We start from the raw sequence: 57,671 nt of genomic DNA on the forward strand, positions 1-57,671 counted from the left end.
ATGGTTGCCGCATTCACAAAAATGATCTTCGCCTCAAACTCATGCTGCTCTTTGGTAATGCTGTCAATTACCAGCACCCCCCTGGCTTTTTGTGATTTCTCATCATACAAAATGGAATGTACTACCGAATTGGGGCGCAGTTCCAGATTACCTGTTTTGGCTGCCCAGGGAATCGTTGAAGAATTCGAACTGAAATATCCGCCAAACGGACAACCTCGTTCACACAAACTCCGGGCCTGGCATTTGCCCCTGCCCTGTTCCAGGTGAATCGGTTGTGGCTCGGTGAGGTGCGCGCAACGACCAATAACAGGAAACCTGTCGGTATAACTGGAACGTATAGCCGAAGCGATATCTTTCTCCACGCAGTTCATTTCCCAGGGCGGTAGAAATTCACCATCCGGCAGGGTTTCCAACCCATCTTTATTTCCGCTGATGCCGGCAAATCGTTCTACATGACTGTACCAGGGAGCAATATCCTCATAGCGGATCGGCCAGTCGGTGGCAAAACCATCTCTTGCCGGCCCCTCAAAATCGAATTTGCTCCAGCGCTGGGTTTGCCGGGCCCATAACAGCGATTTACCACCAACCTGGTATCCACGGATCCAGTCAAATGGTTTTTCCTGTGTGTATGGATGCTCCTTATCCTTCACGAAAAAATGTTCGGAGCTTTCACTCAGCGCATAACACCTGCTTGCGATGGGGTTATCCTTTAAGAAATCCAGGGGCATTTTATTCCGGTGCGGAAACTCCCAGGGATGCATAGTTGCAGTAGGGTAATCTTTCAGATGTTTCACATCCCGCCCTCTTTCCAGCAGCAACACTTTTAATCCCTTTTCACAAAGTTCCTTTGCGGCCCAGCCACCACTGATGCCCGAACCTATAACAATTGCGTCGTATTTACCTGCCATGTGATAAATATACGAACGGTCCGATTAATCAGCAGGATACAATAAATTGCCGCAAATTGGTGCTGTATGCCTACGAATATCAAATGCCCGAATTGTGCGCATGAATTCCCGCTGGAAGAAGCGTTGAACGATGAACTGAAGGACGCCATCGAAAAGGAAAAGCAGGAACTCCGGGAAAAAATGCTGGAATACCGAAAGCAGAAAGAGGAAGAACTCCGTAAAAAAGACGAAGCTTTTGAGCAGTTCCGCCGCCAGCAGGAAATGGCTTACCGCCAGCAACTCGACCAGGAATTGAAAAAGCAGAACCAGCAGTTGGAGGCCAGTATCCGCCGGCAACTCCACTCCGATTACGAAAACCAGCTCATCCTGCTTAAAGATGCCAATCGCGATAATGAGGAAAAACTGAAGGCAGCCCGCCAGAAGGAACTGGACTTCCTGCGTAAAGAACAGGAATTGAAAACCAGGGAAGAAGAGCTGGAGATCAGCCTCCAGCGAAGGTTACAGGAAGAAAGAGGCCGGCTCTCGGAAGAACTCCGTAAAATTGAGGAGCAGAAAATTGCTGCGAAAGAATCCGAATTCAACCTGCGCGTTAAGGAACTGGAAAAACAGTTGGAAGACCAGAAAAAACTGGCTGAAGCAATGAAACGCAAAGCCGAACAGGGCAGCATGCAGTTGCAGGGCGAAGTCCAGGAATTGGCCCTGGAGGAAATGCTGAAAAGCAGTTTCCCTTTCGACCTGATTACAGAAGTGGGTAAAGGTGTTCGGGGGGCGGATTGCATCCAGACGGTACGCAATCAATTCGGCCAGGAATGTGGGAAGATCATTTATGAAAGTAAGCGAACAAAAGGGTTCACCCGCGAATGGATAGAAAAACTCAAAGCTGATATGCGCAGCCAGGGAGCGGATCTCGCTATCCTGGTAACACAGACCATGCCAGACGATATGGATCAGTTCGGAGAAAAAAATGGAATCTGGATCTGTTCTTTCACAGAAGTCAAAGCCCTGGCCCAGGTCTTACGCGAAAGCTTGATCAAAGTATTCAACGCCGTACGCAGCCAGGAAAACAAAGGAGACAAGATGCATATGCTCTATGATTACCTCACGAGCAACGAATTCTCGGAGCAATGGAAAGCGATCCGCGAAGGATTCATGAGCATGAAACTCTCCATACAGAAAGAACGGGATGCTATGGAGAAACTTTGGAAAGCCCGGGAAAAACAACTAGAAAAAGTATTATTGAACGCGGCCCATATCCGCGGCAGTATCGAAGGAATTGCAGGCTCCGAAAATATCAGCCTGCAACTCCTTGATGAGGAAGATGACCCCACCGGACTGCTTGAGTAAGCCTTCCGCCCTGGCGGAAGGAATGTTATTTTGCGTTCTTTTTCACGTAAGCACCCAATGCTTTTCCTGCATCAGCATACGCTTCGCCGATACGCAGACCGGTATCAAAATCAAAACCGCCAAAGGTACGACCCAGTGCCTTGTCCACCTTGATTCGGGCTACTTCCTTGCTGCGGTTGGCTGTTTCCACGATGGTTACCACCAGGTAAATATTGGCGTTACCACGGGTGATTCCAATGTTGTAACCAGGTTCAGTTGAAACCGTTTTTACGATCATGGTATATTTGGCAGCAGGTGCACTTCCGGAAGCTATACCACTTTCTCTGCCAAACAACTCATTAAACTTCGGATGAAAGCGACTCTCCCGATCCGCCACCCAGGACTTGGCCCAGTTATCTCCCCGGCCGGATTCTTTTTTATTGTATTCTTCCGTCTTTTTGGCTACGTACTCGGCTTCTGTCTTGAATTTTCCTACCGACATGCCGTCGTACACAAACTCGGTATTGATCTCTTTTTCGCCGGCCAGTGCCGAAATATCACCGGATTCCAGTTTAATCCGCTGCGCAGACGCCGTGAGGGAACTGATAGTAATAGCAATCACTAAACTTAAACTGATAAAATTTTTCATGTAGAAGGGTTTATATGAAGTTATGCTATCTGAGCGCTTCCGATACTATTCCGTTGTATCCCTTCTCAAAAAATTTTAAGCGTACCAGACATCTGGTATTCATCATAAAAAATCAGGTCACCAGGTAAGCCATCACCAGGGGTTCAAAAATTTTGGCTTCCAATTGCACTTCCAGCGGCTGACCCAGGTTAAACCGGAAAGGAATCTCCATCCACTGATTGGATTTGTATTTTAAGGGGCCACTGAGCTGCATATGCGTTTTGAAATCCAGTCCCCCTAATCCATACCACTTGTACACCGCCTCTTTTGCACTCCAGATCACGGTTGTCATCTCCAACTGCAATTGATCAAATAATTCCCATTGAGCCAGGTACGCTTTCTCCTCTTCCGATAAGAATTTGGGCGATATCCGCTCAATCCGCGGCGTTACCAGCTCAATATCAATCCCCACCCGGTTCGTACTGCTGGCAATCGCCGCTGCATAATTTCCGCAATGAGAGATCGAAAAATGATATTTTTCCCCCGGCAGGTAGGGTTTCCGGGTGTCGGCTACCAGGATCTCTTCCAACGGGAAATCTTCAAACAATACAGGTAATAAATACCTGCCCGCAAGGTGCTGCAACCTCTTGTAGGGATGGGTGACATCCTGGTGCAGGGAAACACTGGACAGAAAGAATTCCTCCGGCTCCTCAATGCGCCAAATCGCGAGTCGCGTTGTTTGGTTGATATTATGTTGATAAAATAAGGCCAAGGTTGAAATTAAGAACCTAACATTGCAGCGGCACTTAAACAGTACCCCGCAACAAATATAAATTAAGCCAAGCACATGATTTTGTCGGATACGCGCATATTGGAAGAAATCGAAAAAGGCACCATCAAAATTGAGCCCTATAACCGCGAATGCCTCGGAAGCAATTCCTACGATGTTCACCTGGGCAAATGGCTCGCCACCTACAAGGAGCATATCCTGGATGCCAAAAAGCATAACCAGATTGAATACTTTGAGATTCCTGATGAAGGGTTTGTGTTATATCCTCATATTTTTTACCTCGGCGTAACGGAGGAGTATACCGAAACCCATGCGCATGTCCCCTTCCTTGAAGGAAAATCCTCTACAGGACGCCTTGGGATTGATATCCATGCCACAGCAGGCAAGGGCGATGTTGGTTTCTGCGGCAACTGGACCCTCGAAATTTCTGTAAAACAACCGGTGAAAGTGTACAAAGGCATGCCTATTGGACAGTTGATCTATTTCCCGGTAGAAGGACCTATTGAAGTTGCCTACAACCAGAAGAAAAATGCGAAATACAGCGGTCAGCCAGATAAGCCCATCGAGAGTATGATGTGGAAGAATAAATTCTGAGTTCAGAGTCGCTCCCATCCATTTTTTCTGCCATAGGCGATCACCAATGCCACCACCTGGTTATAACTCAATAATCCGGATGGCTGTTGGTTGGCACGTAAATATTGTGCATACAGGGTTCTTACCAAAGGCTCCAGTAATCCAACATGCTCCTGGTTGAATTTTCGCAAAGCGATAATATCTTCCTTAACGCCGGCAGGCAACTGGTTCATGCGCAGCTGTGCAAGTGTTGAATCCCGAAGGTTCAAATCGCGAATAGCATATAGGTAGAGGTCAAAATAAGCGGAATAGCGGAAAGCCGGACTTTCACTTTTACTCGCCGTCAGAAAGCCTGCCATATTGGCTTCGTTCTCCCGCGCATATCCCAACTGGTGGCCAATTTCATGGCAGGTGGTAAAAGGCTGAACAAAAACCGGCACGGTGGTATTCACCTGCGCCTCTCCGGTAAACGGATTGTAATACCCCGTAAATCCCAGGTAATTACCCAGGTAACTATAGAGGGAGGGCTTAACGCTTTGGCCGCCGTATTTTAAAAAGAGAGCCCGCGTACCCGGTTGCTGATAGGCGCTGAAAGCCCTTGTAAAAAGGGTTCTTTTATGCCGGAGGGGTTGCCGTTCGGGAAGCGATATCGTACGGTTGGCTTCCATCCGGCTGGACAAAACCTGCACCAGGCTATCAAGTTCAGCAGTTGAATATTGTCCTGGCCGGATACCTGCCTGCCGGGCAATGCCAACCCGGTTGTAATTCAATCCCCATAACAGATTGAAAAGAATATAAATCCATAACCAGACCCGCATTACTTTCACACCTACCCGAAGCAACCAATTAAGATCGATGCGTTTTTGCACCAACGCCTGGATAAATTTTACCAGCGCATATACCAGTCCGATAGTTGCTATTGCATAGAGCAGGTCGCCGAAACTGAGTGGCATCCATCCAAACAAAAATCGCTGTACCCTGGAGATCACCGGGTAAACCCCGGTTGAATAATATTTTTCCACCAAATCAGGAAAAATTGACACCAGCTTAATGAATAAAGCTGTGCCTGCCAGAAGGTATAAACCCGTATACCGGTATCTTTGCCCCGTTCTTTCCTGCATGTTGTTACAACTATTCGCAATAATAGAATGTTCAATGCAAAAAGAAAATTCAAAAATGCCTGCCATGAATATCGAAAAGAACCGGAATGAAGACGCGATGAAGCTTTTGCTTAGTGATCTGAAGAAACGCCGCGAAAAAATCTTAGTCGGCGGCGGCAAAAAATCCATTGACAAACAACACGAAAAAAATAAGTGGACCCCAAGGGAACGGATCGATTACCTGATTGATGCCGGAACAGAATTCCTGGAAATCGGAAGTTTTGCCGGATATGGCATGTACGAGGAGCAGGGTGGGTGTCCTGCAGGTGGAACAGTTGCCGGCATCGGTTTCGTGAGCGGGAGACAATGTGTGATTCTGGCAAACGACCAGACAGTAAAAGCCGGAGCCTGGTTTCCTATTACCGGGAAGAAAAACCTGCGGATGCAGGAAATCGCGATGGAAAATCACCTTCCTGTCATCTACCTGGTAGATAGTGCCGGTGTATTCCTGCCCATGCAGGATGAAATCTTCCCTGATAAGGAACATTTTGGCCGGATCTTCCGTAACAATGCCCGCATGAGCGCGATGGGTATTACACAGATCGCAGCTGTTATGGGCCCCTGTGTAGCCGGTGGTGCTTACCTGCCAATCATGAGCGATGAAACCCTGATGGTGGAAGGAAACGGCTCTATTTTTCTGGCCGGCCCCTACCTGGTAAAGGCCGCTATCGGAGAAGATATCGATGCTGAAACCCTGGGTGGCGCTGAAACGCACAACGCCCTTTCCGGAATTGCGGATTATAAATTTCCGACAGAAAAAGAGTGCCTGGATCATATCAAAAAAATCATGAGTAAACTGGCCGATTCACAACAGGCAGGCTTTAATCGCACCCAACCGAAAGCTTCCAAAAAAGCACCCGAAGAAATCTATAGCATACTGGCAGAAAACAACAGCAAGCCTTATGACATGCGGGAACTCATCACAGCCCTGGTAGATGATTCCGAATTTGAAGAATTTAAAGCCGAATACGGGAAAACCATTCTCTGCGGTTATGCGCGCATTGAGGGATGGGCAGTTGGTATTGTAGCGAACCAGCGCCTGATCGTGAAAAGCAAAAGAGGTGAAATGCAGATGGGAGGTGTAATCTACAACGACAGTGCTGATAAAGCGGCTCGTTTTATTATGAACTGCAACCAGAAAAAAATTCCGCTGGTATTTCTGCAGGATGTAACCGGATTTATGGTGGGCAGCCGAAGTGAACATGCGGGCATCATTAAAGACGGCGCCAAACTGGTTAATGCAGTGGCCAATTCTGTAGTACCTAAAATCACGATCATTGTTGGTAATTCATACGGTGCAGGCAATTATGCCATGTGTGGTAAAGCCTATGATCCCCGTTTCATTTATGCCTGGCCAACCGCAAAGATTGCCGTGATGGGCGGCGACCAGGCAGCTAAAACCCTGATGCAGATCCAGGTTGCTTCCATGAAAGCTAAAGGTGAAGAAATTACGCCTGAACAGGAAAAACAGGTATTGCAATCCATCAAACAGAAATACGACGAACAAACCACCCCCTATTATGCAGCCTCCCGGTTATGGGTAGACGAAATAATTGATCCATTGCAAACCCGTCGGGTAATCGCAACCGGTATCGAAGCCGCTAATCACAATCCGGAAATGCCCGTGTTTAAAACGGGAGTAATACAGACGTGAGATGTGAGACGTGAGACGAAAAAACCATTTCACCTTTCACGTCTCACATCTCACGTTTCACCTTTCACCTTTCACTTCCTCATGTCCGAACTCATCATCTACACAGACGGCGCCAGCCGGGGAAATCCCGGTCCGGGTGGATACGGTACCATACTTAAATGGGGCACCAAAGAAAAAGAATTGTCCAAAGGCTATCGCAAAACCACCAATAATCGCATGGAATTAATGGCGGTTATTGCAGGGCTCGAAGCACTTACTAAAACCGGTTTAAAAATCACGATCTACAGTGACAGTCAATACGTGGTAAAAGCCGTGGAAGAGGGTTGGCTAAAAAACTGGATCGCCACCAACTTCAAAGGCGGCAAAAAAAACCGGGATCTCTGGACCAAATATCACGAGCTCGCCAAACAGCACCATATCCGGTTCAAATGGGTAAAAGGACATGCCGATAACCCTTTTAACAACCGCTGTGACATACTGGCTACTACCGCAGCAGATGGGAAACACCTATTGATTGATTCCATCTACGAAGCAGAAAATCCCTGAAAAGTCCGAATACAATCTCCTGTTTTGGATTCAGGAAATATTGGATATTTGATACATGACCGAAACCAAACCGCCTGCTGAAATCCGGATTAGTTCACTCCCGGATGCTGTTTCTCCCCCGATGGATCTTATCCTGATGGCTGATCCTAACCCGGAACAGGTTGCAGAATACCTGCCCCATTGCCTCATTCTGGTTGCCAATCACCTCGACCTTACCGTAGGCGTACTGGCCCTGTCGCCCGAAGGCAAAACCAAAGCAGAAATTAAAGTACTGGCCGTTACTCCCGGTTATCGGAGAAAAGGAATAGGCAGATTATTATTGCAGGAGGCCAGTGAAAGGGCGCGGCGACTCGGTTTTACTGAGCTCCAGGTTTGCACGGGAAACTCGAGCATCAAACCCTTCCAGTTGTACCAGCAGGCAGGCTTTGAACTGATTGATGTGCGCTGGAATTATTTTACTCACCATTATCCACAACCGATAATAGAAGAGGGAATTGTTTGCAAACATCAGCTGGTACTCAATAAATCATTATAACCCTGCCCGATGCTTACCAATACTTTATTGTACCTGCGTCAGCGCTCCAGCTTAAGCATTGGATACCTGTTTGCTGTTTCCAGTATTTTACTGGGCATTTGGGTGGCAGCGATTCCCCAGGTCAAGCAAAGACTGGAACTCACAGATGCCACACTTGGGCTCACCCTGCTACTTGCGCCGCTGGGTGCACTCACCGGAGTTGCCATCGCGCCCTGGTTTTTTAAACGGATAGCGGTAGGCAACTGGATGTTTTATGGCAGCCTCTTTTATTGTGCTGCCTTTATTCTGCAGGTAACCGCCCCTACTGTACCGGTATTGATGATCGCGCTTTTTTCAACCGGACTTACCGGTTTTCTCAATGGCGTATCAACCAATGCAATGGTTGATCAACTGGAACAAAAATTGCAGCGCCGGCTGATGAGTACTTCACACGGCATGTATAGTTTGGGTGGAGGTATCAGTGCCGGCCTCGCCTCTTTTTTTTACTGGCTGCAGATACCAGCCGTTTGGCAGATCGCGATTGTGGCGTTGACACTTTCAACTGGCCTGTTTTTGCTACGCAAAGAATTGTTATCACATCAGGTAGAGATCGCTTCAGACAGCCGCTTTCGTTTACCCTCCGGAGGCCTGATCGGACTTTCCTTTATCTGCTTTGTCACCTTTATGGGAGAAGGTTGTGTTGCCGACTGGAGTGCACTCTACCTTCGTGAATCCTTGAATGGCACCAAGGCAATTGCAGGAATCGGATTTGCAGGTTTCTCAATTGCAATGGCACTTGGCCGCTTTAATGGTGATGCGCTGATTCCAAAAATTGGCAATAAAAATATAGTGATGGGAGGTTGTCTGGTAGCTGCTACAGGCTACCTGCTGGCGGTTAGTTTTACTTCGATCCCGGTTGCAATTGCAGGATTTACACTAGTCGGACTCGGATTTTCCTGCGTTGTTCCCGTACTGTTCAGCACGGCCACAAAAGTACCGGGAATAAGCGCAGTTAGTGGTATATCTGCTGTTGCAACGGGTGGTTTACTTGGCTTTCTCGCCGGCCCCTCACTGGTAGGCATCATTTCCGAAAAGTTTACCATGGCAACCGGACTCAGCATGATTTTTATTCTGGCTCTGCTCGCAGCTGCAACTGCCTGGAAGAATCGGTATCTTCAAAATTCAACAATCACCTCAAAGCAGGTAAATTATCCGGATCAGCTTTTGTAAGGATTTACTTGCCGCTGGCTGGTATCATCAGAAACAGTAATCGTATGAAAATCTGGAACCTCACTTTTCGCTTATTGCTCACCGTTAGTTTTCCAATTTATTCGGATGCCCAGAACATTCAGGAAGACGCAATTCGCATTTATCTCACCGGTGATTCTGCTGATGTACAAACTACAACCAAACCCGGATTACTGCTCGCTGGAGGCAGTACGGATGTTAATTCCGCGATGCTTTGGTTGCTGGAACGGTCGGGTGGCGGTGACGTGGTGGTGATCCGATCCTCTGGTGCCGACGGCTACAATCAGTACCTTTTTGAACTCGCGAAAGTTAATTCCGTAGAAACCATCCTGATCAATAATCGGGATAAAGCATTCTTGCCCATTGTGGCAGAAAAAATCCGTAAGGCTGAACTTTTATTTATTGCCGGTGGTGATCAATGGAATTATACCCGCTACTGGAAAGACTCTCCCGTTGAAGAAGCCATCAACTTTTTAATCAATGAAAAGAAAGTGCCGGTAGGTGGCACCAGCGCCGGTTGTGCTATTCTGGGCGACTATTATTTTGCTGCTCAATACGAAACCATTCAATCAGAAACAGCACTTGAAAGTCCTTATCATATTGCTAACGCAATTGGCCGGAAGGATTTTATAGTAGCCCCAATCTTGCGTAATACCATCACCGACTCACATTACAGTCAGCGCAACAGGCAGGGCCGACATATCAGCTGGCTGGCAAGGTTGCTGCAAGAAGAAAAAACCAAAACAATCCGCGGCATTGGAGTGGATGAAAAAACAGCAGTAGCCATCGATGAAGCGGGATGGGCAACTGTCTTCGGAAGCAACGAAGCCTGGTTTGTATGGAATGAAGCTAGCAAACCGGAGGTGTGTGAACCCGGAGAAGCGCTTCACTGGAGTCCTTCCAAAGCTCCGGTCAGGGCCTATATGATTAAAGGTTCAATAGAAGGAAACGGTCGTTTCAATCTGAATAACTGGAAACAAATGGAGGGCGGCACCACCAGGCAGCTAAAAGTTGAGCAGGGAGTCTTACGCTAACTCTACTTTTTTGTTTCCGTAAAGAAGATAATAACCTCCGAATAACAGCAGACTGAAAAACAGTGTGGAATAAACGCTTATGGGGTAAAATGGCAGTCCGTCTATATAGGTTGCCATCAATCCGGCAAATGATTTGGGATGTCCCCATCCGCCACCAAATACCCATACACTAAAATTGGAAAGCAGAAAATATACGGTTGGTGCAGCTACAGATGCGAGCCCTACCTGCAGTACATTGATCTTTTTAATATAAAAACCAATCACCGTCATCAATGCAAACAGTGCGTAGTTCAAAACCTGTCCACTGTAAAATCCCTGCGTTGTTGTAATTCCAGCCTTGTACAGTCCATGATACAGAAGATCACTTAGAAACATGGAGAATATTGGCAAGGCGAAAGCCCACTTCTTATCCCTGATCAGCGCGCCACCAAATATGGCCATAGCCAGTTGAGGAGCAAATCCAAAAGGGCGGGACGGAATAATGCGGTATACGGCGGCAACCACAATCAACAGTACAAATGATACTATCAGAGATTTATTCAGTTTCATATTCTAATGCTCGAATGTTAAGGATCAGGCACAAAAATAGGGGATTTTCACTTGGCAGCGGCAGGTACCGTGGCCCGAAAAGCCTGGCAGCCCCCCGCTGTGGAAATCTTTACGCTAGCTCCTGCTGTCAATAATACAGATTGCCCCCTGGACATGTTTTGAGAATATCCAGTGCCTTGCTCGCAGATTTCAAGTTCCCCCTCCAATACCAGTATGATGTCTGTAGTATCCGTTGTAAGCTGCAGTCCTGCAGCGGCTGGCAGCTCCAGCAAATGCAGTTCAAAATCATCCGCCGGTGTAATAAATGCCTTTTCAAAAGGCTGAACATCCCTTCCTTCCAGCAGTTCCGGAACGCAGGGTTCAAATCTCACGTGTTTCATTAATTCAGGCACATCCACGTGTTTGGGGGTAAGCCCACCTCTCAACACATTATCCGAATTTGCCATAATTTCCACATTCTGACCTTCCAGGTAAGCATGCAAAACGCCTGCATCCTGAAATATCGCCTGTCCTTTCTTCATTTCTACCAGGTTCAACAGGTAGATACTGAAAATTCCACGGTCAATCCTTCCCGGCTGATTATAGGTAATAGCAGCTCTCGCAGCCCAGAAATCCGGATTGGACTTTACCAAACTACCGGCATGATAAGCAGGCAGGATACGATCGAGCAATGGTTGCAAATGCGCTGCTACTTCATCATCCGGCATTTCCATAACCGTACGATATAATTTCGCATACTCACTCTCTGCAAATACTTCCAGCAAAAATTGAAGTTCTGAACGCGCTGCCAACACCTCTTTCAATGATGCAGCTTCCCTGAATCCATGCAATAACCAGAATTCACCCAAGGCATATGCCAGTTCAGGCTTGTGATTATCGTCTTTATAATTGCGATTGGATGCTGTTAACGCAACACCTGCCGCATTTTCAGCTGCATAACCCTTCTTGGCATTTTCTCGTGTTGGATGCACCTGAATACTCAGCATATCTTTTACATCCAGTACTTTCAGCAGGTAAGGGAGTCGCCCGAATGTAGACTGAACAGCAGCCCCTAACAATTGGGGATGTTGCTGTAACAACGCATCCAGCTTTGCTTCTCCATTCACGATGGATGGCGCCTGCACATGGGCACCCAGCCAGTATTCAGCAGATGGTTGTCCGGCTTTAACCTCCCGTGATAACAAGGTTGGTATGTAGGTAAAACCACCCCATTGATAGGGCTGCACCGTTCCTTCCAGATCAAATAACTTATTTTGAATATCCATAGCGCGCCGAAATTAGGACAAAATCAGTGAGTGAAACAGGCAAATCTGCATACTGGAAAATTGGGCGAAGAGGAAGCCATTAAGTTTCTGGAAAATCTTGGGCACCGCATTCTGCATCGCAATTGGAAATACTTCCGAAAGGAAATTGATATTATTTCCTGTTGCAACGAAGTATTACATTTCACAGAAGTAAAAACGCGCACCGGTGATGGTTTCGGCTCCCCGGAAAGCGCCGTGAATACCAAAAAAATTCAACATATCCAATCAGTTGCGGCCGCATTCCTGGAGGTACATCCTCAATGGAAACGCATCAGCTTTGATGTGCTTGCTGTTGAATTAAAACAGGATGAAATAAAGATCCGGCATTTCCAGGATCTTTCTTAGCGAACGCGGCTGATCTGAACCAGTGATAATGTCGCTTTTAACTTCTCTACCATTTTGAAGGTAGCCGGACAATACTCAATATTCTGTTTGTGTACATGCATATAATCCACCGCTTTCTTTTTACTCAGGTGGGGGAAACCGGCGCAGTCTGCAGGCCGCACTTCATAAATGCTGCACATATTGGTTTTGAGATCGAGGAACTGGCAGGGCTGTTTCACATTCATCCAGTCTTTATCTTTTTTATCGAAAAACAACCACTTTTCCTTGAAAGCATCTACGGTCATATTGAGATGCGCGGAGATACGGATGAGATCCTGTTTTGTAAAAGTCGGACTCATTTTTTTACAGCAATTCGCGCAGGTAAGGCAATCCACTTCCGACCAAACTTCCTGTTCTATAACCGGAGTAATCTTATCAATTCCACGCGGACGTTCATTTTCCAATTTGGTCAAAAATCGCTTCAGGGTACGTTTTCTTTCAATTACCTGCTTTTTAAACTGTCGCAGGTTAACAGCACGGGGATTGGTCGCCAGCTCCATTCGGTCACTTGTTTATGAAATCGCAATATAAAGGATTCAATGCGTTAATTTGCTTCCTGTACCGGAACAAATTATCATGTGGGCATCTTATAAAAAAGGATTTAAAGCATGGCTGCGATTGGAAAAATCCCTGGCGGATCATTCGGTGGCTGCGTACCTGCATGATCTGGACCTGCTGATTCAGTACCTTGATATATCTGGCACAGCTCCTTCACCCGATAATATTTCTCCCGAACAATTACAGGCATTCCTGCGCTGGATTGCCGAACTGGGCATGAGCCAGCGTTCCCAGGCCAGGATCTTATCCGGACTCAGGAGTTTTTATACCTATTGCCTGGTAGAGCAAATCACCAAAACCGATCCTACCGCCCTGCTTGAAGCTCCCAAACTGCAGCGCAAGTTACCCGACACCCTGAGCTATGAAGAAATAGAAGCAATCATATCAGCAATTGATCTTAGCAAACCTGAGGGAGAAAGAAATAAAGCTATTCTGGAAACGATGTACAGTTGCGGACTTCGGGTAAGCGAGATTGTTAGTCTGCAAATTTCCTGTTTGTACCTGGATAGCGGATTTATACGGGTAATTGGCAAGGGAAATAAAGAACGGCTGGTACCCATTGGAGAAAAAGCGATCCGCCAGCTGGAGATATACCTTAAACTGGTACGATCATATCAAATCATTAAACCGGGGGCAGAGGATATTGTTTTTTTGAACCGCCGCGGTCAGCCCTTAACTCGGGTAATGATCTTCCTGGTGATCAAAGAACTTGCAAAAAAAGCAGGTATTCAAAAGTCCATTTCGCCACATACGTTCCGGCATTCCTTTGCCACCCACCTGGTGGAAGGTGGAGCAGATCTTCGGGCCGTTCAGGAAATGCTGGGACATGAAAGCATCACCACTACCGAAATTTATACACATCTTGACCGGGAATTTCTGCGTCGCACCCTGCATGAATTTCATCCTGCTTTCCGTTCATCCATTTGATCTTAAACAATTAGTTTCGTTGCCCGTTATATTTGTCATTCAAAATCAGCTCATCATGAAAAAAATCATTCTTACGCTGTCTGTAGCGTTTTGTATCCTCCAGGGAGCACAGGCACAGCTCAAGACACCCCAACCGAGTCCGGCTGCCTACATAAAGCAGGAATTTGCCTTATCGAATGTTGAATTGTCTTATTCCCGGCCCGCCATGCGGAATCGTGCCATCTTTGGAGATTTGGTTCCATACGGTAAAGTTTGGCGTACCGGAGCCAACGCCGCAACCACCATTACTTTTGGTGATGATGTGGAATTCGGTGGCAAACCTGTTCCAGCCGGCAAATATGGATTGCTTACTATTCCCGGTGCAAGTGAGTGGGTAGTAATTCTCACCAGGCAACTGGATGTTACAAGTCCGGCTGCTTATAAGCAAGACCAGGATGTAGTTCGTATAACTGTTCGTCCCGAGTCACTGCCTTTCAGTCTTGAAACCTTTATGATTGGTTTTGATAATATTCAGCCTACTTCCATGAATATGGATATCGTATGGGACAGAACTGTTGTAACAGTTCCCATCAAGGCGAATATTGATGGAAAGGTAATGGCACAGATCCAGGAACTGGAGAAGGGTGATAAATTCCCTTACTTCCAGGCGGCCATGTACTATATGGAGAATGGAAAGGACATGAACAAAGCGCTTACATGGCTTACCAAAGCAACTGAGCAAAATCCGAAAGCTTTCTGGGTACATCACCAGCGTGCTAATTGCCTGGCCAAACTGGGCAAAAAAGCAGAAGCAATTGCTGCGGCAAACAAATCCATGGAACTGGCTAAAGATGCCAAAAACGATGACTACGTAGTTCTCAACCAAAAACTACTGGCCTCTTTGAAATAAAGATTGTCCAACAAAAAGAAAGACCCGCAATTGCGGGTCTTTCTTTTTTCACGTCTCACGTCTCACGTCTCACATTTCACATCTCACATCTCACGTCTCACGTTTCAAGTGTTTATTAACCGTCCAGGATTAATCAATTTTACGGAACCGCTGGGGACAGCCGGTACAACTCAGGAAAGGCCGGAATCCGTTGGGTTCTACGGCAAAGGATTGTTTTCCATCCACCCATTCAAATTTTCCACGGAAAAAATTTTCTAGTCCTGATTCCCGCATATTTAACGGGCGTGTAAATAACTCCCCACCACCCATTCGTACTTCATATTGATTCGTTAGCGGATCGAAGTTGTCGGAATTTTGCCGGATCGTTCTATAAGTGAGTGAGTTGTCCAGCAAAACAACTATTCCACCCTTCTTAAAAAACACGAGGGTATCAGCAGTATGATTGACATCTACCCAGCTACCCACCAATTCCCGGCCGGAGCCGAGGTTTTCTTTTCCACAGGCAGTCAGTATGACCACTGTAGCCAAAAGTGGCAAAAGGTATAAATGTCTCATGCAGTCGCTGCTTTAAGGCATTGACTGCTTTTTATTTCTGATCGTTGCATGGATCAGTATAGCAAGCAGAATTAATACCACTGCTCCTACAAGGTTCAACCAGAGAAAGGCCATTTTCCCTTTCCAGAAGATCAATACTACAATGGCCTCAGTTATTACTGCACTCCAGAAAGTGGCGGTACCACCCACCCATTTGAAGAAAAAAGCAACCAGGAAAATACCCAGGATTACTCCGTAAAACAACGAACCCAATACATTTACTGCTTCAATCAGACTACCCATATTATTTGCGAATTGGGCGGTTCCAATACAAAACAACCCCCATCCAAGTGTATACCATTTCGACATTTTATACTCCCCAATGGGCGTGAATTCGGTTTTGGAGTATTGTTTATGAATATCACAAACAGTACTGGATGCCAGGGAATTCAAGGCAGCGGCAATACTGCCCCAGGAAGCAAGAAAGATCACTGCAATTAACAAGCCTACAATGCCTTCCGGCAGATGGTCCACCACGAATCGAAGGAATACATAATTCGTATCATTCACGTCGGCCAGTGGTGCCGCCTTTTTTAGTGTGGATTTATATTCTTTACGATATTCCTGCAATTCCTGTTGATTAGCTTTAATCTGTTCAGCTATAACCGTATTCTCAGGTTCCTTAATGTATTGGCTTACCAGGCTGGATTGTTTTGCTGATTTCTCTTCAAAAGCAGTTTCGATGCTTGCAAGTTCCTCCCTGGCAGTAGCGTCTACCACATTGGCAGATACGGCTTTATTGAAAAAAACGGGGCCCTGGTTAAACTGATAAAACGTAAAGAGAAGGGCTCCGATCAGCAGAATCGCAAACTGCATGGGCACTTTTACGATGCCGTTCATAAGTAAGCCAATACGACTTTCGGTAAGGCTTTTTGCTGTGAGATAACGCCCCACCTGGCTTTGATCCGTTCCAAAATAGGATAGTGAAAGAAAAAAGCCGCCGATGATTCCACTCCATATATTGTACCGGTCTGACCAGTTAAAGCCGTTTTCCGTTTGGCCGCTGGTAATCACATTTAATTTGCCCATTTGCCCACTCACTTTCAGCGCGTCAATAAATCCGATGCCTTCTGGCAACAGATGCATCATCATATAAGCCGCGATAAACATGCCGGAGAAAATAATAATCAGTTGCAATTGCTGGGTGTAGGCTACTGCTTTTGCACCTCCGGTAACAGTGTAGATAATCAGAAGTCCGCCCATGAAAATATTGGTCAGGTAAATATTCCAGCCCAATAAGGAAGAGAGAATGATGGAGGGCGCGTAAATGCTGATACCGGTTGATAAACCCCGACTCAGGAGGAACAATATCGAGGTAAATGTTCTCGTTTTTTTGTCGAACCGCTGCTCCAGGTATTCATAAGCGGTATACACTTTGAGTCGGTGAAAGATGGGCACAAAGAAGATGGAAATCACCACCATGGCAATGGGCAGTCCAAAATAATATTGCACGAACCGCATACCATCATCGAATGCTTGTCCGGGTGCGGAAATAAAAGTTACAGCACTTGCCTGCGTGCCCATGATACTTAACAACACGAGATACCAGGGCAGGGAGCGGTTGCCAAGAAAATAACCATCCAGGTTTTTGCTGCTGGCACTGCGGTATAATCCATAAAAGATGATACCGCAAAGCACAACCGCCAATATGATCCAGTCTAATACACTCATGAAAAATAACGGGTAAATAAGTGAAAGGCAATTATCTGCAGCACCAGCAGGACCAGCACAAAAATGTACCAGGCTTTCCAGCTTTTGAATACGGGGATTTTTTCCTGTTCTTGCATGGTATATTTCTATTTTTCACTCCGCTCTGGCGGAAGACACCCGCCAGAGCGAAATAGAATTATTTTTTTCGACCGGAAATCAGGCCGGCGCTCAGCAAACCGATGCCTAATCCGATTAATAAGCCGATATGAACCCGTTTGATAAAGATGCCGATGATCAACCCAATGCCGATCGCCAGTGCAATTCCGATATCTCTTCTGCTGTTGTTATTCGTTGCCATGTTAGAATTGCTTTTTCTGATTCAACCCAATAAGATTCGCCAACAGCCGGTAAGATCCTGGCACACCTGCAGGCAGTTGCCGGAAGAAAACCAAACCCGTATAGGTGAAATAGCCTTTACCGTATTTCGCAATGATCAGGCTACCATCATCCGGCTTCTCATCCGGATCACTCATGGAAAGAATGGTTTCAAATCGGGAATCAAAATTCGCCGCATGATAAATGCTTCGTTCCTGCTTCCATCCTTCAAAATCAGCCTGAGTAATTTTATTAGGAAAATTAAGTACGGGGTGAGTTGGATTGATGAAGGTAACTGGTGCATTTTCATCCGTAATACGATTGCGTACTATCGAAAACGGATACGGACCGATTTTTGACTTAACTGTTCCGAGTTGGTTGGAAGTATTGTATTGAACGATTAGATTCCCCCCTCCTTCCACATAAGCCATCAATTTCGTGTAATGGTTACCGAGAGACTCCATCACGTTGTACGCCCGTACGCCGGTAATGATGGCATCCAGCTTTTTAAGATCATAAGAACCAAGTGTTGCCTCATCCAATACCACAACGGAATATCCCATCTGTTTTAATGCTTCCGGAATCGCATCCCCGGAACCAGGAATATAACCAACCGTTTTGCCTGCCACCCGAATCTCTTCTTTCACCACCGTTACACTGGTTGGCAGGAAATAATGCATGTTGGGAATATGATCGTATTGAATCATTTTCAGACCATTGTTGTATCGTACCCGTCTGTTGGTCTCCGGAATTTCCACCCAAGGGTAAATACGATCTGGAACTTTTCCCTTAAACAACGTATCCAATGGCAAAGTAACCAACTGCATGGTGTTTTTAGGAAGTGGTAAAGTATAGGAAAGACTTTTTTGCGTATTCTTCTCCCCTTCCATAAGATCAAACAGTAATCTACCCTTTACCGTATCTCGTTGCTGATAACTTTTATAAATCAACTGCAGGTATTGAGGATTTTTGGGAACAAGATTTTGCAGCACTACGCCGGGTTGCAGGCCCAATACAACTGGAGAAACTACCATAACCGGCTGATAGATTTCGCCCTTCACCGGATCGGTGAATTTATATTGAAGGGGGATGCGCTGGCGAAACTCCGTATTCTCTACTTTATACCGCAATTCAATCTCATCCCACTGGAGTTCAGGATTGCCTATCAAACTGGGGGTTTTCACTGTAAAACTTCCGGAATCCATTTGCTCCCGTAACCAGTACGGTTGCGTTTTATTAAAGTCTTCGACAATCCGACGCGAAATCTTTTTGCTCAGGTACTCATTGCCTGCAGCCACTGGCGCAAATTGGAAACTGGTATCTTCCAGTTCAAGGCTCAGGTCTTTAACAGGAACATTACTGGCATTTATGACATTGAAACTTATTTGCAGAGAATCACCTGTTACTGCAACCTGTTGATTGGCTACGGCTTCCACATAAAAGCCCAGGCAGGCATTGATCAGTTGTTGAATTTCTGCTTTCTTCTTGGCCTTCCAGTAATAATCCCGAACAGCCAACTCAATTCTGTTATACAGGCGCACCAGGGAAGGCACGGAGGCAGCCGGATTAATTGGATTGAATTGCTGAATTAGCGAATCAATTGAAGCATTGAGTTGGTTTTCATTCACTCTTGACCAGTCTGCGGTTACACCATCAAAGAGGTCCTTGCTGAGCGGATCGCCATCTGTATGTGAAAAATATTCATATTGGTGACCCCGTTGTGCGGGCACACCAAAACCCTGGCTTTTATGTTGACTTCTGCTTTCCGCTGATATTTCCCCATATCCTTTACCCAGCAATGGATTAAAAATACCAACATCAATTTTATACTGATCTTCCAGCTGTGTATTAATAGAACCGAAATTGTAGGTATTCCACAAAATCCGTTTGGGTTTCCAGGGTTCCGTCATCACAAACTGTTCAGGAAATCGATTTGGATCACCAGCCGCCTTAAATGCTTCAATAGCGAGTGCGGCTGAGGCGGAATGATGCCCATGCCCAGCCCGGCTATCAGGAGGAAAACGCGTGATGATGACATCTGGTTTAAAACGCCTGATCACAAAAACAACATCCGCCAAAATTTTTTCCTTATTCCAGATGCGCAATGCTTCGTCTGTGGATTTACTGAATCCAAAATCAAAAGCACGCGTGAAAAATTGTTCTGCTCCATCTATTCTTCGGGCGGCAAGCAATTCCTGGGTGCGTATCAACCCAAGTGATACGCCCTGTTCATCTCCGATCAGGTTCTGTCCTCCATCCCCGCGGGTCAACGACAAATAACCGGTGCGGTATTTTTTTTCATTTGCCAGGTAAGCCAGCAGCCTGGTATTTTCATCATCGGGGTGTGCAGCAACATATAATACAGATCCCAGCACTTTTAACTTTTGCAATCCCTGTAAAATATCGGCAGAAGATTTGCTTACCGGTTGTTGAGCCAGCAGACTGATTGGTAATAATGCCCCGAAAACAAAGGCACGTAAATATTTGCTCATTGTTTTTGTAAAATACAAAAGTTCATCCGCCAAGGCGGATGAAACTCTTATTGTCCTGTTAAAAATAATGCGTTACAAAGCAGCAGCTTACCGTTTTCCCAAAAGCTTCGGAAGATCGGGTTGTCAGCAAAATAGATTACCTGTCCCCTACCCATATCCTGGGCACCAATCAGCAGCGCGTCATTTAATTTGGGACGAATATCACTTCCTGCAAATCCGCTGATATAATTATCGCGTTTAATCACACCCACATTCCATCCCTCTTCTTTAAAGAATTCGTACAAGTTACCATCCTGCTTAAGGCTGTAATAATAATCAGGGTAACCAAATCCCAGTGGATGTGAATTATCCAGTTCGAGACGGAAAATGGATCCTGGCATGCTGTTTTTCAACCAGTCGCGCTCCCTGTTTTCAAATTTTTTCAATACTGAATAGTCTGATTTTCCCTCTGATTTTTTATCCTCTCCATCTTTCATTTTGATCCCCCAGTCAGCCCTGGCCATCTGCGCAACTGCATTTTCTAGTGCAATGATCTTGCCCCCCCTGCGAACCCATGCTTTCAGGTCTTCGTTGATTTCCTTTTTATTGAAGAAATCATAACTGCCATCAGCCAGTATCAGCACATCATAAGTATTCATACCCTCCCGGATAAAATCATTGGCGCTCATGACAGTAACGGGATACTTCAATTGTGTATCGAAGAAATGCCACAGTTCACCAAAGCCCAGAGAAGAAATATTCTCTCCAGCCAACAGTGCCACTTTTGGAGCATTAATGATTCGAACATTACTGGAACCAAAATCATATCCCTTATCCACAAAACCGGATGGAATGGAATAAACCTGCGATTTGGTTACAGCAGCGATTTGCTGTACTTCTTTAAGGAGATCTTTTCCTGAATTGGCAGCTTTGGTTACCAGCAGGCTTCCTTTTTCAAAACTCTGATTGCCCGACTGGAAAGGCTGTTGCGCAAAACGGACTTTCAAACTTTTCTTCAGCGCAGCAGCGAGAAATTTAGCACTATTTAAACCATCCCATTTAATCGCATATGCATATGCGTTAGGATCAAGTGCAATATCCTGAAGGGCGGGAGGAGTTTTAGTGGTGGCAGTAATAAGATTTGCTACACCATATGCTTTTAATCCATACACATAGGGCATGGACCATGCGGTAATATCATAGGTAGCCGAATCGGTGATGGCTGAGTTACGCTCAAACAATACTTTGACGAAATTTCCTTTTGGCTGATTCAGGTTGATCACAATATCTCCCGGTTCTGCTTTGAAACTTTCTGATTTTCCGGTAAAATAATTGAGACCGGAATAACTGGCACTGGATGCATAACTCCAGTCAACCAGGTTTTTATCAAGCAAAGAGGTGAGTCGGCTTACGCGATCCGTCCCATCATTTTTAATTACCCAGGATTTGAACTCACCTGCCGGTTTGGCCAAAACATTGGTAAAGTAATTCCTGAATTCTTTCACAACACGTGCTGCATGCCGGGAAGTGATTTCAACCGTACTGATACCGGTTGTATAATGGTGCTGAACGCGATCAACCAGGGTCAGCGTATCACCATCTTCATTGATGATTCCCAATCCGGCCCGGATCCCACCCTGCTCATAAGTCATACCGATAGCACCATGATAAGTCGGGTAGGTATCACCGTAAGAAGGATAAAAAAGATCGAAGCGCTCTTTGGTAAAATACAACCATCCTTCTTTATCAAAATACCGGGCATGATTCTTACCGATCATGGTCTGAAATTCCCGCTGCCAGGGCGTTATCACTTCATGAAATGGTTCTGCAGCAGGCGCGAAATAGTAGGGTTCATTGAATCCCTGTTCATGAAAATCAACATGCACCTGTGGCAACCAGGTATTGTATACTTTTAACCGATGCTGGCTTTCCTTCTGGGTTTGCCAGGCCCAGTCGCGGTTCAGATCAAAATTATAATGATTACTTCTTCCTCCAGGCCAGGGTTCGCGATGTTCTCTTGCGATTGGCTCCGGATTGATCGTTTGTCCGATTACAGTTGTATACCAGTTTACATAGCGATCACGTCCGTCTGGATTCAAACAGGGATCAATCAATACCACTGTATTCTGCAGCCATTGTTGTGATCTTGTATTGGATGGATTAACCAATTCATAGGCGGTCAACATGGCCGCCTCAGATGAAGAGGTTTCATTTCCATGCACATTATAGCTCAGCCACACAATAGCAGGAGCATTTTCATTTGGTGCTGCTTTATCACGGGCGGCATTGACGAGCCGAAGATTGTTTGTTCGTATGGCTTCGATATTGGACATGTTTTGAGCGCTGGCAATGGTAGCCAGTAAAAGAGGACGACCTTCATTGGTTTCTCCGTACTGCTCCAGTTTCAGTTGCTGGGGAGCTTCCTTGGCGAGGTGCTGAAAATACTGTACGATCCGGTAATGGGGAGTGTAGTGTGTACCTACCTTATATCCTAAAAATGCTTCCGGTGATTTTAGCTGTGCATGGGTTCCAGAAACCACCAGAAGGACTCCCGCCAAACAAATTAGTCTTCTCATATATATGTTATTCAAGTTGCTGAACAAAGTTCCGAAGCTAAGGAAAACTTCCCTTCACCCGACCGGTGCCATCAGTTGGGTGAAGGGAAGTTTTCCTAATTTCGGGTGATGAAGACCCGAATAACTGGTGTGCTGCTGGTACTACTGATCACCTTTGCAGCAAGCGCACAAACCAACCTCACCCCCTACTCTTATTCCAGCAATAAAAAGGCTACCGGTAGAAACGGGGCCGTGGTTTCAGCGCATCCATTGGCCACACAGGTAGGACTCGTCATTCTTCAAAAAGGAGGAAACGCCATGGACGCCGCCATCGCCACCCAACTGGCACTGGCTGTCGTATATCCGGGAGCGGGCAACCTGGGTGGTGGAGGGTTTCTGGTAGCCCAGTTAGCCAATGGCCAACAAATCACACTGGACTATCGCGAAAAAGCCCCAGGAAAAGCCCATCGTGATATGTACCTCAATCCGGATGGAAGCCCCAATCTCGAAAAAAGCCAGCACGGGCATCTCGCTGCCGGCGTGCCCGGAACCGTTGCTGGTTTATGGCAGTCGCATCGATACGGTAAACTACCGTTCAAAGACCTCGTTCAACCTGCTATAGAACTGGCGCAAAACGGTTTCGTCATAACCGAAGCTGAAGCTCGAAGCCTGAACGGAGACCAACAAGATTTTCAAAAAACCAATACCCGTCCCCACCCATTTACCAAAAACCAGCCCTGGAAAGCAGGCGACACACTCTTTCAACCCGACCTCGCCGCTACGCTTATCCGTATCCGTGAGAAAGGCAGAAACGGGTTTTACAAAGGGAAAACAGCCAGCTTAATCACTGCTGAAATGCAACGGGGCAAAGGCATTATCTCCAAAAAAGACCTGCGCAACTATCGTGCAATTGAACGCACACCCAGCCTGTTCAGGTACAAGGAATACCAGGTACTTACCATGCCGCTGCCCAGCAGTGGGGGGGTGCTCCTTCCCATGATGATGAAAATGACGGAAACCTATCCCATCGCCAGCTATGGCTTTCATTCTCTCGAAGCTGTACAACTTATGACTGAAATTGAACGCCTTGCTTATGCCGATCGCGCCAAATACCTGGGCGACCCGGATTATTACAAAGTACCTATTCAACAACTCCTGAGCCAGGAATATATCCAGCAAAGACTTCAGTTATACCAACCCGGTAAAGCGGGCAACAGTAGAGAGATTATAGAAGGCACACTTCCGGCCTCATTCAAAGAATCGGAAGAAACCACGCATCTGAGTGTGTACGATAGTGAAGGTAATGCCGTTGCAGTTACCACTACGCTGAACGGCAATTATGGATCCCATACGGTTGTAGGCGGTGCAGGCTTCCTGCTCAATAATGAAATGGATGATTTCAGCGTAAAACCTGGTGTACCCAATATGTATGGGGCAGTTGGAGGCGAAGCGAATGCCATCGTACCTGGAAAGCGGATGCTGAGTTCAATGACACCCACTATTGTGCTGAAAAATGGCAAACCCTACATCATTACCGGAACCCCTGGAGGAACAACTATCACCACCTCCGTTTATCAAACACTCATGAACGCATTGGAATTCAAATTGGATGCTACAACCACGGTAAACGCGCCCAAATTCCATATGCAATGGCTACCGGATGTGATCTACACAGAACCAGGCTTCCCGGAAAACTTAATAAAACAACTCGAAGCCATCGGTTATACCATAAAAAAGAGAGGTCCCATCGGCAGAACCGAGTTGATCCTTGTAAAAGAAGATGGCAGCATTGAAGCCATTGGGGATAATAGAGGCGATGACGCCGCACTCGCTTACTAACCTTTATCAATTTCCAACAAAATGAACCTCGGACAACTATACCTCGACAGCACCAAAAAGCAATTCCGAGCTTACAAAAAGCTTGGCGATAATACGTTTACCCAATTAAGCGAAGAAGAGCTTAACCGCATCCCTGCAGCAGATTCCAACAGCATTGCCATCATTGTAAAACATATGCACGGCAACCTGCTCAGCCGCTTCACCAATTTTCTGACCGAAGACGGTGAAAAACCCTGGCGCCAGCGGGAAGAAGAATTCAACCCCGGCCAACATCTCAGCAAAAATGAGCTTCTCCAACTTTGGGAAGAAGGCTGGAACTGCCTTTTCAACACACTCGACCAGTTGGAGCCGGATGATCTGGTAAAAACTGTCACCATCCGAACTGAACCGCATTCTGCACTGGATGCAATCAACCGGCAATTGGCACACCATGCCTCCCATGTGGGACAAATCGTTTACCTGGGCAAATTGTATCGCCAGACTAATTGGCAATCCCTTTCCATTCCCAGGGGAGGCACCGCATCTTTCAACGAAAAAATGGCAGGAAAATCCTGAAAGGCTTGCAAATGCTGAAAATTCCGGTTTATTTTGTCCAGTCCAATCCTGTTTAATTCCTTCCAGTTCCGGAGAGAAACCATAAAATACCCTTTAAACACTCTATTTTATGGTTATTCGCATCGTGCCCCTGGTCACATTATTGACCCTTTCTGTAATTGCTTATGCACAGCCCGTTACCTGGCAGGTTCGTGCCGGATGGCATACCAGTTCTGCCCAGATTATTGATAAAGCAACCATGAAAAATGCTACCACCAATCACCTGAATGGCTTCACCGTGGGAACAGGTATAAGAGTTGAATTTGATAAGCAATTGTATTTTACCCCCCGCATCCAATACAGCCTCCATGGCTATGAGTTAGGAGCTGACAAACAGGAACCGGCACAGCAATTCCGGCTTCATTACATTGAAATACCAGTCCTGCTTCAATATGACTTTTCAAAAACCAACAGGGGATTTTTTGCCCAGATAGGGCCATCGATTGGGGCAGCGATTGCAGGTTCTCAAAAATCAGGCAACCAGGTCTCCCCGCTCAGATTTGCCATGACACAATACAACCGCGTTAATGTGGATGCGCTGGCTCATTTCGGTTATCGCTTTAAGAATGGACTTAGCCTGGATGCTTCATACACCTATGGGCTAACCAGCATTACCAATGGCGATAGCCTTCCAATAGTAAGGATGGCACAATTTGGCATCGGCCTATCCTACCATTTCAACAAGAGAGGGAATCAGAAATAACGAAGGGGGTTCCTTTTCCGGTCGTAGATATATTGTTTTATGTTCATCCAAAAGGCAGCGATCGTATAAAAAATAATCGGCGAGCCCATAGTGAGCAGAGAAATATACATAAAGTACTTTCGGATGGTGGCAGGGGCGATGCCCATTTTTTCTCCCATATAGGAGCAAACGCCAAACACATGCCATTCAATAAAGTGTTTGAAGTTTTTCATATCACCAAATTAGTAAATTCTAACAAATACAATGAGTAAAGGTTAAAAACAAATCGCTTTTATCGGTAATTTCGCGATGTTTCGGAAAATTTACTGAAATAGCAAACTTCAAACATACAATCGTTATGGTTTTTGACCTCGAGATGATTAAAAAAGTGTACGCCCAGTTTCCGGATCGGGTTGCTAAAGCCCGCCAGGTTGTTGGTCGCCCGCTAACCCTCACCGAAAAAATATTGTACGCCCACCTCTGGCAGGGAGATGCCACCCAGGCATATGAAAGAGGAAAAAGTTATGTAGATTTTGCTCCCGACAGGGTTGCCATGCAGGACGCTACCGCCCAGATGGCACTTTTGCAGTTTATGCAGGCCGGTCGGAACAAAGTGGCTGTTCCCTCCACAGTTCACTGTGATCACCTGATTGTAGCCAAGGACGATTCCAAAACCGACCTTGCCCGTGCCGTAAATGAAAGCAGTGAAGTTTACGACTTCCTCGCTTCCGTTTCCAATAAATACGGTATCGGATTCTGGAAACCCGGTGCTGGTATCATTCACCAGGTGGTGCTTGAAAACTATGCCTTCCCCGGCGGTATGATGATCGGAACCGATTCCCACACCGTTAATGCTGGTGGTCTTGGTATGATCGCGATTGGTGTAGGCGGTGCAGATGCCTGTGACGTAATGAGTGGCCTTGCCTGGGAATTGAAAATGCCCAAATTGATTGGTATCAAACTGACCGGAAAACTCAACGGCTGGACTGCCCCCAAGGATGTAATCCTGAAAGTGGCCGGTATCCTGACCGTAAAAGGTGGAACCGGAGCAGTAGTTGAATATTTCGGCGAAGGAGCCACCAGCATGAGCTGTACGGGAAAAGGCACCATTTGTAACATGGGTGCGGAAATTGGTGCAACCACTTCCACTTTCGGTTACGACGAAAGCATGAGCCGCTACCTGAAGTCTACTGGTCGTGCAGAAGTTGCCGCCCTTGCTGATGGTATTCGCGAACACCTCACAGCTGACCCTGAAGTATATGCGAACCCTGAGCAATATTTCGATCAGGTGATCGAAATCAACCTGAGCGAACTGGAACCTCATTTAAACGGACCGTTCACTCCCGATCTGGCTACGCCTATTTCCAAAATGAAGGAAGAAGCAGCCAAAAACGGATGGCCAACAAAAGTTGAAGTAGGTCTGATCGGCTCCTGTACGAACTCTTCTTATGAAGATATTAGTCGCGCTGTGAGCCTCGCCCGCCAGGTTGCTGAAAAGGGTTTGAAAACCAAAGCAGAATTCACCATCACTCCTGGATCTGAGCAGGTTCGCTACACCATCGAACGCGATGGTTTCCTGAGTACATTCGATCAGATCGGAGCGAAGGTTTTCGCAAATGCCTGTGGTCCCTGTATTGGTATGTGGGATCGTATGGGTGCGGAAAAGCAGGAAAAGAACACCATCGTTCACTCTTTCAACCGCAATTTCGCGAAGCGGGCGGATGGCAACCCGAATACCTATGCGTTCGTCGCTTCTCCAGAGCTGGTAACAGCGCTGGCGATTGCTGGTGATCTTACCTTCAACCCGCTCACCGACACTTTGACCAACGAAAAAGGTGAACAGGTGAAACTGGATCCCCCCAGCGGAAATGAATTACCTCCTAAAGGATTCGCTGTTGAAGATGCCGGTTACCAGGCTCCTGCTGTTGACGGCAGTGCGGTTCAGGTAAAAGTAGATCCAGCGTCCAAGCGACTGCAGCTCCTGGATCCATTCCCTGCCTGGGAAGGAACTGATCTCAAAGGATTGAAACTGCTTATCAAGGCAAAAGGCAAGTGTACAACTGACCATATTTCTATGGCAGGTCCCTGGTTAAAATTCCGCGGTCACCTGGATAATATATCTAACAACTTGCTGATAGGCGCCGTTAACTTCTTCAATGAAAAAACGGATTCCGTTAAAAATCAGTTGACCGGAGCATACGGTCCGGTTCCTGCCACACAGCGTGCTTACAAAGCAGCTGGTATCGGCTCTATCGTAGTTGGCGATGAAAACTATGGTGAAGGTTCCAGTCGTGAACATGCTGCGATGGAACCCCGCCACCTGGGCGTTCGTGCCGTACTGGTGAAGAGTTTCGCCCGCATACACGAAACCAACCTGAAAAAGCAGGGTATGCTGGCGCTGACTTTTGCTGACAAAAACGATTATGAAAAAATCCTCGAAGATGATACCATTGACATCAATGGACTGACCAGCTTCACCCCTGGACAAGCCCTTGAGCTGGTATTACACCACGCTGATGGAAGTAAGGATACTATTCTGGCCAACCATAGCTACAATGAACAACAGATTGAATGGTTCAAAGCTGGAGCGGCCCTGAATATCATCCGCCAGCAATTCGCAGGTTAATCAACTTGAATACCGTAAAAGAGGCTACACATCAACGTGATAGCCTCTTTTTTTACCCACAAACCATGGAATCTTAGTAAAAACCCGCGTTTTTTTGCTTGGTATATCTACATATCAACAGAATGTTTAACTTTATCCACACTTTCCCATTACTCTGACGGTAGCTTACCCTGTCTCCAATATCATTTCCTTAATACCACCGTATCCAAATATCCCTGGACCTTTCTTATTTATTGACAACTAAATTTCTGTTGTGAAGAAGTTAATCGCATGCCTGTTAATAGCAAGCTCTGCTGCTTATGGGCAAACCGGGGTGTTATTTTATGACCCTTGTGAATCCCTGCCGCAGTATGGTTGGAGCAACCCCTACCCCAATAATTTCTGGAGTGGCAAGACCGGTGATGAAGCAAAAACAAGCTTTTCCGTATCAAGCGATTTCAGTAGAGCTGGTAATACGTCATACCGCTTTGAAATCAGAAGAGATGCAACAACTCATCAAAATGATAATTTCCGGCAAAATCAGCTTATCTACAATTTCCTTCCGGCAGGCACCAATACCGATGACGCTACTAAAATGGGTCAGGCAGTTGCAACAGGCAGAAATCCCCTGGACCTGCGATGGATTGGTTTGTCTACGCTGGTTCCGGCAGATTACCAGCCGAATCCTTATCCGGTTTCCATAGGCCTGTTATTGAAAAATATTCCGGATGATCATGCCACACCACAGGATTTGATTTTACAAAACGGTCAATATAATTTTCATGTAGTTACCTGGGAGAATGGAGTACCGACATCCAGGGTAATCAATATCGGCGAAGTTCAGCCGGGTATTTGGGAAGACTGGGTAGTGGAAAGAAATTTCACACAATCTGCAAATGGATTTATAAGGTTGTACCGCTATGGCAACCTGGTTGCTAATGTAACAGGCCCCAATTGGCCAACTGACAACCCGGTATATGCGAAAGAGCCCTATATTAAAATTGGTCCTGCCAACTATGGATGGGCAGCAAATATCAACCAGGTAGTCAATAACAACCAGTCTGAATTGGCACCTACGGTATTGTATGTGGATGAAATAAAATTTGGATCTTCCGCAGCCGCCACTTCTGAATTCCTTGCAACACAGCAGCAACCCCAACAACCACAACCGCTACCCTCCTTTATTTTTTACGACAACTGTGAAATCCCTGGTATGCCTTATCTGACCATGGACTATAACCTGCAACCACCAGTTCAGTGGGCCCATTTTCAAGGAGACCCTTCCGTAAGTTCTGTTGTAAGGTCTGCCGAACAAAAAAGAGCAGGCGGTTTTTCGTATAAATTTGAGCTGAATGACGGTCCGGGTAATACCTGGCCATTTTTCAAATCTGAACTCGTTTGGAATTTCCTGCCGGCGGGGTCACCATTAGGTATTTTGGGCAATACTGAAGCTTATTCAAGACAACCGCTCGGACTCCGATGGATAGCTGCATCAACCTTCATCCCCTCGTACAATACTGATTTCAATACACCGACCAGTATTCTTTTTAACACCAAAGCAGTAGATGATGATTGGCCGCAGCCCAATGCGCTTTGGATGGAGAATGGCCGGTATAAGTTTATTCTTACAAGAGTTTCTCCTAATGGCTCAACCCAAACAAGTTCAACTGATGTAGGACCTGTTGTAAAAGATATTTGGGAGGATTGGGTCCTGAATAGAAATTATACCAGTGCAGATTCCGGCTACGTACGCTTATATAAAAACGGGCAACTTGTATTTGAATACCTGGGTGGCAACTGGAAGGATGATGCTTTCCATAGTAAGGAACCCTATGTTCAAATGGGTATTTACAAGTGGGCATTTGGAAATAACTGGGCGATCCGGCCCGATGCATCCCGCATTACCTTATTTATCGACGAAGTACGATTTGGTGATGTATCCAACCGGCTGGAAGATTTTGCTGTAAAAGCGGCAGCCAATATTCCACCAGTATCCAATGCAGGCCAGGATCAACAACTATTTATCCCCGCAACACGTACCACGCTAACTGGTATTTCAACAGACAGTGACGGAACCGTTTATTCAAAAGTCTGGAGAAAAATTAATGGTCCTGCTGGTGGTAATATCTCAGACAGTACCCAGAATACTGTTACCATAACCAATCTTCAACCCGGCACCTATACTTACCAATTTCTGGTTACGGATGATAATAATGCTGTTACCAGCGATGACGTTGTGATTAATGTATTACCGCCAGTAGTAACCATGGTTAACTACAATCGTTTTGGCGGAGGTGCTAACCAGCCGCTGGCAAATGTTTGGAGAGGAGGAACTTCTCCAAATTCAACAGCAGTATCTGGAACCCAGGTAATTTCCGGAGACTTTAGTCTCCAGGTGACGGTCGGCAACCAATCATCCGGCGCATTCATTGCACTGGATACGGATGATACACTTCAACATGTTTACACACCCGGACAAATTTGGATGGGTGTAGCCAATAATCGTTTGTATGCGGGCGATTTTCCAGGCTGGTTCCTGTATCGCCTAACCGATGCTACCGTAACTACGGGTGATTTTATACGAATCAGAAGACAGGGGGATATTTTACGCCTTGAATTCTCAAAAGACAATGGACAAACGTGGGCCCTGGCATACACTTACCTATTTAGAAGCTCCAATAATCTGTGGGTAAAAGCGACTTTTGATAACCAAAATTCAACCATCTATTATCCGGCTTTAATAACATCAAGCGGCACCCAAAATCAACAGGCAATGACAGCTGCCCCAATTGAGTCTGCTGTTAACCCAACTGCCCAGGGAACCAAAATATATCCGATTCCTGCTAAGCAATGGATTAATGTGGTAATAGGAAATGAGTTCGGATCTGGTAAACTCAGCCTGGAAGTAGTTGACAACCTTGGAAAACTAGTAACCCGACAAGTAGCAAATTACCAATCAGGCCAAACCGTTCAAATTGATTCAAGGACCTGGAACCCGGGCTCTTATTACCTTATCATTAAAGATGACAAAGGGAACAGGCTACAGAAAAAAGTAGTAATCGTTAAGTAAAACACCGGGAAAAATACCCCCCTTTCATTCGTGTTAAAACGGGTGGAAGGGGGAATTCCAGGAACTATATTTGCTTCAGGGATGACACTTGATCAATTACCAGTAAACCATTACCTTATCTTCCCTGAAACCAACTTTATTTATAACCTGCCACTGGCAGGTTATTTTTTTACGGGAAAAATGCCCCCTCCCAGCGTGTATTCTCCCATTGGCCAACACCTCATCCACTCCTAGTTTTGAATTCTAAACAGGTTCGGTCGGTCATGGTTGTGGTTGTCTCAGACGCCACAGCCTTACCGGCAAAACACCAATTCATTACATGAAACGATTACTTGATCTTTCTGTTCATACAATCCCCTGGTTGATGCTGATTCTAGCAGCCCTTACTCTGATTACCATGTTTATAGTGCTGATGCAAAAAAAACAGCAGGACAAAGACATGAACGGAAATGATTATTAAAAAATGTTGCTTCCTTCCACTTGCCGGGGATATATCTGCAACAACCCTGGCATTTTTATATCTATTTTTAAACTAATAATTTTTCAATCATGAAACAGGTTATAATTATTCTATTCTGTTTAATTGGAATGGCTGCGTGTAAAACTGGCAAGCCAATTACCATTCCAACCGATGAGAAATTTATTGCGATAAAAATTACAGCCGCGCAAGCCACCGAGTATGAACGTGCATACCAGGCCGATCAACATTTTAAGGCAGCCTTCCGTAATGGAATGTATCTGCCAGTTTCCGTAATTGATGAAATTCGAAAAGCCGTAGGAATTGAAGGAATAGCTGTTAACTATGGCAAACATCCGGATTATACCAGCCCTGTATTCATACTATTTGCAACCAGTACCAAACCTACGGATACGGAAAAGAAATCAGACGGCACAGAAAATGTCATCTATTTAGTTTATTATCCTTGCCCTACCGTATGCGGCAAAAACCCTTAATCAGGTATTTAGAATGAATTATTGGATCACAACCCTCATAAAACTTTCTATTATTGTTTTCGGAATTAGCATTGGATTTGCAAGAGAAAAGAAGCTTACCCGAACCAATTATGAATTTTTACTAATCCTGCTTGTAGCAGGGGCAGGAGAACTGCTGGAATGGCTGATGGCCCAATACTACAACCATAATTTTGTTTATTATCACGTTTTTCGCCCCCTGTTTTATTCCCTAATAACCCTTGCCCTTGCACCCCATCTGGGTAGGATGAAAAGAAGTTTCCGGCTATCCATCATTTTTGTATGGATAGCCGCCTACTTCAATGCCAGGTTCCTCCAACCACCGGAAGATTCGCTGAACACAGTTATCATCAGTCTCACCTGCCTGCTGCACATTCTGGCGGTTTTATTTTATATCGCCCGGTTGTTTGATAAGTACAGCTGGAATGAAACCATTTACCAACATAGTTTTTGGATCGCAATAGGCATCCTTCTTCATTCTATCAGTTCCTTCCTTACTCTCGGATTGCACAATTTTCTTGGTGCTGACGGACAGAAAATGGTAACCTATGTTCTGATTGTATCGGAATGGTTATATTACGGTTCATTTGTTGTCAATTTCAGCTTGCAAAAAGAAGCATCGCCAGAATAAGTTGTTACCATGAACGCCAGTCAGATAGAAATTATCCTAACGATGGCGGCCGCCGTTTTCATTATGCTGACGCTTAGTGCATTCGTGGTGTATTTTATTCTTTCTAGCCAGAAACGCAGAATTCGCCTTCAACACGAACAGGAACAAATGAAGGAAAACTATGAAAAGGAAGTACTCACTACCCAGATAGAAAGCAGGGATCAGACTTTACGGGATATCAGCCAGGAAATCCACGACAATATGGGGCAACTGCTAAGCGTATCAAGGATCAATTTGAATATTCTCGAAAAAGAACTGGAAAAACACCCTTCGGTTAACCGTATACGTGACACAAATCTGATTCTGGCCGATGTCATTAAGTATATCCGCATGCTTTCCAAAGGTCTGAATTCCGACATGCTGGCTAGCTATGGACTAAGAGAGTCCATCAAATTCGAATTGGATCGTATTTCTCAAACAGCCCTTATTGAATGTAAATTTGAAACGGAAGGTGATGATTTTCTAATCGACGCAAAAAAAGAAATTATTCTCTATCGCATGATTCAGGAGATCCTGAATAATATTTTGAAACATGCAGACGCTTCTGAAATTCATATTCAAATGAAGTACACAGAATCTGCATTTATTCTGAACATAACCGACAATGGGAAAGGATTTAATCCTGAACACCTTGTAAACCTGTCGATAAATGATGCCGGATCCGGACTCAGGAACCTTCAGAAAAGGGCCCAATTGGTTGGAGCCACTTTGCAAATAAGTTCAGAGCCATTCAAGGGAACCCGTATCAATATTGTTTTACCCAAACAACCTCAACATGCAATTTCCTAATACAACCAAACATACAGTTGCTATTGCCGATGATCATCGGCTTATTGCAGAATCGCTTTCCTACCTGATTAATGACAGCCCGGAATTCAATGTTATACTCCTTGCAAACAACGGAAAATTATTACTCGAAGCTTTAGAAAAATCCGGCGACTTACCGGATATCTGTATCCTGGATATCAATATGCCGGTATTAAATGGGGTAGAAACCGCTCGTGAAATCAACAATCGTTTCCCCGACATCAAACTGCTGGCACTTAGTATGAACGATGACGAAGCCTCTGTTATACAGATGATCCGGGCCGGTTGCAGAGGATACTTACTGAAAGACTGTACACAAGCTGAATTGCACAGAGCCCTTCATGAAATCTTTACAAAAGGGTTTTATTATTCCGATTTTGTAACAGGAAAACTCGTACATACCATTCATAAGGAAGAAAAAACAACAGAGCCTGGCGTCCGGCTAACTGAGCGTGAAATGGAATTCATTCGCCATGCTGCCTCAGAAATGACGTATAAGGAAATTGCCCTCACCATGAAGTTAAGCGAACGCACTATCGACGGATACAGGGAAGCGTTGTTTGAAAAACTCCAGGTCAAAAGCAGGGTTGGTTTGGTTCTTTACGCAATACGTGCAGGATGGGTTCTGGCAAATTAGAATATTATTAGAACGTTCTATTTTATAAGTTCTTTAAAGAATTCTAAAATACGGCAAAATAGATTTGCGGCATGAGACTCCTGACCGTATTGTTGCTGTGCCTGAACCTGCCTTACGAACTGTACGCCCAATCTGAATCCGATTCAGTTAAAATACAAAAAACCATCCTGGATAGCGTTTATATATCCGAAGTGGAATCTCCAAGGCAAAAGCCTAAAGTACTGCATGCAGAACCTCTCTTTATCGACCTCATCCGCGACCTCGGTGCCCGTAAGGGAGAAAAGGAATGGAATATGGGTCTTGGCATCACCGACAACAATAAATACGATTCCTATGCTGCATTGATAGAATATGAATTTGCACCGGTTGACCGCCTGGGCTTTGAGGTGGAACTGCCCTTTAGCTTCTACTATCCGGCAAACGGAAATGATCGCAATTCAATACCCCAAAGCCGCCTAAACAGTTTAAAATTGGCTACTCAATATACATTACTGGTGTCTGATCAGGCAAATACCTCACTGGCGCTCGGATACATTCATGAATTTGAACTCCCTTCCTTTAATCAGTATGGCAAAGGCAGTCTACTTGAGGGAAATGTTTTTAATCCATTTTTTGTTGCAGCAAAACGCTGGGGCAGCAATTACCACACCCTTATTTATACAGGACCTGTTATTCACAAACCACAGCACCAAACTGCTAAAACACACTGGCAACTGAATAGCAACTTTCATTACATGATCAGCGGCACCCGAAATTTTATCGGCCTTGAATTCAATAAAACCTTCCGGCAAAATGATTTTGATATGACTATCCGACCACAAATGCGGGTAGGCATAGCTGATAACTTCATGGTCGGAATTGTAACAGGGATTCCTATACGAAGAGAAAATGAAAGATTTAGTTCTTTCATCCGGTTGATTTACGAACCCGGACATAAAGCCATACGAGCCCATCACCAGCCGATTCCATAATCTTCCCCGTGATTACTGGAACCACCCCAAAAGCTCCCGTGTTTCCAATCAAACCAGATTGCATTTATGGGTCCGGAAGTTCTTGGCTCAAATCGCAGGATATAACCTTTATCTCTTAATTCTTTTCGTATCCAATCGGGCGTGGAGTTGTGCAATAATAAATGACCAGGTTTCGGCTTCCGATCCTTACCTCCCAACGATAACCAATATTGATAGGTATTAAAATTCGGAGCCTCCGCTGCTTCCTGCACATTCATGCCAAACTCCACCATATTCAAAAAAAACTGCAATAGGTTCTGATCCTGGGTATCCCCACCCTGAACGGCAAAAGATAAGAATGGTTTCCCCTCTTTCAAGGCAAGTGTAGGTGTGAGCGTTACCCTCGGGCGCTTCCCCGGAGCCACCACATTAAACGGATTCAGTGATGCATCACAAACAAAACTTTGCATCCGCTGGCTCATGCCAACACCGGTTTCACCTGCAATACAGGCAGGTATCCACCCTCCACTGGGTGTAATCGACACTACCCATCCTTCTTTATCTGCTGCCTCCACACTGGTGGTGCCTCTCCATACCTGGTCGAGGTACTCGCGATCCGGTGCAGCTACTACTTCAGTTCCTGTAAATCCGGTCCATTTTTCCAATTCTTTTTTAAATGGATTTACTTCACCCTGGTGCGGGTAGGGATCACCTGGAACAATTGCCGGATCATTTTTCTCTGTAAGCAAAAACTTCAACCGTTCCCTCGCATATGACTCAGATAACAACCCTTTAATTGGCTCAGCTGGCGGGAAATAGGGATCGCCATAGTAAAAATCGCGATCCGCGAAAGAAAGATTCAATGCCTGATAAACCGTATGTATATAACGAGCAGAATTATAGCCCATGGATTTCAGGTCAACCTGTTTCAGTAATTGTAAACTCTGCAACAACATCGGCCCCTGGGTCCATTGCGATAATTTGTACACTTCAATACCCTTATAATTTACCTGCAACGGTTCCTCTATTAGTACTTTCCAATTTGATAAATCCTGTTTGGTTATAAGTCCGCCCTGTTCCTGGCACCCTCTTACAAACTCATCTGCAATATCTCCTTTATAAAATCGATCATACGCTGCATAAATAGCTTCTTTTCTGCTTTTCCCCTTTTTTAGTGCCGCCTTTTCCGCTTCCACCATTTTTTGAAGGGTCTTTAATAAATCGGCTTGAACAAAGATCTCACCAGCTTCCGGTGCTTCCCTCTCCTGCCCTTTATGTGGTAGAAATACTTTTGAGGAATAGGGCCATTCCTTAATTCTTTTTTTCTCCCGCTCTATACTGTTCGCCGTTTGTGCCTCTATGGGATACCCTGCCGCTAATTCTAAAGCAGGAGCCAGTACTTCTGACAGGCTCATCGTTCCGTATTCTGCGAGCATGGTACATAGCCCGCCAGGGGTACCGGGAGTAACCGCTGCCAACGGACCATATTCAGGAGGAAAATCATACCCTTTTGATTTGAAAAATTCAGGTGTTGCACCGGTTGGCGCTACTCCCAATGCATTTATTCCAATCACTTTTTTCAGTTTGGGATGATAAATCAGCGCCTGTGTTTCCCCACCCCAACTCAACACATCCCACATGGTACAGGTTGCCGCAAGCATAGCACAGGCAGCATCTACTGCATTACCGCCTTTTTGAAATAACGACGCACCTGCTGTGGCAGCCAACGGCTTTCCAGTTATCGCCATCCAGTTTTTCCCATGCAATACAGGTTTCTGTGTAGGCTGCGCTACTAAACCTAACGGTAACACGAACAATATAAGAAGTGCATTTTTCATACAGCAATTTTTCAGAATGTGTTAATCACCTTTAACAAATATACCTCTTAACTTATTCACATTTTTCTACTTTGGAACAGTTTTGGAAAGACCACTCACAACAATAAAATGTTGTTACTTATGAAAACAAGCGTATTACAATCCCTTGTTCTGGGAACAGGCCTTGCCTTTTTATTAGTGGCTTGCAGCCAGCAGGATGATACCAATCCAAATGATGCCCGCATCGAAATCAGACTCACCGATGCTCCCAATCCAAACATCAAAGAGGTTTGGGTAGATATTAAAGAGATTCAAATCAATATGGGTTCAGATTCTAATGGCTGGACTACCTTAACCGGTACCCATCCGGGTGTTTACAACCTGCTGGAACTTACCAATGGCAGAGATACCCTGCTTGCAAACGCAAGTCTTCCATCTGGTAAAATGAACCAGCTGCGTTTGATTCTCGGAGAGAACAATTATGTTATTACACAGGATGGACAAAAAGAAATGCTGAGTACACCTAGTGCACAGCAATCAGGATTAAAAGTTTTAGTGAATACTGAACTGAGTGGTGGTGTATTGTACCGATTGGTTTTAGATTTTGATGCTGCGAAATCTATTGTACCCGCCGGCAATAGTGGCAAGTACATTCTTAAACCGGTTATCCGTGTTTTATCCTTTGTTCCTTCCGGTGGAATTATTAAAGGGTTTGTTGCTCCCGATTCCGTATTAACCACCGTTTTCGCCCTCCAGGGTTCAGATACGGTTTCCTCTACTGCCACCAATCAGGGTAATTACCAGTTTTCAGACATACCTGCAGGAAACTATTCCCTGCATTATTATCCTGCTCCCGATAGTTTTAAAACTGCTCAGAAAGATATTACTGTTACACTCGGACAAACTACCGTCGTGGATACGATTCGTCTTGAGTTAAAATAAATTTCTCGGTTATCTGGACAAATAAAGAGGCTCCGTTATCGGAGCCTCTTTTATTAGTATTGTACTTCTACAGAAAACCGGGCCTCACCATTTCCTGCTCCCAATTCAGCCGCTGCCGCATTGCTGATTCGAATGGCAAGTCCGGTATTTTCTTTAATATCAGACAATTGCCCCAACACTTTCGCATATACTACCTTGTTAGAACCGGTATGACGGATTTTAACAATCGTTCCAACAGCCACATTATCCATTAAAGCATAATATTTTCCATCTTTCCATCCACTGGTGCTACGGAAAATGGTTGCCTGACCATTTGCTGAATTGGAACCATTCCGAAACTGTGAACGAAAAAATCCGCCGTTGAAATCAACTGATCCCGATATAGCTACAGGTTCCTGCTGCTTCAATACTGGCACAGGAGCCGGTTTATCAGTAGTAGTTTTTGGCGTCTGCGTGGTTGTTACAACCTGTTTTTCTTCTTTTGGTGGCTCAATTGGTGCTTTCGGTTGGCTTACCACTGCAGGTTGTTTGCCTGCTGTGCTTTGCACCGCTTGCTGCGCCAATGCAGATTGCTCCCGCTTTACTTTCAGAAAGCCAACAACCAATTGCATACCAGATCGAACCTGGTTCCTCGTGATTCCATTCCATTTCTCCAGCTTTTCAAGTGCCACTTTGTTGTGATTCACACTTACCCGGTACATCCACTCTCCCTCTGCTACCTGGTGATACACCGGCACCAATACTTCATCCGCTTCCTTTCGTTCATCCTGGGAAAAATTACCGGCAATCAGGGGAATTTTCAATAGCTGACCGATCTTCAGGCCGGTATTTAAATCAGTACTGTTAAATGGGGCTATTTCCTTTGGATGCAAATTGTACATCCTTCCAACACTGAACCAGGTTTCCTTGGCAACTACTTTATGTTCGAGATATAAATCAGGGGTTTTGCCTTTCACCTCCAATTTTGACTGGGCAAAGCTGCTTAGGGATAGACATAAAAACAATATCCAGAGTATCGGCTTTTGTTGCATCAGGACGATGAATTTTAGTATTGCTGCAAATATGGTGCTTTCTCCGCAAAATAGCTGCCAAAAGCAGGTTAACAGGCTTTTACCTGCCGGATTGCATCAGAATTCGCCATTCCTTAGGATAATAATTATTGGACCGGTTTGGCAGCACCTTTAACCAGCCAAGTGAAAGTCCCTTATAACAAGCCAGGTTCCAGCCCGGCGCTGAACCCGGCACCTGAATTTCTTCTTTTCGTAAATACTGCAGTGCCTGAGGCGCTGATAATTCGATCCGGTTAACAGCCTCATGTACTTCATTACTCAATGCCAGGCCATGATCCGGGATTAATTTCCTGTCTGCCCATTTACCTAGTGTTACTCCTGCTCTCCGAACATACAGGGAACCAAGTTCGCTCAATAATGAATCAACCTGCTCAGGCATCCCAACCATATTCTCCTGGATCATATAAAACTGGCTAAGTCCTGGCTTCAACCATTCTGAAATATCTGCAACCTGCTGTTTACTCACCTTCTCCAGTTTATTCTTTCCTTTTCGCCCCGATACGGTACCAGCAGCTTCACGCTTGCGAAAAGCGGTCAGAAAAAACCCTTCCCCTCTCACCTGGTCCGGATAAAACCGATACCCAAATGCAGCTTTCTGTGCTGATTTAGTTTCTACAATATTCCAGGCAGGATCAACCTGCAGCGGTTCTGATTCAGCTTCAACCTGTGATAACAGCCAGTCGGCTATTGCTTCGTCTTCCTGAAGCGAATAGGAGCAGGTTGAATAAATGAGTAAGCCTCCCTCTTTAAGACAGGGCCAGATATCCGTGAGTATGCGCTTTTGTCGCTGACTGCATAGCTCCACTGCCGATTCCGACCATTCTGCCATTGCTTTGGGATCTCTGCGGAACAGGCCGCTTCCACTGCAGGGTGCATCAACTACAATCAGGTCAAACAATCCGCCTAATTCAGAAAAATCACGAGGATCATTATTGGTAATTAATTGATTGCTGTTCCCCCATTTCACCAGGTTTTCTTCCAGGATGGTTACCCTTGATTTAATCACTTCATTGCTGACCAGTACTGCGTCATCCGGTAACAAGGATAGAAGGTGCGTTGATTTACCACCCGGGGCGGCACACAGATCCAGCACCCGAATACCCCCACGCTCCGGCAGTAACTGTTTCACTGCCTGCTCCAGGAACATACTGCTGGCTTCCTGCACATAATAAGCCCCTGCGTGCAATAGCGGATCCAACGTGTATTTGGGCCGCTCATCGAGGTAATAACCAGTTTGAGTCCAGGGAATAGCTGCTTCCACAGGAAAGGAAAGCGACTGTGAATCTGTCCATTTGCGGGGATTGAGCCGTATGCTTTGCACCTGCTCACCGGTTTCCAGCACCCTGCAATAAGCTGCTTCCTGCCAGCCCGGAGTACCAGCCATATGGCGAATAAAATCAGGAGGGATCGTCAATCTTTTTTTTGTAAAACTACGACTTAGAGATTTTTTATTTCCGTACTGATAGCCTCCAGTACTTTTTTTGCATCTCCAAATAACATAGAGGTCTTGGGTTGAAAGAAAAGCTCATTCTCAATTCCGGCATAACCTGGCTTCATACTGCGCTTGTTCACGATACAATTTTTTGCCAGTTCCACTTCCAATATGGGCATACCATAGATGGGTGATGCAGGATCCGTTTTGGCAGCTGGGTTCACCACATCATTCGCTCCTAATACCAGCACCACGTCCGTATTGGAAAATTGTTCATTGGCTGCTTCCATCTCCAATAACTGATCGTAATCTACATCGGCTTCCGCCAATAACACATTCATATGTCCGGGCATCCTGCCTGCAACGGGATGAATGGCATATTTCACTTCTACTCCTTTTTCCGTCAGCAGTTTTTCCAACTCGTGACAAGCATGTTGCGCCTGTGCTACTGCAAGTCCATAACCGGGAACAATCATAACTTTGTGCGCATAAGTCAATAGAATGGCGGTATCAGACAGCGAGATTTCTTTATAATTGCCTTGTGCCCTGGCAGCGGCAACACCACCGGCATGGCCACCAAAGGATCCGATCAGTACGTTGAGCAGCGAGCGGTTCATCGCTTTACACATCAGAATGGTCAACAAGGTACCTGCTGCTCCAACCAGGATTCCCCCTGTTAACATCGCTTTGTTATTATACAAAAATCCACCGCAGGCTGCTGCTACTCCGGTAAAAGAATTCAGCAAAGAAATCACTACCGGCATATCCGCTCCGCCGATCGGCAACACAAAAAATACCCCGTATAACAAGGACAAAATCAACAGCACATAGAATACCGTTGTATTTGCATTTTCATATACACCTGCAATCCAGCCTGCCAACCCCAATAGCACCAGGAACAAAAGCCCATTTATAAGATGCTGTCCTTTGAATGCGAAATCGTGAATCTTTCCATTCAATTTTCCCCAGGCTATTACACTGCCGGAGAAAGATACCGATCCGATAATCAGTCCAGCTAAAATAACAATTGATTTTCCTACCCAGGCACTATAGGCCGCACTTGCCGGGAAAATCTCTCCCAGTTGAACATCGTGTGGCTGGTGCAGGGTTTCTGCCAGGTGATTGAATTCGGTTATGGAGATAAGCGCCGCGCAGGCACCTCCCATCCCATTAAATAAACTCACCATCTCCGGCATGGCAGTCATCTTTACTTTCTTAGCTGCCAGTGTGCCAATTACTGTTCCGATGATCAATCCGCCAAAGATCCATCCATAGTTGCCCAATTTTGTTCCATCTGATTCCTCGTAAAGAAAAATGGTTCCAAGGATTGCCAGTCCCATACCAGCTGCCGCAATCAGGTTGCCTTTCCGGGCGGATGCAGGGTTCGACAACATCTTTAACCCCAGGATAAAACTTACCGAAGCAAGCAGGTATATAACGGTGAGCAACATAGGCTAATCTTACTAATTCATTTTTGTTTGTGCCGGAACATTTCCAGCATGCGATCCGTTACCACAAATCCTCCCACCACATTGAGTGTTCCCAATATCACAGCTAGGAAACCAAGACCCAATGCCAGGTAATTGGATGGATCGGCTTTCCCCATTACGATGATAGCTCCAATGATTACTACCCCGTGGATAGCGTTTGCTCCACTCATTAAAGGGGTGTGTAATACACTGGGCACGCGGCCGATCACCTCTATTCCCAGGAAGATCATCAGCACCACGATGTAGATATAATCCTGGTGCAAGGCGATTTTTTCCAGTAGTGTTTCCATTCTTAATAGTTTACAACGCTTTTACACGCTCGTGTACCAGCGCCTGATCATGGGTGATACAGGCTCCTTTTACCAGGTCATCTTCCCAGTTCAATTTAACCACGCCAGCCTCTCCCGTTATAAGTGCCAGAAATTGCTGGATATTTTTTCCATACAATTTGCTCGCATCTGAAGGAAGCGTGGCCGCCAGGTTGGAATTGCCGATAATGGTTACGCCTTTGTATCGAATCGTTTTATTATTTTCTGTTTTAGTTGTGTTACCCCCGGTTGCAGCTGCGAGGTCAACGATCACAGACCCATTCCGCATCGCTTCCAACATGTAGTCTGTAACCAATACCGGCGCAGCTTTACCAGGTATCTGCGCAGTAGTAATAACGATATCTGCTTTAGCGATGCTTTCCGCAATTTTCTGTTGTTGTCGCTGTTTGAATTCTTCCGATTGTTCAACGGCATAACCACCGGCCTGACTGGGATCTGCCGCACCTTCCACTTCAATGAATTTTGCACCCAGGCTTTTTACTTCTTCCTTTACAGCCGGACGGGTATCAAATACTTCAACAACTGCCCCTAACCTGCGTGCGGTTGCGATCGCCTGTAAACCAGCAACACCGGCTCCCAGCACCAATACTTTTGCCGGAGCAATACTTCCGGCTGCTGTCATAAATAAGGGGAAATAACGGGGATAGGTAGCCGCAGCTAACAGTACAGCTTTGTATCCGGCAATATTGGCCTGCGAACTCAAAACATCCATGGATTGCGCACGGGTGGTACGTGGCAGCATATCCAGACTAAAACTGGTAATGCCTGCTGCAGCCCACTGTTCCATCAATGTCTTGTGATAAAGCGGCTGGTAAACTCCGATTAGAATCTTTTGCCTGAGCTGCTCCATTGGCATTCCTTCCGGATGCTGAATGCATAAGATGCAATCGGCCTGCCAGATTTTTTCGCGATGCAACACCTGCGCACCTGCTTTTTCGTACTGCCCATCCGAAGCAAAGGCGAGTTCTCCTGCATCCTGTTCCACCCATACCTGGTGACCAGCTTTTACTAAGGCAATTACAGCCTCCGGTAAGATGGAGACCCTGGCTTCTGAAGCGGGCTCTTTCAATACGCCAATGGTCATAAGGGAGCGATTTTTCTCCCTGAATTTAAGTTTTATTACGGATACTTAAGAACGTTATAGGAATTAATTCAAAAGCGAATGGTAAAATGCTGCGGACTTTTAAAAGAATCTGAAAAAAATACCAGTCCGATGAAAAAAAGATCAACTGTACAGCGTACTTCGGGATGTTGCTGAATTGCTTTCCAGGCCGCTTCCATTTCTTCACTCCAGTGAATATCATCAAATATAAGCACGCTGCGGGATTGGCATTTCTTCAAAAGCTGTTCAAAATAACGCAGTGTGGGAGCATAGCGGTGATTGCCATCGATGTAAGCAAGGTCAACTTTTTCAAGTTTCGCTAATAGAGGCTCAAGCGTTTCATCGAAATTTCCGGTTATGGTGCTTATACCGGAGTAACCGAGCTGGTTGAAATTTTTGTTGGCCTGTTCCGCTACCGCTGGTGCTCCTTCCAACGTATATACTTCCGATTTCGTATTGCCTGCATAGAGATAAGCCGCCGACAACCCCATGGAAGTACCTAACTCTACAATGGTAGCAGGCTGAAAATAGTTAGACAAGCGAAAAAGCAGCCTGCCCAGTTTTTGCGATTTTGAGGTGCGTTTGGTAATGGCGGAAATGCGTTCCTGGCGGATTCCTTTACCTCCGGCACCAAGATCTACCAGTTCGATGCGTTCATGGGTCTGCTCCAATTGCAGTCTCAGTTTTTCAATAGATGAGTAGGCATAATATTCACCACGATCATTCAGCACATCCCGGATCAGGGCAAATACAAAAGGAGAATGTATACCATGCCCCTTCCCATTACCGGCATTTATCCAGTATTGCAGAAATTTCATTCCTAATTCAATTGCACTGTAGGGCTTATGCTTCATTCGGATCATTTCCTATGCGATCCCATATTTCAAAACTGTAGGGATATGCGTGTTTGGCATCAGCCGGAAAATCCAGTCGGGAATGCAGTGTCCATTCCGCTGCCGGTAATTCCGGAAAATAGGTATCACCTTCAATGGTAGTGTGCACGCGGGTCTGGTACACCCGGTGACAAAAAGCAAGGCTTTGCTGATATATGTCTCCACCCCCAATTACAAAAACTTCCTTTGCATCTGTCTCACGGGCAGCAGTAAGCGCAGTTGTCCAGTCGTGTGCCACAATCACGCCCTCCGCTTCCCAATTATTTCGGGTAGTCAGTACGATATTAGTTCTCCCAGTAAGTGGTTTGCCCAGGCTCTGAAAGGTTTTTCTGCCCATGATAACCGGCATCGCCCAGGTTGTATTTTTGAAAAACTTCAGATCATTCGGTAGTCTCCATAAAAGCTGATTATCCTTACCAATCACCTGGTTTTCACTTACCGCCACCACTAAACTTATTTTCATAATCTCATCTTTTACATCTCACATCTCACTTCTCACATCTCACTTCTCACTTCTTCATACCGCTACCGGCGCCTTTATCCCCGGATGACTCTGATACCCCACCAGTTCAAAATCCTCATACCGGAATCCAAATATATCTCTCACTTCCGGGTTGAGTTTTAGTTGCGGCAGGGGGAATGGAGTTCTGCTTAGCTGCAGTTTCACTTGTTCGAAATGATTGCTGTAGATATGTACATCTCCAAAGCTGTGAATGAAATCCCCTGGTTCAAGGTCACATACCTGTGCCAGCATGAGTGTTAATATGGCATAAGATGCAATGTTAAAGGGTACACCCAGAAACACATCAGCCGATCGCTGGTACAACTGGCAACTGAGTTTGCCATTTGCTACATAAAACTGAAAGAGTGTATGACAAGGCATCAGGGCCATTTCGGGCAGATCGGCCACATTCCAGGCGCTGACGATCAACCGCCGGCTATCCGGATTGGTTTTTAGTTGTTTTACCAGGTCACTGATCTGGTCCACCACTTTTCCATCTTTCCCTTCCCAGGAACGCCATTGTTTTCCATAAACCGGTCCCAGTTCCCCATTTTCATCTGCCCATTCATCCCAGATGCTCACCCCATTTTCCTTGAGGTAGGCAATATTGGTAGAGCCCTGCAAAAACCAGAGTAACTCGTGGATAATACTTTTCAAATGAACTTTCTTAGTGGTGACAAGCGGAAAACCCTGCGATAGGTCAAACCGCATCTGGTAGCCAAAACAACTGATGGTGCCGGTTCCCGTGCGATCCGATTTCTCCACACCGTTCTCCAGGATATGTTGCAATAATTGATGATACTGTTGCATGCTCGCAAGTTACAGATAAATTCACCCGACCGATGGCACCGGTCGGGTGTCACCGGTCGGGTGAGGGAAACTTGTGGAAACAAAATGATTAATTTTGCACCATGGCAGAAGACTTACAGATTTTGAAAGGCACCAAAGAAGAACAGTACCGTTCCCTGATTCCGCAGATTAAAGGTTTACTGGATGGCGAAACAGATGAGATTGCCAACCTCGCCAATATAGCCGCCGCCCTGAAAGAGCAGTTTGGCTGGCTTTGGGTCGGTTTTTACCTTGTGAAAAACGGACAACTGGTACTCGGACCTTTTCAGGGACCCGTTGCCTGCACCAGAATCCAATTGGGTCGTGGCGTTTGCGGTACGAGCTGGAAAGAAGCGCGCACACTGATTGTACCCGATGTTGAGAAATTCCCCGGACATATTGCCTGCAGCAGCTTATCCAGGTCTGAAATCGTGGTTCCCCTGTTCCGCAACGGAGAAGTGATCGGGGTGCTGGATGTTGACAGTTCCGAATTAGATCAGTTCAACGAAACCGACCGCCGTTTTCTTGAAGAAATCGTTGCCCTTTTGCAGTAATCTCCCTGCCGGTAACCAACGGATACAGATAAAATCAACCAACGGCCACCAGTGGAGAGGGTGCTTCACGATGCCCCTGCAGCCGTTCCATCCCCTGAACCAGTTGCTCCTGCAAACCGGAAAGAAAACGGGCCTGTTGCTGCAACCGATCCTGCAATCCATGTAGTTCAGCTTCTTTAACCTGTACTGTCTGCTTTAATTCCTGAAGCGCATTTTCTTTGTGCTGCAATTCCTGGCGGATCTGCTCCTCGCGGGCTTCCACATCATGGTAATTACGAATCCGCTGCGAGAGTTGGTTCTGCAAAAATTCAATCTGCAATTGTTTTTCCTGCAGCATGTCCTGCAAAAACCGAACATCCGTTTCTGTTTGTTTGAACTCCTGTTCCATAGCCTGGATTTTTATTTTTTGTGAAATGGTTTCGCGAATCTGCGCTTCCTGTGGATCCAGTTTTCTCCTTCGGCGATAATGCAACCACAGAACCCCAAAAAAAGTGAGTACGATTACGGGAATGCTGCAGATCACTACTACCTGCGCGTATCGTCCTACCTCGTAGGTAGTAACGGCCAATAACTGAATCATAGAAAGTAGTTTTGCGTAGAAGTCAACCCATGCTGCTTCTAACGCATCAACTATGGTACCAAAGCAAAAAAAAGTGGATAACTACCCCGGTTGTAAAAGGATTTTAACCTTTTGACCTGCGCTTTAATTCTTTCCGGATCAGGCTTAATTCTCTGCCGGTTTGTCCGGCTACCGAACTATTCTCCTGCGCGCGCCGCATCAGGTATGGAATCACATCGCCAATGGGGCCAAATGGCAGGTATTTGCTAACCGGGCAATTAGCTTTTGCCAGGTTAAAGGTGATATGATCACTCATGCCGTACAACTGAGAAAAATGTATATGCGGATGGTTGTGTGAAAGCCCTTTTTGATCAAGCAACTGAACCGCATAGAGATTACTGTATTCATTGTGCGAGGCAACGATGGTTGCTATCCGCTCCAGGTGCTCAATGCAAAATTCAACCGCCCAGTTATAATCCCGGTCACACGCTTCCTTATTTGGCTGGATGGGCGAGCGGTAGCTCATTTCCTCCGCACGCTTTCGCTCTTTCTCCATATATGCGCCGCGTACCAGCTTGGCTCCGAGTATAAAATCCTTTTTCTCCGCCTGTTGATAACTGTCTTTCAGAAACTGTAACCGATCATGCCGATACAACTGAACCGTATTGTAAACAATTGCCTTACCCTTATTGTACTTTTCCATCATCTGCATCACCAGCGCATCTACAGGATCCTGAATCCAGCTTTCTTCCGCATCAATCAATACACCCACCTGCTGCCTTGCCGCAGCATCACAGATCCGTTCCATACGTACCACTACCCGATTCCATTCGGCACGTTCTGATTCCCTCAATACTTCAGTATGAACACGACCTTCAAAACCGCTTTTCGCCTGTGCTGCCGTATCCAGCTTTTCAAGCAAACCGAATCTTGCCAATCCCGTCACCTTGATACTCATGAAGGGAACATTTGTTTGAGTGGCCGCATAATTCACCACTTTCAAAAACTCCTCACAGGCATGGTCCAGTCCGGCCTCACCATAATCACCTCCTTCCACACCATAATCAAGGATCACCTGTACTTTGTATTTACCCAGCAGGTTAGCAACGTTTGCGGTCTCCTCAAGGGTTTCACCCCCCACAAACTGTTCGAATAAAGTATTTCGTATTACGCCTTTAACCGGCAATCCCGCTTTAATTGCCCAGGGAGTGATCCAGGTCCCTAATTTTACCAATGGGGCAAACCCCATAGAGCCAAAAAGAAAAGCCGCTTTTTTTAAGGCTTTATCAGATTTATAGGCAAACGCATTTTCAGTATTGTCGAAAGACAGTAGGGATTTTGGATCCATGCCGGTACATTGAGGCCGCAAAAATAAGGCAATTTCAGATCGCCTGGTGATTGAAAGGTTGGAGCACCATTTCACTTACCACCCCACTGGCAGGTTGCTGGCAGAGAAACCAGATCGCACGTGCAGCCTCTTCCGCTGTTACCATTTTATCTCTCTGCACGCGTAAATCAATAGTATCCCAAAAAGGCGAATCTACACCTCCCAGAAAAAGATTGGTAAAACGTACATCCGTACGCTTCAATTCTTCCCGGATACTTTGCAACATACCAACCAATCCATATTTGGATGCACTATAGGCAGCAGCACCCGCCATAGGAACCTTTCCCAGAATTCCAGGAACATGAATGATCAGTCCTTTTTTCTTTGCCTTAAACTCCGGGAGGAATTTCCGGAGCAATAAAAATGGAGCAAACAAATTCAACTGCAGGGTATGCATAAACTCCTCAGAAGTCAACTGATCAGCCGGTTTGATAATACCAATACCAGAGGCATTTATGAGTACATCAATGGAAGGCATAACAGCAGTAAATTGCTGAAACAGCCGATCTGCTTCTGCTTCTTTGGTCAGATCCGCAGCCATCCAGTTTTGCGGATCCAGGTTCAGACTATCAGCCAGTATTTTGAGTTTACTTTCCGTACGGCCCGTTAAAAACAAGTTCGCTCCCGAAGCCGCCAGCATTTTGGCTACAGCCTGACCGATTCCTCCTGTTGCACCTGCCAATAGTATCGATTTCCCTTTTATGGATTCCATGAATCTGTTTTACCTAGCAACAAAGCGCATTGGTTTTTGTTTATTCCTGCATGCAAAAGCAAGCTGTTCTGCTATTACCGAATCACCTTTTTGAAAAGCATCCCGCACTTCAAAAAGATCGTTTGATTGTTCTGATTGAAGAAGAATTATTCTTTAAACAATACGCATTTCACCAGCAGAAAATCCTGTTCCACCGGGCCAGCATGAAAGCTTTTGAAAGTGAATTAAAAGAGAAGGGGTATTCGACACTCTATATCAATTCCAATGAAAAAGCATCGGCCATTCGATTCCTGCACGAAGGTTTAAAAAAACAAAAGATAACCGATTTGCATCTATGTTATCCAGCAGATAACTGGGTGGAAAAACGCATCAAAGAAACAGCCCAAAAAAACAGGCTAAGCCTCCACTGGTATTCAAACCCTGGCTTTTTACTGCAACCTGCTGATGCCGACCTTCATTTCAATAAACGCAGTACTTTTTTTCAAACCGATTTTTATATCTGGCATCGTAAACAACTGAATCTCCTGCTGGATGAAAAAAAACAGCCCCTGGGCGGCAAATGGAGCTTTGACGCAGAAAACCGGGAAAAAATTCCCAAAGGTCTCAAAATACCTGCATTGCCGGTTACCCCAACAAATGCCTTTATCGATGAAGCAATCAATTATTGCGCAACCAACTTTCCAGATAACCCTGGCACTACCACCCATTTTAAATATGCCGTCACGCATAAGGATGCCCGTTACCAGTTACAACAATTTCTGGAACAACGCCTGGCAGGTTTCGGCGCCTATGAAGACGCGATGCTGGAAAGCGAATCCTACCTTTTTCATAGTGTACTGACCCCCTACCTGAATGCCGGATTGATTACTCCCGGAGAAATTATTGACCAGACCATTTCATTCGCCGGCAGAAATCAAATTCCGATGAATTCACTGGAAGGTTTTATCCGTCAAATCATTGGGTGGCGTGAATTCATTCACCAGGTTTATTATCGAGCCGGCAGCCGCCAAAGAACCCGTAATTACTGGGGATTCATTCGCCCGATCCCACACCCATTCTATACCGGAGAAACAGGCATTCATCCAATTGACAACGTAATAAAAAAATTACAGCACACTGCCTATAACCATCATATTGAGCGCCTCATGGTGTTGGGCAATTTTTTCCTGCTCTGCGAATTCGATCCCGATTCCGTGTACAAATGGTTCATGGAATTTTACATCGATAGTTATGATTGGGTAATGGTGCCAAATGTGTACGGGATGACGCAATTCGCTGATGGCGGACTTATGACTACCAAACCCTATATCAGCGGATCAAATTATCTACTGAAAATGGGCGACTGGAAAAAAGGGCCCTGGCAGGCTACCTGGGATGGATTGTTCTGGCGGTTCATGCATGTACATCGCGATTTTTTCCTCAGCAACCCACGCCTGGGAATGCTGGTAAAGACTTTTGATAAAATGGCTCCCGAAAAACAGGCTTTGCATCTTCAGCACGCAGAAGAATTTTTAAAACAACTCGACCAATGGAATCAACAACACTAACCACTGCAGAGATAGATCGTATTATTGAAATGGCCTGGGAAGACCGCACCCCGTTTGAGGCCATCGAATTTCAATTCGGTTTGTCAGAACAACAAACCATCCAGCTCATGCGAAGAGAAATGCTTCCTTCCAGTTTTAAACGCTGGCGTAAAAGGGTACAATCCAGGAAAACCAAACATTTCATGAAACGGGAGGAGGCAGTTCAACGATTCAAATGTTCCCGTCAACGTACAATAAGTCTCAATAAAATAAGCAAACGTTAACCAGATGGATGGCAACTTCCCCACCGATTATCAAAGCATATTGGAACGGGTTCATTCCGTTTCACCTCAGCAATATGGAAAAACCAGGAACTACCTGAACGGATCCGTCACCTATCTTTCTCCTTATATTTCAAGAGGAGCTATTACCCTACCAGAAATTTGGGACCTTCTCAAAAAAGATGGTCACACGTTAAAAAATGCTTACAAACTGGTACAGGAACTCGCCTGGCGTGAATTCTTTCAACGCTGCTGGTGGCAATTCGGCGATCGCATCTGGGAAGATATCCGGAACCCCCAGTATCCGGTTTCCCACCATGAAATTCCGGATGCACTCATCCATGCAGGAACGGGTATTAATGCCATCGATGAGGGAATCAAAAATCTCTACAAAACCGGATATCTGCACAATCATCTTCGTATGTACATCGCCGGTATAACCTGCAATCTGGGACGGGCACATTGGAAAGCTCCTTCAAAATGGATGTACTACCACCTGCTTGATGGTGACCTTGCCAGTAATACACTTAGCTGGCAATGGGTAGCCGGAACTTTCTCTTCCAAAAAATACATTGCGAACCAGGAAAACATCAACCAATACCTGAATAGTAAACAGAGCGGAACCTTTCTTGATCATTCCTACGATGAAATCTTCAACCAGGAAATTCCGCAAAGCCTCAAATGCACACAACCCCTCAGCCTCCAAACCACCTTACCGGATACTGCACCTCCTAATATTCGTACTGATAAGCCTGTGCTGATCTATACCTCTTATTGGCTTAATCCAAATTGGCGAAAAGAACAATCGGCCAACCGGATCTTATTATTGGATCCCAAGCATTTCAGCCAGTACCCCGTTAGCAAAAAAGTATTGGACTTTATACTGGAACTGGCCGTTGATCTGATCCCGGATATACAGATCGTTACCGGATCACCGGAAGATTTTCCTGAGCTGCTGCAGTGCCCTTCGATCCATACCATGGATCATCCCCTGACCCGGCACTACCCTGGTGAGAAGGATGCTTATCCCTGGTTAATTCCGGGTTACACAGGAAAACTTTCTTCCTTTTTTAACTTCTGGAAAAAAGCAGAAAACCTCTTGAAATAAGCGCTTTGTTTTATTTTCGGTCATTCGTTTACGTATGATCATTACACATATTGATATTTATCGCTACAGCATTCCAATGGAGCCTTTTACCATTGCTACGGGAACCATGGATTTTGCACAGAATCTGTTCATCCGCGTCCACACGGATGAAGGCATTTATGGTGTGGGAGAATGTTCCGCTTTCCCGATGATTGTGGGTGAAACGCAATCCACCTGTTATGTTATGGCACAGGATTTTGCCAAACTCTGGAAAGGAAAAGATCCCCTGGAGATTGCAGATCGAATGCAGGAACTCCATCTCTTTACTGCACGTAACTCTACCGTAAAGAGTGCGTTTGATATGGCTCTTTACGATCTGGCCGCCAAAACGGCCGACCAGCCTTTATATCGTTTTCTCGGAGGAACCTCAACAATCCGGATTGAAACAGATCTTACCATTGGAATTGATACGGTGGAAATGATGGCAGCAAAAGCCGTTGCGTATGTTAGCAACGGAGTACGCATTATCAAGATCAAATTGGGTAAGGATCCAATTACCGATATTGCCAGAGTGAAAGCGATCCGCGAAGCTGTTGGTGATGAAATTGTATTGCGAATTGATGCCAACCAGGGCTGGAGTTTCGAAGGCGCTGTGCAAGCACTTACGGGGATGCAACCCTACAACATCCAGTTTTGCGAGCAACCCATGCGTACCTATAACGATCACCTGGGCCCGCAACTCAAAGCCCTCTCTCCCGTTCCTATAATGGCGGATGAGTCTGTTTTTGATCACCGGGATGCCATTCGCGTGATTGATTCGGACGCCTGTCAGTATGTGAATATCAAACTCTCGAAAAGCGGCGGACTGCTGGAAGCTATTGAAATCAATCGCGCCTGTGCCGATCGAAATATTCCCTGCATGATGGGTGGCATGCTCGAAAGCCGCCTGGCTGTTACCGCCTGTGCACATTTTGCTACGGCTCATCGTAATGTCGAATTTTATGATATGGACACCTGCCTGTTGGGGCATAAAGCAGATCCCGTTACAGGAGGCATCACCTACCACGGATTCCTGGTTGAACTGTCTGATGAGCCTGGATTAGGAGCAGATGTGGACGATTCATTCCTGCACGAGCTCGAGCAGATCAGGATCTGACTAAAAATCTGGCATCAAAGTTCCTAAACTGGCGTAGCTTGCGACCGGATAAAATCTAGCATATGCAAAAGAAAAAACCGGCTGAAAGCCAGGTAACCATGACAGAACTGGTATTACCCAACGATACCAATGTGTTTGGGAACCTGATGGGTGGACGGCTGATGTACTGGATGGATATCGCTGCAGCGCTGGCTGCTGGCAAGCATTGTAATGCACCTGTGGTTACAGCTTCCGTGGATAATATCTCCTTTGAATCGCCTATCAAACTGGGCAATGTGGTACATATCGAAGCAAGAGTGACCCGCGCTTTTACTACCTCCATGGAAATCCACCTGAGTGTTTGGGGAGAAGACTTGACACATCAATACCGGTATAAAAGCAATGAAGCCTATTATACCTTCGTTGCGCTGGACCCAAATCGGAAACCCCGTCCTGTGCCTGTTTTAGAACCGGAAACAGAACAAGAGAAAAAATTGTATGATGGCGCCCTGCGCAGAAGACAACTCCGGCTAATCCTGGGAGGAAAAATGAAGGCGGCAGATGCCACTGAATTGAAAGCGCTGTTCAGCGAAGCTTAATTACCGGATTGTTCAGCAGCTTTGCTTTCCCGGCGAAGCTGCTGTTCTTTTAGCGCCTCTGCCAGGTGCGGCACTTTCATCATGAATTTTTTACTTTGTTCAATCGCATCCATGATCTGCTCCAGGATTTCTTCATTGGATGCTTCATAATCTATTTGCAGCGGCTCTTTAAACCGAACGGTAAGCAGGGATCCCCGCTTTTTGAAGCTCAATCCTTTTTTGGTAAACGCCCGCCAGAAGCCGTTTATAACTACCGGTACTACAATCGGACGATTCTTTTTAATGATCAATGCGGTTCCTTTTCTTCCCGGCGCGAAAGCCTTGGTAGTTCCCTGGGGAAAAGTAATTACCCAGCTGCCCTGTAGCGCCCGTTCAATTTTCCGGGTGTCAGAAGGATCGAGTCCCCGTCTCACTTCCGTTGCCCCCTGTCTCCAGGTACGCTTTACTGTTAGTCCGCCTGCCAGCATAAAAAACTTACTGATCAAACTTCCCTTCATAGTTTCCTCCGCTGCCACATAATATACATTGGTGAAGGGGTTGAGCAGGTAATAAGGAATACCCAGTTCATTTCGCTTTCCCCATTTTACAGCACAAAAAATATGGAGGAAGGTGATCACATCCGCAAAATATGTCTGGTGATTACTGACAAACAATACATTGTTACGGGGTAATTTCTCAAGATGCTCCGTACCAGAAATTTTGAGTTTATTAAACCATACCAGTCCGGGATACGATACGAATCCGACAATCGCATATACCAGTTTACGAACCAGTCTGATTTGTTTCAATCGGTCGATGAATTGACTCATGCATTGAAATTGGGTGAGCTAACCGGTTGCAATATAAGGATTTGGCAATACAATAACGGTTTTATCAAAAGCCCAGAGTGTATATTTGCGCATGTCTCAAAACGCTGTGATTTTTGATATGGACGGCCTGCTGATCGACTCTGAACCATTATGGCAGCAAGCTGGCATGGATACCCTTAAACTTTTCGGAATTCAGCTTACGCATGAACAATATATAACCAGTACCGGACTCCGAACACCTGAATGGATTGATTATTGGTTTCACCAGTTTGGGATTGATCCTGACCATGCTCCAAAAGCAATTAGCACTATTGAAGAAGCCGCCATGGAAAAAATCCGCTTACAGGGCGAACCCATGCCCGGTGTTGGAACTATCCTGGAGTTTTTCCGTTCCAAGGGTTATCCTATCGCCATTGCCTCTTCCTCTCCCATGCGGATGATCGAAATGGTCATTCAAAAGCTGGGAATAGGATCTTATGTTCAAAAAGTCAGTTCCGCAGGTGAACTGGCTTTTGGCAAACCTCACCCGGAAGTCTTTATTCATTGTGCCGCGCAATTACAGGTAAAACCCATGCAATGCCTGGTTTTTGAAGATTCCTTCAATGGCCTCATTGCAGCCAAAGCCGCTAAAATGAAATGTGTGGTAGTGCCCGCTCCCGAAGTTTTTCACCAACCCAAATGGAGCGCCGCCGATCTGAAACTCGGCTCATTGGTGAATTTTAATGAGCTGTTGTTGCAGGCGATATGGAAGTGAGACGTCAGATGTGAAAAGGGAGAAAGGAGACGGGAGAAAGGAAACGGGAAAAAACAAAAATAAAACGGGCAACCTAATTGGGTTGCCCGTTTTTATTTTGGTGATCGACTTTAAACTCATTTCACGTCTCACATCTGACGTCTCACGTCTCACATCTGACGTCTCACGTCTCACATCTGACGTCTGACGTCTCACTTCATCTTAAACGTTTCCAAAAACTTAGTCGTGAAATTTCCGCTGCGGAAATCATCATTCTGCATCAGTTGTAGGTGGAATGGAATGGTTGTTTTTACACCTTCGATTACATACTCACTCAAGGCCCGATACATGGTATTGATGGCTTCATCACGGGTACGCGCAACCGTAATCAATTTTCCGATCATGGAATCATAATACGGAGGAATGGTATAACCTGCATACACGTGGCTGTCTACCCGCACCCCATGACCACCCGGGGTATGAAGTGTTGTAATCCGACCCGGACTTGGACGAAAATCATTATAGGGATCTTCGGCGTTGATCCGGCATTCAATTGCATGCATCTGGGGTTCATAATCCCGTCCGCTGATGGATTCACCCATCGCAATCTTTATCTGTTCCTTGATCAGGTCAAAATTGATTACTTCTTCCGTTACACAGTGCTCCACCTGGATACGGGTATTCATTTCCATGAAATAGAAATTCCGGTGTTTGTCTACCAGGAATTCGATGGTACCAACACCTTCATAGTTGATAGCGGAAGCGGCTTTCTTTGCTGCCTCACCCATAGCCTGGCGTAATTCAGGCGTCATGAACGGTGAAGGAGATTCTTCTACCAGTTTCTGGTGACGGCGCTGAATAGAGCAATCCCTTTCACTCAGGTGGCAGACTTTTCCATAGCGGTCGCCGGCAACCTGGATTTCAATATGACGGGGCTCTTCCACAAATTTCTCCATGTAAACGCCATCGTTTTTGAACGCTGCCAGTGCTTCTGCCTTGGCGGTATTATAAGCCCGCTCCATTTCTTCTTTCTGCCATACTACACGCATCCCTTTACCACCACCACCGGCAGTTGCTTTTAAAATCACGGGATAACCCATATTTTCCGCAACAGAATAGGCTTCATCCAAACTGTCAAGGAGCCCTTCGGAACCGGGAATCACCGGAACGCCTGCACGAATCATGGTTTCCTTGGCCGTGATCTTATCACCCATAGAGCGAATCTGATCAGGTTGGGGACCGATAAATTTAATGCCGTGCTCACCGCAGATTTCCGCAAAACGGGCATTCTCCGCCAGGAATCCGTATCCGGGGTGAATAGCATCCGCATTGGTGATTTCTGCCGCCGCCATCAGGTGCGGAATATTGAGGTAGGAATCAGCGCTTTGAGGGCGACCGATACAAACTGCCTCATCAGCAAATTTTACGTGTAAACTATCTTTATCCGCTGTGGAATAGACCGCAATGGTTTTAATACCCATCTCCCGACAGGTACGAATAACCCGAAGCGCAATTTCACCGCGGTTAGCGATTAATACTTTTTTAAACATCTTCGGAAAGAATTAGTGCATTAAGCGGGTTCTACCAGGAATAAAGGCTGGTCGTATTCAACCGGAGACGCATCGTCTACCAGGATCTTAACTACTTTACCTTTTATCTCACTCTCGATCTCATTGAAGAGTTTCATGGCTTCGATGATACAAACCACTTTACCTGGATTGATTTCATCTCCCACTTCAACAAAAAGCGGTTTATCGGGTGAGGGACGACGATAGAAGGTTCCGATCATGGGACTTTTAATCGTAATCAGATTGCTTGGAACTGCGTCAGCCGATTTAGGTTTATCTCCGTTGCCAGCAGGAGCAGTGGCCGCAGGGGCGTTAGCAGCCGGTGCAGCGGGAGCCTGGGCGGCAGGTGCAGCGGGTGCATACATAGGAGCAGCAACCACCTGCTGAATGTTGTCTTGTTTTTGCTTAATCGTGACCTTGAACCCTTTTTCTTCAATCGTCAGTTCACCGATGTTCGACTTGTTGATCAATCGGATCAACTCCTGAATTTGTTTGAAATCCATTGTACTGAATTTACAGTTGGTGATCAATTTAGGCGGCTAAGATAAGGAAAATGCCCCTCCGCAGAGGGGCACTAACATCTTTCATTAAAAATTACTCTTTTACGCGCTCCACGTAGTCACCGGTTTTGGTGTTCACGCGGATCAATTCCCCTTCGTTCACAAAAAGCGGAACCATCACGGTTGCACCGGTTTCCACTGTTGCGGGCTTAAGGGTACGGGTAGCCGTATCCCCTTTCATGCCGGGTTCGCTATAAGTTACCTTCAGAACTATTTTATCCGGCAGTTCGATACTCATGGGAGTATCGGTTTCGGTATTTACCAGCACGGATACTTCCTGTCCGTCTTTTAAAAAC

Annotated in this window: 58 protein-coding genes (2 of these 58 only partly in view); 29 read left to right on the plus strand and 29 right to left on the minus strand. The window is 45.7% G+C overall.

Features of this window, described 5'->3' with window-relative positions; genetic code table 11:
- Nucleotides 1-908, minus strand: partial view of a GMC oxidoreductase gene (locus L0U88_RS04050; protein WP_234864326.1) — the 5' portion only. 775 nt of this gene lie to the left of the window's left edge; only the first 908 of its 1,683 coding nucleotides appear in the window; its start codon is at nucleotides 906-908; the stop codon falls past the left edge of the window.
- Between the two features lie 66 nt (nucleotides 909-974).
- Here L0U88_RS04050 and L0U88_RS04055 point away from each other — a divergent pair, with 66 nt between their 5' ends.
- A complete protein-coding gene (locus L0U88_RS04055) occupies nucleotides 975-2,252 on the plus strand; it encodes a DUF2130 domain-containing protein (protein ID WP_234864327.1) in 1,278 nt (425 codons plus the stop codon).
- Between the two features lie 25 nt (nucleotides 2,253-2,277).
- Here L0U88_RS04055 and L0U88_RS04060 read toward each other — a convergent pair whose 3' ends face one another.
- Nucleotides 2,278-2,880: a hypothetical protein gene (locus L0U88_RS04060; protein ID WP_234864328.1), complete on the minus strand. Its 603-nt coding sequence runs from the start codon at nucleotides 2,878-2,880 to the stop codon at nucleotides 2,278-2,280.
- A gap of 112 nt (nucleotides 2,881-2,992) precedes the next feature.
- Nucleotides 2,993-3,631 (minus strand): 4'-phosphopantetheinyl transferase family protein, encoded by a 639-nt coding sequence (locus tag L0U88_RS04065; protein ID WP_234864329.1) that lies wholly within the window; start codon nucleotides 3,629-3,631, stop codon nucleotides 2,993-2,995.
- 75 nt (nucleotides 3,632-3,706) lie between these two features.
- On the opposite strand from L0U88_RS04065, the gene dcd reads away from it, so the two are divergent.
- Nucleotides 3,707-4,243, plus strand: coding sequence for a dCTP deaminase (gene dcd, locus L0U88_RS04070; RefSeq protein WP_234864330.1), 537 nt, complete (start codon nucleotides 3,707-3,709; stop codon nucleotides 4,241-4,243).
- A gap of 2 nt (nucleotides 4,244-4,245) precedes the next feature.
- Here dcd and L0U88_RS04075 read toward each other — a convergent pair whose 3' ends face one another.
- Entirely contained in the window at nucleotides 4,246-5,343 is a 1,098-nt protein-coding gene (locus L0U88_RS04075) for a DUF3810 domain-containing protein (RefSeq protein WP_234864331.1), read from the minus strand.
- Nucleotides 5,344-5,407: 64 nt separating this feature from the next.
- Between L0U88_RS04075 and L0U88_RS04080 the strand changes: the two genes are divergently transcribed.
- From L0U88_RS04080 to L0U88_RS04100, 5 genes are all read left to right on the plus strand, one after another.
- Complete coding sequence (locus L0U88_RS04080) at nucleotides 5,408-7,036, plus strand: acyl-CoA carboxylase subunit beta (protein WP_234864332.1); 1,629 nt, start codon at nucleotides 5,408-5,410, stop codon at nucleotides 7,034-7,036.
- 81 nt (nucleotides 7,037-7,117) lie between these two features.
- Nucleotides 7,118-7,582 (plus strand): ribonuclease HI, encoded by a 465-nt coding sequence (gene rnhA / locus L0U88_RS04085; RefSeq protein WP_234864333.1) that lies wholly within the window; start codon nucleotides 7,118-7,120, stop codon nucleotides 7,580-7,582.
- 55 nt (nucleotides 7,583-7,637) lie between these two features.
- Nucleotides 7,638-8,117, plus strand: a complete 480-nt coding sequence (locus L0U88_RS04090) for a GNAT family N-acetyltransferase (protein WP_234864334.1) — start codon at nucleotides 7,638-7,640, stop codon at nucleotides 8,115-8,117.
- A gap of 9 nt (nucleotides 8,118-8,126) precedes the next feature.
- On the plus strand, nucleotides 8,127-9,326 hold the full coding sequence (locus L0U88_RS04095) for an MFS transporter (protein ID WP_234864335.1): 1,200 nt from the start codon (nucleotides 8,127-8,129) through the stop codon (nucleotides 9,324-9,326).
- 44 nt (nucleotides 9,327-9,370) lie between these two features.
- A complete protein-coding gene (locus L0U88_RS04100) occupies nucleotides 9,371-10,378 on the plus strand; it encodes a cyanophycinase (RefSeq protein ID WP_234864336.1) in 1,008 nt (335 codons plus the stop codon).
- Here the strand turns inward: L0U88_RS04100 and L0U88_RS04105 are convergent.
- Both L0U88_RS04105 and manA read right to left on the minus strand, forming a co-directional pair.
- Nucleotides 10,370-10,927 (minus strand): DUF6580 family putative transport protein, encoded by a 558-nt coding sequence (locus L0U88_RS04105; RefSeq protein ID WP_234864337.1) that lies wholly within the window; start codon nucleotides 10,925-10,927, stop codon nucleotides 10,370-10,372. The genes L0U88_RS04100 and L0U88_RS04105 overlap by 9 nt on opposite strands.
- A 47-nt stretch (nucleotides 10,928-10,974) precedes the next feature.
- Nucleotides 10,975-12,192, minus strand: a complete 1,218-nt coding sequence (gene manA, locus L0U88_RS04110) for a mannose-6-phosphate isomerase, class I (RefSeq protein WP_234864338.1) — start codon at nucleotides 12,190-12,192, stop codon at nucleotides 10,975-10,977.
- 30 nt (nucleotides 12,193-12,222) lie between these two features.
- Between manA and L0U88_RS04115 the strand changes: the two genes are divergently transcribed.
- The gene (locus tag L0U88_RS04115) at nucleotides 12,223-12,576 is read left to right on the plus strand and encodes a YraN family protein (protein ID WP_234864339.1); all 354 of its coding nucleotides are present in this window, start codon (nucleotides 12,223-12,225) and stop codon (nucleotides 12,574-12,576) included.
- Here L0U88_RS04115 and L0U88_RS04120 read toward each other — a convergent pair.
- Entirely contained in the window at nucleotides 12,573-13,115 is a 543-nt protein-coding gene (locus L0U88_RS04120) for a YkgJ family cysteine cluster protein (RefSeq protein WP_234864340.1), read from the minus strand. The two genes, L0U88_RS04115 and L0U88_RS04120, sit on opposite strands and share 4 nt — an antisense overlap.
- Nucleotides 13,116-13,191: 76 nt before the next feature.
- On the opposite strand from L0U88_RS04120, the gene xerD reads away from it, so the two are divergent.
- Together xerD and L0U88_RS04130 are read left to right on the plus strand one after the other, a co-directional pair.
- Nucleotides 13,192-14,100, plus strand: a complete 909-nt coding sequence (xerD, locus tag L0U88_RS04125) for a site-specific tyrosine recombinase XerD (protein WP_234864341.1) — start codon at nucleotides 13,192-13,194, stop codon at nucleotides 14,098-14,100.
- A 55-nt stretch (nucleotides 14,101-14,155) separates the two neighbouring features.
- Nucleotides 14,156-14,989, plus strand: coding sequence for a DUF2911 domain-containing protein (locus L0U88_RS04130; protein WP_234864342.1), 834 nt, complete (start codon nucleotides 14,156-14,158; stop codon nucleotides 14,987-14,989).
- 129 nt (nucleotides 14,990-15,118) lie between these two features.
- On the opposite strand, the gene L0U88_RS04135 is transcribed toward L0U88_RS04130, so the two are convergent.
- From L0U88_RS04135 to L0U88_RS04155, 5 genes are all read right to left on the minus strand, one after another.
- Nucleotides 15,119-15,544, minus strand: coding sequence for a hypothetical protein (locus L0U88_RS04135; RefSeq protein WP_234864343.1), 426 nt, complete (start codon nucleotides 15,542-15,544; stop codon nucleotides 15,119-15,121).
- A gap of 12 nt (nucleotides 15,545-15,556) precedes the next feature.
- A complete protein-coding gene (locus L0U88_RS04140; RefSeq protein WP_234864344.1) occupies nucleotides 15,557-17,254 on the minus strand; it encodes a sodium:solute symporter family protein in 1,698 nt (565 codons plus the stop codon).
- A gap of 175 nt (nucleotides 17,255-17,429) precedes the next feature.
- A complete protein-coding gene (locus tag L0U88_RS04145) occupies nucleotides 17,430-17,591 on the minus strand; it encodes a hypothetical protein (protein ID WP_234864345.1) in 162 nt (53 codons plus the stop codon).
- A gap of 1 nt (nucleotide 17,592) precedes the next feature.
- Complete coding sequence (locus L0U88_RS04150; protein WP_234864346.1) at nucleotides 17,593-20,100, minus strand: PIG-L family deacetylase; 2,508 nt, start codon at nucleotides 20,098-20,100, stop codon at nucleotides 17,593-17,595.
- A 47-nt stretch (nucleotides 20,101-20,147) separates the two neighbouring features.
- Nucleotides 20,148-22,655 (minus strand): M14 metallopeptidase family protein, encoded by a 2,508-nt coding sequence (locus L0U88_RS04155; protein WP_234864347.1) that lies wholly within the window; start codon nucleotides 22,653-22,655, stop codon nucleotides 20,148-20,150.
- A gap of 108 nt (nucleotides 22,656-22,763) precedes the next feature.
- Between L0U88_RS04155 and ggt the strand changes: the two genes are divergently transcribed.
- The 3 genes from ggt to L0U88_RS04170 all read left to right on the plus strand — a co-directional run bounded on the left by ggt (nucleotide 22,764) and on the right by L0U88_RS04170 (nucleotide 25,770).
- Nucleotides 22,764-24,473, plus strand: coding sequence for a gamma-glutamyltransferase (gene ggt / locus L0U88_RS04160; RefSeq protein ID WP_234864348.1), 1,710 nt, complete (start codon nucleotides 22,764-22,766; stop codon nucleotides 24,471-24,473).
- 21 nt (nucleotides 24,474-24,494) lie between these two features.
- Nucleotides 24,495-25,028: a DUF1572 family protein gene (locus L0U88_RS04165; RefSeq protein WP_234864349.1), complete on the plus strand. Its 534-nt coding sequence runs from the start codon at nucleotides 24,495-24,497 to the stop codon at nucleotides 25,026-25,028.
- Nucleotides 25,029-25,137: 109 nt separating this feature from the next.
- On the plus strand, nucleotides 25,138-25,770 hold the full coding sequence (locus L0U88_RS04170; RefSeq protein WP_234864350.1) for a porin family protein: 633 nt from the start codon (nucleotides 25,138-25,140) through the stop codon (nucleotides 25,768-25,770).
- Here L0U88_RS04170 and L0U88_RS04175 read toward each other — a convergent pair.
- Nucleotides 25,761-25,982: a PspC family transcriptional regulator gene (locus L0U88_RS04175; protein WP_234864351.1), complete on the minus strand. Its 222-nt coding sequence runs from the start codon at nucleotides 25,980-25,982 to the stop codon at nucleotides 25,761-25,763. The two genes, L0U88_RS04170 and L0U88_RS04175, sit on opposite strands and share 10 nt — an antisense overlap.
- Before the next feature lie 125 nt (nucleotides 25,983-26,107).
- Between L0U88_RS04175 and L0U88_RS04180 the strand changes: the two genes are divergently transcribed.
- From L0U88_RS04180 to L0U88_RS04215, 8 genes are all read left to right on the plus strand, one after another.
- Nucleotides 26,108-28,375 (plus strand): aconitate hydratase, encoded by a 2,268-nt coding sequence (locus L0U88_RS04180; protein ID WP_234864352.1) that lies wholly within the window; start codon nucleotides 26,108-26,110, stop codon nucleotides 28,373-28,375.
- 253 nt (nucleotides 28,376-28,628) lie between these two features.
- Nucleotides 28,629-31,424, plus strand: coding sequence for a heparin lyase I family protein (locus L0U88_RS04185; RefSeq protein ID WP_234864353.1), 2,796 nt, complete (start codon nucleotides 28,629-28,631; stop codon nucleotides 31,422-31,424).
- Between the two features lie 319 nt (nucleotides 31,425-31,743).
- Nucleotides 31,744-31,884 carry a hypothetical protein gene (locus L0U88_RS04190; protein ID WP_234864354.1) on the plus strand — a complete coding sequence of 47 codons (141 nt, stop codon included), beginning with the start codon at nucleotides 31,744-31,746 and terminating at the stop codon, nucleotides 31,882-31,884.
- Nucleotides 31,885-31,973: 89 nt separating this feature from the next.
- Nucleotides 31,974-32,378 carry a hypothetical protein gene (locus L0U88_RS04195; RefSeq protein ID WP_234864355.1) on the plus strand — a complete coding sequence of 135 codons (405 nt, stop codon included), beginning with the start codon at nucleotides 31,974-31,976 and terminating at the stop codon, nucleotides 32,376-32,378.
- Nucleotides 32,379-32,391: 13 nt separating this feature from the next.
- Nucleotides 32,392-33,027, plus strand: coding sequence for a hypothetical protein (locus L0U88_RS04200; protein ID WP_234864356.1), 636 nt, complete (start codon nucleotides 32,392-32,394; stop codon nucleotides 33,025-33,027).
- Nucleotides 33,028-33,036: 9 nt separating this feature from the next.
- A complete protein-coding gene (locus tag L0U88_RS04205) occupies nucleotides 33,037-33,855 on the plus strand; it encodes a sensor histidine kinase (RefSeq protein WP_234864357.1) in 819 nt (272 codons plus the stop codon).
- On the plus strand, nucleotides 33,842-34,510 hold the full coding sequence (locus L0U88_RS04210; protein ID WP_234864358.1) for a response regulator transcription factor: 669 nt from the start codon (nucleotides 33,842-33,844) through the stop codon (nucleotides 34,508-34,510). Before L0U88_RS04205 ends, L0U88_RS04210 begins: the two co-directional genes overlap by 14 nt.
- Nucleotides 34,511-34,581: 71 nt before the next feature.
- On the plus strand, nucleotides 34,582-35,481 hold the full coding sequence (locus tag L0U88_RS04215) for an HAEPLYID family protein (protein WP_234864359.1): 900 nt from the start codon (nucleotides 34,582-34,584) through the stop codon (nucleotides 35,479-35,481).
- On the opposite strand, the gene L0U88_RS04220 is transcribed toward L0U88_RS04215, so the two are convergent.
- Nucleotides 35,463-37,298 (minus strand): gamma-glutamyltransferase family protein, encoded by a 1,836-nt coding sequence (locus L0U88_RS04220; protein WP_234864360.1) that lies wholly within the window; start codon nucleotides 37,296-37,298, stop codon nucleotides 35,463-35,465. The genes L0U88_RS04215 and L0U88_RS04220 overlap by 19 nt on opposite strands.
- A 120-nt stretch (nucleotides 37,299-37,418) precedes the next feature.
- Between L0U88_RS04220 and L0U88_RS04225 the strand changes: the two genes are divergently transcribed.
- Nucleotides 37,419-38,219, plus strand: coding sequence for a DUF4382 domain-containing protein (locus L0U88_RS04225; RefSeq protein WP_234864361.1), 801 nt, complete (start codon nucleotides 37,419-37,421; stop codon nucleotides 38,217-38,219).
- Nucleotides 38,220-38,272: 53 nt separating this feature from the next.
- Here the strand turns inward: L0U88_RS04225 and L0U88_RS04230 are convergent, their stop codons facing one another.
- From L0U88_RS04230 to L0U88_RS04265, 8 genes are all read right to left on the minus strand, one after another.
- Nucleotides 38,273-39,175: a LysM peptidoglycan-binding domain-containing protein gene (locus tag L0U88_RS04230; protein ID WP_234864362.1), complete on the minus strand. Its 903-nt coding sequence runs from the start codon at nucleotides 39,173-39,175 to the stop codon at nucleotides 38,273-38,275.
- Between the two features lie 154 nt (nucleotides 39,176-39,329).
- Nucleotides 39,330-40,703: a methyltransferase RsmF C-terminal domain-like protein gene (locus L0U88_RS04235; RefSeq protein ID WP_255722960.1), complete on the minus strand. Its 1,374-nt coding sequence runs from the start codon at nucleotides 40,701-40,703 to the stop codon at nucleotides 39,330-39,332.
- A gap of 23 nt (nucleotides 40,704-40,726) precedes the next feature.
- Entirely contained in the window at nucleotides 40,727-42,172 is a 1,446-nt protein-coding gene (locus tag L0U88_RS04240; protein ID WP_234864364.1) for an NAD(P)(+) transhydrogenase (Re/Si-specific) subunit beta, read from the minus strand.
- 17 nt (nucleotides 42,173-42,189) lie between these two features.
- The gene (locus tag L0U88_RS04245; RefSeq protein ID WP_234864365.1) at nucleotides 42,190-42,501 is read right to left on the minus strand and encodes an NAD(P) transhydrogenase subunit alpha part 2; all 312 of its coding nucleotides are present in this window, start codon (nucleotides 42,499-42,501) and stop codon (nucleotides 42,190-42,192) included.
- Nucleotides 42,502-42,511: 10 nt separating this feature from the next.
- Nucleotides 42,512-43,624, minus strand: a complete 1,113-nt coding sequence (locus L0U88_RS04250; protein WP_234864366.1) for a Re/Si-specific NAD(P)(+) transhydrogenase subunit alpha — start codon at nucleotides 43,622-43,624, stop codon at nucleotides 42,512-42,514.
- 68 nt (nucleotides 43,625-43,692) lie between these two features.
- Nucleotides 43,693-44,496: an O-methyltransferase gene (locus tag L0U88_RS04255; RefSeq protein ID WP_234864367.1), complete on the minus strand. Its 804-nt coding sequence runs from the start codon at nucleotides 44,494-44,496 to the stop codon at nucleotides 43,693-43,695.
- A complete protein-coding gene (locus L0U88_RS04260) occupies nucleotides 44,486-44,998 on the minus strand; it encodes a dihydrofolate reductase (protein ID WP_234864368.1) in 513 nt (170 codons plus the stop codon). Before L0U88_RS04260 ends, L0U88_RS04255 begins: the two co-directional genes overlap by 11 nt.
- 54 nt (nucleotides 44,999-45,052) lie before the next feature.
- Nucleotides 45,053-45,847, minus strand: coding sequence for a thymidylate synthase (locus L0U88_RS04265; RefSeq protein WP_234864369.1), 795 nt, complete (start codon nucleotides 45,845-45,847; stop codon nucleotides 45,053-45,055).
- A gap of 101 nt (nucleotides 45,848-45,948) precedes the next feature.
- Between L0U88_RS04265 and L0U88_RS04270 the strand changes: the two genes are divergently transcribed.
- The gene (locus L0U88_RS04270) at nucleotides 45,949-46,419 is read left to right on the plus strand and encodes a GAF domain-containing protein (RefSeq protein ID WP_234864370.1); all 471 of its coding nucleotides are present in this window, start codon (nucleotides 45,949-45,951) and stop codon (nucleotides 46,417-46,419) included.
- Nucleotides 46,420-46,453: 34 nt separating this feature from the next.
- On the opposite strand, the gene L0U88_RS04275 is transcribed toward L0U88_RS04270, so the two are convergent.
- The 3 genes from L0U88_RS04275 to L0U88_RS04285 all read right to left on the minus strand — a co-directional run bounded on the left by L0U88_RS04275 (nucleotide 46,454) and on the right by L0U88_RS04285 (nucleotide 49,077).
- The gene (locus L0U88_RS04275) at nucleotides 46,454-46,999 is read right to left on the minus strand and encodes a DUF412 family protein (RefSeq protein ID WP_234864371.1); all 546 of its coding nucleotides are present in this window, start codon (nucleotides 46,997-46,999) and stop codon (nucleotides 46,454-46,456) included.
- Nucleotides 47,000-47,102: 103 nt separating this feature from the next.
- Nucleotides 47,103-48,326, minus strand: a complete 1,224-nt coding sequence (locus tag L0U88_RS04280) for a proline dehydrogenase family protein (RefSeq protein WP_234864372.1) — start codon at nucleotides 48,324-48,326, stop codon at nucleotides 47,103-47,105.
- A gap of 34 nt (nucleotides 48,327-48,360) precedes the next feature.
- Nucleotides 48,361-49,077 (minus strand): SDR family oxidoreductase, encoded by a 717-nt coding sequence (locus L0U88_RS04285; protein WP_234864373.1) that lies wholly within the window; start codon nucleotides 49,075-49,077, stop codon nucleotides 48,361-48,363.
- A 50-nt stretch (nucleotides 49,078-49,127) separates the two neighbouring features.
- Here L0U88_RS04285 and L0U88_RS04290 point away from each other — a divergent pair, with 50 nt between their 5' ends.
- The 5 genes from L0U88_RS04290 to L0U88_RS04310 all read left to right on the plus strand — a co-directional run bounded on the left by L0U88_RS04290 (nucleotide 49,128) and on the right by L0U88_RS04310 (nucleotide 53,705).
- A complete protein-coding gene (locus L0U88_RS04290) occupies nucleotides 49,128-50,624 on the plus strand; it encodes a cryptochrome/photolyase family protein (RefSeq protein ID WP_234864374.1) in 1,497 nt (498 codons plus the stop codon).
- Nucleotides 50,606-50,887, plus strand: coding sequence for a TIGR03643 family protein (locus L0U88_RS04295; RefSeq protein WP_234864375.1), 282 nt, complete (start codon nucleotides 50,606-50,608; stop codon nucleotides 50,885-50,887). Before L0U88_RS04290 ends, L0U88_RS04295 begins: the two co-directional genes overlap by 19 nt.
- Nucleotides 50,888-50,891: 4 nt before the next feature.
- Nucleotides 50,892-51,992, plus strand: coding sequence for an FAD-binding domain-containing protein (locus L0U88_RS04300; RefSeq protein ID WP_234864376.1), 1,101 nt, complete (start codon nucleotides 50,892-50,894; stop codon nucleotides 51,990-51,992).
- Nucleotides 51,993-52,026: 34 nt separating this feature from the next.
- The gene (locus tag L0U88_RS04305) at nucleotides 52,027-53,127 is read left to right on the plus strand and encodes a mandelate racemase/muconate lactonizing enzyme family protein (protein WP_234864377.1); all 1,101 of its coding nucleotides are present in this window, start codon (nucleotides 52,027-52,029) and stop codon (nucleotides 53,125-53,127) included.
- Nucleotides 53,128-53,189: 62 nt separating this feature from the next.
- Nucleotides 53,190-53,705, plus strand: a complete 516-nt coding sequence (locus tag L0U88_RS04310) for an acyl-CoA thioesterase (protein WP_234864378.1) — start codon at nucleotides 53,190-53,192, stop codon at nucleotides 53,703-53,705.
- Here the strand turns inward: L0U88_RS04310 and L0U88_RS04315 are convergent.
- Nucleotides 53,702-54,514, minus strand: a complete 813-nt coding sequence (locus L0U88_RS04315; RefSeq protein ID WP_234864379.1) for a lysophospholipid acyltransferase family protein — start codon at nucleotides 54,512-54,514, stop codon at nucleotides 53,702-53,704. The two genes, L0U88_RS04310 and L0U88_RS04315, sit on opposite strands and share 4 nt — an antisense overlap.
- A 91-nt stretch (nucleotides 54,515-54,605) precedes the next feature.
- On the opposite strand from L0U88_RS04315, the gene hxpB reads away from it, so the two are divergent.
- Nucleotides 54,606-55,268 (plus strand): hexitol phosphatase HxpB, encoded by a 663-nt coding sequence (gene hxpB / locus L0U88_RS04320; RefSeq protein ID WP_234864380.1) that lies wholly within the window; start codon nucleotides 54,606-54,608, stop codon nucleotides 55,266-55,268.
- Between the two features lie 191 nt (nucleotides 55,269-55,459).
- On the opposite strand, the gene accC is transcribed toward hxpB, so the two are convergent.
- From accC to efp, 3 genes are all read right to left on the minus strand, one after another.
- Nucleotides 55,460-56,797, minus strand: coding sequence for an acetyl-CoA carboxylase biotin carboxylase subunit (accC, locus tag L0U88_RS04325; protein ID WP_234864381.1), 1,338 nt, complete (start codon nucleotides 56,795-56,797; stop codon nucleotides 55,460-55,462).
- 20 nt (nucleotides 56,798-56,817) lie between these two features.
- A complete protein-coding gene (accB, locus tag L0U88_RS04330) occupies nucleotides 56,818-57,318 on the minus strand; it encodes an acetyl-CoA carboxylase biotin carboxyl carrier protein (RefSeq protein ID WP_234864382.1) in 501 nt (166 codons plus the stop codon).
- 91 nt (nucleotides 57,319-57,409) lie between these two features.
- On the minus strand, nucleotides 57,410-57,671 hold the final stretch of the coding sequence (gene efp / locus L0U88_RS04335; protein WP_234864383.1) for an elongation factor P. 305 nt of this gene lie beyond the right edge of the window; the window shows 262 of its 567 coding nt (coding positions 306-567); its start codon lies off the right edge, out of view; it ends in the stop codon at nucleotides 57,410-57,412.

The sequence above is a fragment of the Flavihumibacter fluminis genome (assembly GCF_021491375.1).
Classification (GTDB): Bacteria; Bacteroidota; Bacteroidia; order Chitinophagales; family Chitinophagaceae; genus Flavihumibacter; species Flavihumibacter fluminis.

Bases quoted from the DNA above. Each gene is read 5' to 3' on its own strand.
- L0U88_RS04055 (WP_234864327.1), top strand. From the start codon at position 975: ATGCCTACGAATATCAAATGCCCGAATTGTGCGCATGAATTCCCGCTG.
- L0U88_RS04060 (WP_234864328.1), bottom strand. From the start codon at position 2,880: ATGAAAAATTTTATCAGTTTAAGTTTAGTGATTGCTATTACTATCAGT.
- dcd (WP_234864330.1), top strand. From the start codon at position 3,707: ATGATTTTGTCGGATACGCGCATATTGGAAGAAATCGAAAAAGGCACC.
- L0U88_RS04075 (WP_234864331.1), bottom strand. From the start codon at position 5,343: ATGCAGGAAAGAACGGGGCAAAGATACCGGTATACGGGTTTATACCTT.
- L0U88_RS04080 (WP_234864332.1), top strand. From the start codon at position 5,408: ATGAATATCGAAAAGAACCGGAATGAAGACGCGATGAAGCTTTTGCTT.
- rnhA (WP_234864333.1), top strand. From the start codon at position 7,118: ATGTCCGAACTCATCATCTACACAGACGGCGCCAGCCGGGGAAATCCC.
- L0U88_RS04090 (WP_234864334.1), top strand. From the start codon at position 7,638: ATGACCGAAACCAAACCGCCTGCTGAAATCCGGATTAGTTCACTCCCG.
- L0U88_RS04095 (WP_234864335.1), top strand. From the start codon at position 8,127: ATGCTTACCAATACTTTATTGTACCTGCGTCAGCGCTCCAGCTTAAGC.
- L0U88_RS04100 (WP_234864336.1), top strand. From the start codon at position 9,371: ATGAAAATCTGGAACCTCACTTTTCGCTTATTGCTCACCGTTAGTTTT.
- L0U88_RS04105 (WP_234864337.1), bottom strand. From the start codon at position 10,927: ATGAAACTGAATAAATCTCTGATAGTATCATTTGTACTGTTGATTGTG.
- manA (WP_234864338.1), bottom strand. From the start codon at position 12,192: ATGGATATTCAAAATAAGTTATTTGATCTGGAAGGAACGGTGCAGCCC.
- L0U88_RS04120 (WP_234864340.1), bottom strand. From the start codon at position 13,115: ATGGAGCTGGCGACCAATCCCCGTGCTGTTAACCTGCGACAGTTTAAA.
- xerD (WP_234864341.1), top strand. From the start codon at position 13,192: ATGTGGGCATCTTATAAAAAAGGATTTAAAGCATGGCTGCGATTGGAA.
- L0U88_RS04130 (WP_234864342.1), top strand. From the start codon at position 14,156: ATGAAAAAAATCATTCTTACGCTGTCTGTAGCGTTTTGTATCCTCCAG.
- L0U88_RS04135 (WP_234864343.1), bottom strand. From the start codon at position 15,544: ATGAGACATTTATACCTTTTGCCACTTTTGGCTACAGTGGTCATACTG.
- L0U88_RS04140 (WP_234864344.1), bottom strand. From the start codon at position 17,254: ATGAGTGTATTAGACTGGATCATATTGGCGGTTGTGCTTTGCGGTATC.
- L0U88_RS04145 (WP_234864345.1), bottom strand. From the start codon at position 17,591: ATGGCAACGAATAACAACAGCAGAAGAGATATCGGAATTGCACTGGCG.
- L0U88_RS04150 (WP_234864346.1), bottom strand. From the start codon at position 20,100: ATGAGCAAATATTTACGTGCCTTTGTTTTCGGGGCATTATTACCAATC.
- L0U88_RS04155 (WP_234864347.1), bottom strand. From the start codon at position 22,655: ATGAGAAGACTAATTTGTTTGGCGGGAGTCCTTCTGGTGGTTTCTGGA.
- ggt (WP_234864348.1), top strand. From the start codon at position 22,764: ATGAAGACCCGAATAACTGGTGTGCTGCTGGTACTACTGATCACCTTT.
- L0U88_RS04165 (WP_234864349.1), top strand. From the start codon at position 24,495: ATGAACCTCGGACAACTATACCTCGACAGCACCAAAAAGCAATTCCGA.
- L0U88_RS04170 (WP_234864350.1), top strand. From the start codon at position 25,138: ATGGTTATTCGCATCGTGCCCCTGGTCACATTATTGACCCTTTCTGTA.
- L0U88_RS04175 (WP_234864351.1), bottom strand. From the start codon at position 25,982: ATGAAAAACTTCAAACACTTTATTGAATGGCATGTGTTTGGCGTTTGC.
- L0U88_RS04180 (WP_234864352.1), top strand. From the start codon at position 26,108: ATGGTTTTTGACCTCGAGATGATTAAAAAAGTGTACGCCCAGTTTCCG.
- L0U88_RS04190 (WP_234864354.1), top strand. From the start codon at position 31,744: ATGAAACGATTACTTGATCTTTCTGTTCATACAATCCCCTGGTTGATG.
- L0U88_RS04195 (WP_234864355.1), top strand. From the start codon at position 31,974: ATGAAACAGGTTATAATTATTCTATTCTGTTTAATTGGAATGGCTGCG.
- L0U88_RS04200 (WP_234864356.1), top strand. From the start codon at position 32,392: ATGAATTATTGGATCACAACCCTCATAAAACTTTCTATTATTGTTTTC.
- L0U88_RS04205 (WP_234864357.1), top strand. From the start codon at position 33,037: ATGAACGCCAGTCAGATAGAAATTATCCTAACGATGGCGGCCGCCGTT.
- L0U88_RS04210 (WP_234864358.1), top strand. From the start codon at position 33,842: ATGCAATTTCCTAATACAACCAAACATACAGTTGCTATTGCCGATGAT.
- L0U88_RS04215 (WP_234864359.1), top strand. From the start codon at position 34,582: ATGAGACTCCTGACCGTATTGTTGCTGTGCCTGAACCTGCCTTACGAA.
- L0U88_RS04220 (WP_234864360.1), bottom strand. From the start codon at position 37,298: ATGAAAAATGCACTTCTTATATTGTTCGTGTTACCGTTAGGTTTAGTA.
- L0U88_RS04225 (WP_234864361.1), top strand. From the start codon at position 37,419: ATGAAAACAAGCGTATTACAATCCCTTGTTCTGGGAACAGGCCTTGCC.
- L0U88_RS04240 (WP_234864364.1), bottom strand. From the start codon at position 42,172: ATGTTGCTCACCGTTATATACCTGCTTGCTTCGGTAAGTTTTATCCTG.
- L0U88_RS04245 (WP_234864365.1), bottom strand. From the start codon at position 42,501: ATGGAAACACTACTGGAAAAAATCGCCTTGCACCAGGATTATATCTAC.
- L0U88_RS04250 (WP_234864366.1), bottom strand. From the start codon at position 43,624: ATGACCATTGGCGTATTGAAAGAGCCCGCTTCAGAAGCCAGGGTCTCC.
- L0U88_RS04255 (WP_234864367.1), bottom strand. From the start codon at position 44,496: ATGAAGCATAAGCCCTACAGTGCAATTGAATTAGGAATGAAATTTCTG.
- L0U88_RS04260 (WP_234864368.1), bottom strand. From the start codon at position 44,998: ATGAAAATAAGTTTAGTGGTGGCGGTAAGTGAAAACCAGGTGATTGGT.
- L0U88_RS04265 (WP_234864369.1), bottom strand. From the start codon at position 45,847: ATGCAACAGTATCATCAATTATTGCAACATATCCTGGAGAACGGTGTG.
- L0U88_RS04270 (WP_234864370.1), top strand. From the start codon at position 45,949: ATGGCAGAAGACTTACAGATTTTGAAAGGCACCAAAGAAGAACAGTAC.
- L0U88_RS04275 (WP_234864371.1), bottom strand. From the start codon at position 46,999: ATGATTCAGTTATTGGCCGTTACTACCTACGAGGTAGGACGATACGCG.
- L0U88_RS04280 (WP_234864372.1), bottom strand. From the start codon at position 48,326: ATGGATCCAAAATCCCTACTGTCTTTCGACAATACTGAAAATGCGTTT.
- L0U88_RS04285 (WP_234864373.1), bottom strand. From the start codon at position 49,077: ATGGAATCCATAAAAGGGAAATCGATACTATTGGCAGGTGCAACAGGA.
- L0U88_RS04290 (WP_234864374.1), top strand. From the start codon at position 49,128: ATGCAAAAGCAAGCTGTTCTGCTATTACCGAATCACCTTTTTGAAAAG.
- L0U88_RS04295 (WP_234864375.1), top strand. From the start codon at position 50,606: ATGGAATCAACAACACTAACCACTGCAGAGATAGATCGTATTATTGAA.
- L0U88_RS04300 (WP_234864376.1), top strand. From the start codon at position 50,892: ATGGATGGCAACTTCCCCACCGATTATCAAAGCATATTGGAACGGGTT.
- L0U88_RS04305 (WP_234864377.1), top strand. From the start codon at position 52,027: ATGATCATTACACATATTGATATTTATCGCTACAGCATTCCAATGGAG.
- L0U88_RS04310 (WP_234864378.1), top strand. From the start codon at position 53,190: ATGCAAAAGAAAAAACCGGCTGAAAGCCAGGTAACCATGACAGAACTG.
- L0U88_RS04315 (WP_234864379.1), bottom strand. From the start codon at position 54,514: ATGAGTCAATTCATCGACCGATTGAAACAAATCAGACTGGTTCGTAAA.
- hxpB (WP_234864380.1), top strand. From the start codon at position 54,606: ATGTCTCAAAACGCTGTGATTTTTGATATGGACGGCCTGCTGATCGAC.
- accC (WP_234864381.1), bottom strand. From the start codon at position 56,797: ATGTTTAAAAAAGTATTAATCGCTAACCGCGGTGAAATTGCGCTTCGG.
- accB (WP_234864382.1), bottom strand. From the start codon at position 57,318: ATGGATTTCAAACAAATTCAGGAGTTGATCCGATTGATCAACAAGTCG.